The organism is Sphingomonas sp. M1-B02 (genome assembly GCF_026167525.1).
GTDB lineage: Bacteria > Pseudomonadota > Alphaproteobacteria > Sphingomonadales > Sphingomonadaceae > Sphingomonas.
In genome coordinates this window covers 3028566-3083990 of sequence record NZ_CP110679.1, presented here as the reverse complement: position 1 = coordinate 3083990, position 55425 = coordinate 3028566, and the positions used below count along the sequence as shown (strand labels likewise).

General features: G+C 66.8%; 55 protein-coding genes and 1 pseudogene (2 of these 56 running past the window's edge). 23 read left to right on the top strand and 33 right to left on the bottom strand.

The annotated features are described in order from the left end of the window. From OKW87_RS14825 to OKW87_RS14800, 6 genes are all read right to left on the bottom strand, one after another. On the bottom strand, window positions 1–371 hold the 5' portion of the coding sequence (locus tag OKW87_RS14825) for a hypothetical protein (protein WP_265540672.1). It extends 31 nt beyond the left edge of the window; the window shows 371 of its 402 coding nt (coding positions 1–371); the start codon lies at window positions 369–371; the stop codon falls past the left edge of the window. 55 nt (window positions 372–426) lie between these two features. After that, window positions 427–1020 carry a Holliday junction branch migration protein RuvA gene (gene ruvA, locus OKW87_RS14820; RefSeq protein WP_265540671.1) on the bottom strand — a complete coding sequence of 198 codons (594 nt, stop codon included), beginning with the start codon at window positions 1018–1020 and terminating at the stop codon, window positions 427–429. Between the two features lie 150 nt (window positions 1021–1170). Beyond that, window positions 1171–1656, bottom strand: a complete 486-nt coding sequence (gene ruvC, locus OKW87_RS14815; protein WP_265540670.1) for a crossover junction endodeoxyribonuclease RuvC — start codon at window positions 1654–1656, stop codon at window positions 1171–1173. Window positions 1657–1795: 139 nt separating this feature from the next. Then, window positions 1796–2539: a YebC/PmpR family DNA-binding transcriptional regulator gene (locus OKW87_RS14810; protein WP_265540669.1), complete on the bottom strand. Its 744-nt coding sequence runs from the start codon at window positions 2537–2539 to the stop codon at window positions 1796–1798. 24 nt (window positions 2540–2563) lie between these two features. Next, window positions 2564–2890 (bottom strand): heavy metal-binding domain-containing protein, encoded by a 327-nt coding sequence (locus OKW87_RS14805; protein ID WP_265540668.1) that lies wholly within the window; start codon window positions 2888–2890, stop codon window positions 2564–2566. A 19-nt stretch (window positions 2891–2909) separates the two neighbouring features. After that, window positions 2910–3149, bottom strand: a complete 240-nt coding sequence (locus tag OKW87_RS14800) for a DUF2312 domain-containing protein (protein WP_265540667.1) — start codon at window positions 3147–3149, stop codon at window positions 2910–2912. 103 nt (window positions 3150–3252) lie between these two features. Between OKW87_RS14800 and OKW87_RS14795 the strand changes: the two genes are divergently transcribed. Next, complete coding sequence (locus OKW87_RS14795) at window positions 3253–3930, top strand: SGNH/GDSL hydrolase family protein (protein ID WP_265540666.1); 678 nt, start codon at window positions 3253–3255, stop codon at window positions 3928–3930. A 137-nt stretch (window positions 3931–4067) separates the two neighbouring features. Here the strand turns inward: OKW87_RS14795 and OKW87_RS14790 are convergent, their stop codons facing one another. After that, window positions 4068–4436: a DUF1244 domain-containing protein gene (locus tag OKW87_RS14790; RefSeq protein WP_265540665.1), complete on the bottom strand. Its 369-nt coding sequence runs from the start codon at window positions 4434–4436 to the stop codon at window positions 4068–4070. A 70-nt stretch (window positions 4437–4506) separates the two neighbouring features. Between OKW87_RS14790 and pyk the strand changes: the two genes are divergently transcribed. Then, on the top strand, window positions 4507–5976 hold the full coding sequence (gene pyk / locus OKW87_RS14785) for a pyruvate kinase (RefSeq protein WP_265540664.1): 1470 nt from the start codon (window positions 4507–4509) through the stop codon (window positions 5974–5976). A gap of 69 nt (window positions 5977–6045) precedes the next feature. On the opposite strand, the gene OKW87_RS14780 is transcribed toward pyk, so the two are convergent. From OKW87_RS14780 to ykgO, 3 genes are all read right to left on the bottom strand, one after another. Continuing rightward, entirely contained in the window at window positions 6046–6282 is a 237-nt protein-coding gene (locus tag OKW87_RS14780; protein WP_265540663.1) for a hypothetical protein, read from the bottom strand. A gap of 130 nt (window positions 6283–6412) precedes the next feature. Then, window positions 6413–7030 carry an HAD family hydrolase gene (locus OKW87_RS14775; protein ID WP_443025055.1) on the bottom strand — a complete coding sequence of 206 codons (618 nt, stop codon included), beginning with the start codon at window positions 7028–7030 and terminating at the stop codon, window positions 6413–6415. A 2-nt stretch (window positions 7031–7032) separates the two neighbouring features. Then, window positions 7033–7158, bottom strand: a complete 126-nt coding sequence (ykgO, locus tag OKW87_RS14770) for a type B 50S ribosomal protein L36 (protein WP_066482602.1) — start codon at window positions 7156–7158, stop codon at window positions 7033–7035. Between the two features lie 157 nt (window positions 7159–7315). On the opposite strand from ykgO, the gene OKW87_RS14765 reads away from it, so the two are divergent. From OKW87_RS14765 to OKW87_RS14735, 7 genes are all read left to right on the top strand, one after another. Then, window positions 7316–7912, top strand: a complete 597-nt coding sequence (locus tag OKW87_RS14765) for a DUF4136 domain-containing protein (protein ID WP_265540662.1) — start codon at window positions 7316–7318, stop codon at window positions 7910–7912. Continuing rightward, window positions 7909–9024: a M14 family metallopeptidase gene (locus OKW87_RS14760; RefSeq protein ID WP_265540660.1), complete on the top strand. Its 1116-nt coding sequence runs from the start codon at window positions 7909–7911 to the stop codon at window positions 9022–9024. The genes OKW87_RS14765 and OKW87_RS14760 overlap by 4 nt, the downstream gene beginning before the upstream one ends. After that, entirely contained in the window at window positions 9021–9479 is a 459-nt protein-coding gene (locus tag OKW87_RS14755; RefSeq protein ID WP_265540659.1) for a GNAT family N-acetyltransferase, read from the top strand. The genes OKW87_RS14760 and OKW87_RS14755 overlap by 4 nt, the downstream gene beginning before the upstream one ends. 14 nt (window positions 9480–9493) lie before the next feature. Continuing rightward, window positions 9494–10057 (top strand): DUF3617 domain-containing protein, encoded by a 564-nt coding sequence (locus OKW87_RS14750; RefSeq protein ID WP_265540657.1) that lies wholly within the window; start codon window positions 9494–9496, stop codon window positions 10055–10057. Window positions 10058–10144: 87 nt separating this feature from the next. Then, window positions 10145–10831, top strand: coding sequence for a 2,3-diphosphoglycerate-dependent phosphoglycerate mutase (gene gpmA / locus OKW87_RS14745; RefSeq protein WP_265540656.1), 687 nt, complete (start codon window positions 10145–10147; stop codon window positions 10829–10831). Window positions 10832–11081: 250 nt separating this feature from the next. Beyond that, on the top strand, window positions 11082–11543 hold the full coding sequence (gene purE, locus OKW87_RS14740) for a 5-(carboxyamino)imidazole ribonucleotide mutase (protein ID WP_265544145.1): 462 nt from the start codon (window positions 11082–11084) through the stop codon (window positions 11541–11543). After that, window positions 11540–12610, top strand: coding sequence for a 5-(carboxyamino)imidazole ribonucleotide synthase (locus tag OKW87_RS14735; RefSeq protein WP_265540654.1), 1071 nt, complete (start codon window positions 11540–11542; stop codon window positions 12608–12610). The genes purE and OKW87_RS14735 overlap by 4 nt, the downstream gene beginning before the upstream one ends. Here OKW87_RS14735 and OKW87_RS14730 read toward each other — a convergent pair. The 4 genes and pseudogenes from OKW87_RS14730 to OKW87_RS14715 form a co-directional block, all read right to left on the bottom strand. After that, window positions 12607–13194 (bottom strand): DUF1206 domain-containing protein, encoded by a 588-nt coding sequence (locus tag OKW87_RS14730; RefSeq protein ID WP_265540652.1) that lies wholly within the window; start codon window positions 13192–13194, stop codon window positions 12607–12609. The two genes, OKW87_RS14735 and OKW87_RS14730, sit on opposite strands and share 4 nt — an antisense overlap. A gap of 33 nt (window positions 13195–13227) precedes the next feature. Beyond that, window positions 13228–13332 (bottom strand): annotated as a pseudogene (locus OKW87_RS17570) (DUF1206 domain-containing protein); the annotation flags it as partial. 240 nt (window positions 13333–13572) lie between these two features. Beyond that, window positions 13573–13872, bottom strand: a complete 300-nt coding sequence (locus OKW87_RS14720) for a hypothetical protein (protein WP_265540648.1) — start codon at window positions 13870–13872, stop codon at window positions 13573–13575. Between the two features lie 15 nt (window positions 13873–13887). Next, window positions 13888–16743, bottom strand: a complete 2856-nt coding sequence (locus OKW87_RS14715) for a M16 family metallopeptidase (protein ID WP_265540647.1) — start codon at window positions 16741–16743, stop codon at window positions 13888–13890. Between the two features lie 151 nt (window positions 16744–16894). On the opposite strand from OKW87_RS14715, the gene OKW87_RS14710 reads away from it, so the two are divergent. Next, entirely contained in the window at window positions 16895–18520 is a 1626-nt protein-coding gene (locus OKW87_RS14710) for a M20/M25/M40 family metallo-hydrolase (RefSeq protein ID WP_265540646.1), read from the top strand. Between the two features lie 81 nt (window positions 18521–18601). Further along, window positions 18602–21181, top strand: a complete 2580-nt coding sequence (clpB, locus tag OKW87_RS14705; protein WP_265540645.1) for an ATP-dependent chaperone ClpB — start codon at window positions 18602–18604, stop codon at window positions 21179–21181. A 29-nt stretch (window positions 21182–21210) separates the two neighbouring features. Here the strand turns inward: clpB and OKW87_RS14700 are convergent, their stop codons facing one another. From OKW87_RS14700 to xseA, 5 genes are all read right to left on the bottom strand, one after another. After that, the gene (locus tag OKW87_RS14700; protein ID WP_265540644.1) at window positions 21211–21954 is read right to left on the bottom strand and encodes a 2OG-Fe(II) oxygenase; all 744 of its coding nucleotides are present in this window, start codon (window positions 21952–21954) and stop codon (window positions 21211–21213) included. 126 nt (window positions 21955–22080) lie between these two features. Beyond that, window positions 22081–25212, bottom strand: a complete 3132-nt coding sequence (locus OKW87_RS14695; RefSeq protein ID WP_265540643.1) for a TonB-dependent receptor domain-containing protein — start codon at window positions 25210–25212, stop codon at window positions 22081–22083. A gap of 261 nt (window positions 25213–25473) precedes the next feature. Beyond that, window positions 25474–26337, bottom strand: a complete 864-nt coding sequence (locus OKW87_RS14690) for a M23 family metallopeptidase (protein ID WP_265540642.1) — start codon at window positions 26335–26337, stop codon at window positions 25474–25476. Next, the gene (locus OKW87_RS14685; RefSeq protein ID WP_265540641.1) at window positions 26334–26534 is read right to left on the bottom strand and encodes a DUF2093 domain-containing protein; all 201 of its coding nucleotides are present in this window, start codon (window positions 26532–26534) and stop codon (window positions 26334–26336) included. Before OKW87_RS14685 ends, OKW87_RS14690 begins: the two co-directional genes overlap by 4 nt. 29 nt (window positions 26535–26563) lie before the next feature. After that, window positions 26564–27943 carry an exodeoxyribonuclease VII large subunit gene (xseA, locus tag OKW87_RS14680; protein ID WP_265540640.1) on the bottom strand — a complete coding sequence of 460 codons (1380 nt, stop codon included), beginning with the start codon at window positions 27941–27943 and terminating at the stop codon, window positions 26564–26566. On the opposite strand from xseA, the gene purD reads away from it, so the two are divergent. Next, window positions 27942–29204 (top strand): phosphoribosylamine--glycine ligase, encoded by a 1263-nt coding sequence (gene purD / locus OKW87_RS14675; RefSeq protein WP_265540639.1) that lies wholly within the window; start codon window positions 27942–27944, stop codon window positions 29202–29204. The two genes, xseA and purD, sit on opposite strands and share 2 nt — an antisense overlap. Window positions 29205–29211: 7 nt before the next feature. Here purD and OKW87_RS14670 read toward each other — a convergent pair whose 3' ends face one another. Next, window positions 29212–30186 carry an alpha/beta hydrolase gene (locus tag OKW87_RS14670; protein ID WP_265540637.1) on the bottom strand — a complete coding sequence of 325 codons (975 nt, stop codon included), beginning with the start codon at window positions 30184–30186 and terminating at the stop codon, window positions 29212–29214. A gap of 34 nt (window positions 30187–30220) precedes the next feature. Beyond that, window positions 30221–31198 carry a glycoside hydrolase family 43 protein gene (locus OKW87_RS14665; protein WP_265540635.1) on the bottom strand — a complete coding sequence of 326 codons (978 nt, stop codon included), beginning with the start codon at window positions 31196–31198 and terminating at the stop codon, window positions 30221–30223. 217 nt (window positions 31199–31415) lie between these two features. On the opposite strand from OKW87_RS14665, the gene OKW87_RS14660 reads away from it, so the two are divergent. Together OKW87_RS14660 and OKW87_RS14655 are read left to right on the top strand one after the other, a co-directional pair. Beyond that, window positions 31416–33158 carry a vWA domain-containing protein gene (locus OKW87_RS14660; RefSeq protein ID WP_265540632.1) on the top strand — a complete coding sequence of 581 codons (1743 nt, stop codon included), beginning with the start codon at window positions 31416–31418 and terminating at the stop codon, window positions 33156–33158. Window positions 33159–33243: 85 nt separating this feature from the next. Further along, window positions 33244–33840: a helix-hairpin-helix domain-containing protein gene (locus OKW87_RS14655; RefSeq protein WP_265540629.1), complete on the top strand. Its 597-nt coding sequence runs from the start codon at window positions 33244–33246 to the stop codon at window positions 33838–33840. Here OKW87_RS14655 and OKW87_RS14650 read toward each other — a convergent pair. Beyond that, window positions 33837–35129 carry a hemolysin family protein gene (locus OKW87_RS14650; RefSeq protein ID WP_265540628.1) on the bottom strand — a complete coding sequence of 431 codons (1293 nt, stop codon included), beginning with the start codon at window positions 35127–35129 and terminating at the stop codon, window positions 33837–33839. The genes OKW87_RS14655 and OKW87_RS14650 overlap by 4 nt on opposite strands. 134 nt (window positions 35130–35263) lie before the next feature. On the opposite strand from OKW87_RS14650, the gene OKW87_RS14645 reads away from it, so the two are divergent. After that, a complete protein-coding gene (locus tag OKW87_RS14645; protein WP_265540627.1) occupies window positions 35264–35941 on the top strand; it encodes an OmpA family protein in 678 nt (225 codons plus the stop codon). Between the two features lie 78 nt (window positions 35942–36019). Here the strand turns inward: OKW87_RS14645 and OKW87_RS14640 are convergent, their stop codons facing one another. From OKW87_RS14640 to OKW87_RS14630, 3 genes are read right to left on the bottom strand one after another with little or no spacing between them, the layout of a single operon-like run. Beyond that, window positions 36020–36451: a nucleoside deaminase gene (locus OKW87_RS14640; RefSeq protein WP_265544143.1), complete on the bottom strand. Its 432-nt coding sequence runs from the start codon at window positions 36449–36451 to the stop codon at window positions 36020–36022. Between the two features lie 53 nt (window positions 36452–36504). Beyond that, entirely contained in the window at window positions 36505–36696 is a 192-nt protein-coding gene (locus OKW87_RS14635) for a YqaE/Pmp3 family membrane protein (RefSeq protein ID WP_265540626.1), read from the bottom strand. Beyond that, a complete protein-coding gene (locus OKW87_RS14630) occupies window positions 36693–36986 on the bottom strand; it encodes a hypothetical protein (protein WP_265540625.1) in 294 nt (97 codons plus the stop codon). Before OKW87_RS14630 ends, OKW87_RS14635 begins: the two co-directional genes overlap by 4 nt. Before the next feature lie 176 nt (window positions 36987–37162). On the opposite strand from OKW87_RS14630, the gene rpmB reads away from it, so the two are divergent. Next, window positions 37163–37465 carry a 50S ribosomal protein L28 gene (rpmB, locus tag OKW87_RS14625; RefSeq protein ID WP_265540623.1) on the top strand — a complete coding sequence of 101 codons (303 nt, stop codon included), beginning with the start codon at window positions 37163–37165 and terminating at the stop codon, window positions 37463–37465. On the opposite strand, the gene OKW87_RS14620 is transcribed toward rpmB, so the two are convergent. From OKW87_RS14620 to OKW87_RS14605, 4 genes are all read right to left on the bottom strand, one after another. After that, the gene (locus tag OKW87_RS14620; protein ID WP_265540621.1) at window positions 37462–38466 is read right to left on the bottom strand and encodes an esterase-like activity of phytase family protein; all 1005 of its coding nucleotides are present in this window, start codon (window positions 38464–38466) and stop codon (window positions 37462–37464) included. The two genes, rpmB and OKW87_RS14620, sit on opposite strands and share 4 nt — an antisense overlap. Before the next feature lie 238 nt (window positions 38467–38704). Further along, window positions 38705–39427: an acetoacetyl-CoA reductase gene (gene phbB, locus OKW87_RS14615; RefSeq protein ID WP_265540619.1), complete on the bottom strand. Its 723-nt coding sequence runs from the start codon at window positions 39425–39427 to the stop codon at window positions 38705–38707. 35 nt (window positions 39428–39462) lie between these two features. Then, window positions 39463–40470, bottom strand: coding sequence for a ferrochelatase (gene hemH, locus OKW87_RS14610; protein WP_265540618.1), 1008 nt, complete (start codon window positions 40468–40470; stop codon window positions 39463–39465). Then, window positions 40467–42707 carry a xanthine dehydrogenase family protein molybdopterin-binding subunit gene (locus OKW87_RS14605; protein ID WP_265540615.1) on the bottom strand — a complete coding sequence of 747 codons (2241 nt, stop codon included), beginning with the start codon at window positions 42705–42707 and terminating at the stop codon, window positions 40467–40469. Before OKW87_RS14605 ends, hemH begins: the two co-directional genes overlap by 4 nt. A 113-nt stretch (window positions 42708–42820) precedes the next feature. Here OKW87_RS14605 and lgt point away from each other — a divergent pair, with 113 nt between their 5' ends. The 5 genes from lgt (at window position 42821) to OKW87_RS14580 (ending at window position 47491) form a co-directional block, all read left to right on the top strand. Continuing rightward, complete coding sequence (lgt, locus tag OKW87_RS14600) at window positions 42821–43708, top strand: prolipoprotein diacylglyceryl transferase (protein WP_265540613.1); 888 nt, start codon at window positions 42821–42823, stop codon at window positions 43706–43708. 101 nt (window positions 43709–43809) lie between these two features. Next, a complete protein-coding gene (locus OKW87_RS14595) occupies window positions 43810–44862 on the top strand; it encodes a class I SAM-dependent methyltransferase (RefSeq protein WP_265540610.1) in 1053 nt (350 codons plus the stop codon). Beyond that, entirely contained in the window at window positions 44859–45365 is a 507-nt protein-coding gene (locus OKW87_RS14590; protein WP_265540609.1) for a GNAT family N-acetyltransferase, read from the top strand. The genes OKW87_RS14595 and OKW87_RS14590 overlap by 4 nt, the downstream gene beginning before the upstream one ends. Further along, entirely contained in the window at window positions 45362–46126 is a 765-nt protein-coding gene (gene pgeF, locus OKW87_RS14585) for a peptidoglycan editing factor PgeF (RefSeq protein WP_265540608.1), read from the top strand. The genes OKW87_RS14590 and pgeF overlap by 4 nt, the downstream gene beginning before the upstream one ends. A 42-nt stretch (window positions 46127–46168) precedes the next feature. Next, window positions 46169–47491 carry a cystathionine gamma-synthase family protein gene (locus OKW87_RS14580; RefSeq protein ID WP_265540606.1) on the top strand — a complete coding sequence of 441 codons (1323 nt, stop codon included), beginning with the start codon at window positions 46169–46171 and terminating at the stop codon, window positions 47489–47491. Between the two features lie 138 nt (window positions 47492–47629). Here the strand turns inward: OKW87_RS14580 and OKW87_RS14575 are convergent, their stop codons facing one another. Beyond that, on the bottom strand, window positions 47630–48526 hold the full coding sequence (locus tag OKW87_RS14575) for an iron-containing redox enzyme family protein (protein WP_265540604.1): 897 nt from the start codon (window positions 48524–48526) through the stop codon (window positions 47630–47632). A gap of 203 nt (window positions 48527–48729) precedes the next feature. Between OKW87_RS14575 and OKW87_RS14570 the strand changes: the two genes are divergently transcribed. Beyond that, window positions 48730–51252: a glycoside hydrolase family 9 protein gene (locus tag OKW87_RS14570; protein WP_265540602.1), complete on the top strand. Its 2523-nt coding sequence runs from the start codon at window positions 48730–48732 to the stop codon at window positions 51250–51252. A 7-nt stretch (window positions 51253–51259) separates the two neighbouring features. Here OKW87_RS14570 and OKW87_RS14565 read toward each other — a convergent pair whose 3' ends face one another. Then, the gene (locus OKW87_RS14565; RefSeq protein ID WP_265540600.1) at window positions 51260–52699 is read right to left on the bottom strand and encodes a S41 family peptidase; all 1440 of its coding nucleotides are present in this window, start codon (window positions 52697–52699) and stop codon (window positions 51260–51262) included. Between the two features lie 69 nt (window positions 52700–52768). Further along, the gene (gene murA / locus OKW87_RS14560) at window positions 52769–54052 is read right to left on the bottom strand and encodes a UDP-N-acetylglucosamine 1-carboxyvinyltransferase (RefSeq protein WP_265540599.1); all 1284 of its coding nucleotides are present in this window, start codon (window positions 54050–54052) and stop codon (window positions 52769–52771) included. A gap of 121 nt (window positions 54053–54173) precedes the next feature. Here murA and OKW87_RS14555 point away from each other — a divergent pair, with 121 nt between their 5' ends. Next, complete coding sequence (locus tag OKW87_RS14555; RefSeq protein ID WP_265540598.1) at window positions 54174–54911, top strand: Crp/Fnr family transcriptional regulator; 738 nt, start codon at window positions 54174–54176, stop codon at window positions 54909–54911. Window positions 54912–55102: 191 nt separating this feature from the next. Here the strand turns inward: OKW87_RS14555 and clpS are convergent, their stop codons facing one another. Next, window positions 55103–55425, bottom strand: the 3' portion of a protein-coding gene (gene clpS / locus OKW87_RS14550; RefSeq protein ID WP_265544141.1) for an ATP-dependent Clp protease adapter ClpS. The gene runs 28 nt beyond the window's last position; 323 of the gene's 351 nt are visible here — the last part of the coding sequence; its start codon lies off the right edge, out of view; the stop codon is at window positions 55103–55105.

Below are 55425 nucleotides of genomic sequence, written 5' to 3'. Positions count from 1 at the left end.
ATCAAAGCGCCGGCTAGCAGGACCGGGCAAAGCACGGCGACTTCCACGACTGGGTAAAAAACGAACGCAATCGGTGCCGTTGAACTCGTCGAAGTGAAAGCTTCCCATAGAAGCCATATCGCCAATACGGCCGTCGTGGCTGCGAAGCCGCCCGAAAGTACGGTGAGTGCGGGGCCGCGCGCCAGCACGCCAGCTGCGAGTGCTATCCCCACCGGGATCGAAAGCAGCCCGATAGCCAAAACTAGGGTCGGCAATTCCGACATCGCAACATCACCTAAGGCGACAAACCCAACCGAGACCATAAGGGCCCATATGGCGAGCATGAACTTCGCGCCGATGCGAGCCTTCCGATCGCGATTGGCACAGATCATTTTGATCGCCTCCCGTCTCCGACACCGCCGCATCCGCGGGAATGACGGCGGCCGGTCATTTCGACGCCTTTCGCAAGGCCAGGCGCACCAGGGCATCAAGCGTCGCCCCCGCGCCCAGTTCGTCATTGGCGGCCGCGACTGCGCTGCTCGCCTCGGCGGGCTTGAACCCGAGATTGAGCAGCGCCGATACCGCATCCGCCGCCGCGCCCGGCGCCACCGCCGCGAACCCCGCGCTGCCGAACGCCGCCCCGCCGGCCTTGTCCTTGAGCTCGTTGACGATGCGCTGCGCGAGCTTAGGCCCCACGCCATTGGCCCGCGAGATCATCGCCGCGTCGGCGCGGGCGACGGCGGTCTGTGCTTCCTCGGGCGAGAGGATCGACAGGATTGCCAGCGCGACCTTGGCGCCCACGCCCTGGACCGAGGTCAGCAGCCGGAACCAGTCGCGCTCGCTGGCCGAGGCGAAGCCCATCAGGCGGATCGAATCCTCGCTGACCAGCATCTCGGTATGGATCGTCACCAGATTGTCGATCGCGCCCAGCGCGTCGAGCGTCCGCGCCGAGGCGCCGACCAGATAGCCGACGCCGTTTACGTCGATCACCGCATGATCGGCGCCGGTGGCGGCGAGGCGGCCCTTGAGGTGCGCGATCATCGCCGCATCGCCGTGCGGAAAGTCACAAAAGTACCACCATCTCGCGTGCGCGGGCGCGTCCGGGCCGGGGATGCGGTTATCGAGAGGAGAAGGGCGCCCGCAGTCATGCGACGGGACATAAGCGGAACATGGCGCTGTAGGAAAGCGAAATCAGGGAATGCGACGCGCGCTGGCGAGATGGTGGGCGTGGCAGATCGCCACCGCCAGTGCGTCGGCGGCGTCGGGCCCGTCGATCTTCAGGCCCGGCAGCAGCCGCGCGACCATGGCATGGACCTGGGCCTTTTCGGCCCGGCCGGTGCCGACCACGGCTTTCTTGACCAAGGTCGGGCTGTATTCGCCGACCTCGAGCCCGGCGCGGGCCGCGGCGCAGAGCACCACGCCGCGGGCCTGGCCGAGCTTGAGGGTCGATTGCGGATTGGCGTTGACGAACACTTCCTCGCACGCCGCGGCCTGGGGGGCGTGATCGGCGATCAATGCGGTGAGCATGGCGTCGAGATGGGCGAGCCGCCGCGGAAGGGGGGCGGCGGAATCGGTCTTGAGGCGGCCGTTGGCGATGTGGCTGAGGCGGTTGCCCTCGGCGCGGATCAGCCCCCAGCCGGTAGTGCCGAGGCCGGGATCGAGGCCGAGCAGGATCAAATTCCCTCTCCCATTGGGAGAGGGAGGGAGGCGCGCAGCGCCGGAAGGGTGAGGGCAGAAGTAAGGGTGCTGCCCTCACCCTTCCCACTCGCTGCGCGAGCGGGCCCCTTCCCTCTCCCAACGGGAGAGGGAGCGTGGATCAACCCAATTTCTCCATCACTTCGTCGGGGATCTCGTAATTGCCCCACACGGTCTGCACGTCGTCATCGTCGTCCAGCACGTCGAGCAGCTTGAGGAGGGTCGCGGCGTCGCCTTCGTCGATCGTCACCATCGTCTGGGGCTTCCAGGCGAGCTTCGCGCCTTCGGCTTCGCCGAGCACCGGCTCGAGCGCCTTGGCGACTTCGTGAAGATCGCCGACCGCGGTCCAGATTTCGTGGCCGTCCTCGGACGAGGTCACGTCCTCCGCACCCGCCTCGAGCGCGGCTTCGAAGACCTTGTCGGCGTCGCCCGCTTTGGCCGGATAGCTGATCAGCCCGACGCGATCGAAGCCGTGGCTGACCGAGCCCGGCGCGCCGAGATTGCCGCCATTCTTGCCCATGCCGGTGCGGACATTGGTGACGGTGCGGTTGCGATTGTCGGTGAGCGTTTCGATGATCAGCGAGACGCCGCCGGGGCCGAAGCCCTCATAGCGGATTTCCTCGTAATTCTCGGCATCGCCGCGGCTCGCCTTGTCGATCGCGCGGGCGATATTGTCCTTGGGCATCGACTGCGCCTTGGCGGCGTTGACCGCCGCGCGCAGCCGCGGGTTCATGTCCGGATCGGGCATGCCCATCTTGGCCGCGACGGTGATTTCGCGGCTGAGCTTGGAGAAGGCACCCGAGCGCTTCTTATCCTGTGCGCCCTTGCGGTGCATGATATTCTTGAATTTGGAATGGCCTGCCATGGAATCCTGTCCGGTACGCGGTCTTTAGACGCCGCTGATGGTAACTGCCGTGCCCGACGCCGAAACCATCAGCATCGAGCCGCTCTTGCCGATCACTTCATAGTCGAAATCGATGCCGATCACGCCGTTCGCGCCCAGATCCTGCGCCTCGGCGGCGAGCTCGTCGAGCGCGGTCTTGCGCGCCTGCTTGAGCGGGCGCTCATAGCTGGCCGAACGCCCGCCGACGATGTCGCGAATGCCGGCGAAGAGGTCGCGAAACACGTTGGCGCCGATGATCACTTCGGAAGAGACCACGCCATGATAGCGGGTCACCTGGCGGCCATCGACCGCGCTCGTCGTCGTCAGGATCATCGGCGTTTCCCCTTATGCCTCAGTGCAGACCGAGGGCGTTGCGATAGGTTTCGAGCAAGGCGTCGGCCTCGTCGCGGTGATGCTTTTCCATCTTACGCAGCCGCACGATCGCGCGCATCGTCTTGGTGTCGAAGCCGGTCGACTTGGCTTCCGAATAGACGTCCTTGACGTCGTCGGCGATGCCCTTTTTCTCTTCCTCGAGCCGCTCGATGCGCTCGATGAACAGGCGCAATTGCTCGGCGGAAATCGAATCGGACATGAAAGGCTCCTGAAGGTGAAGTGCGGGCGATAGAGAAGCGGCACGCGCGGCTCAAGGGGCGGATCGGTTTGCATGGAGGCGCTGGGACCTTTACCGCATGCGCATGACCCTGTCCCACCGCGTCGCCCGCTGGCTCCTTCTGTTCGGGGCGCTGATCGCGCTCGGCAGCCCTGCCACCGCCCAGAATCCGCCGGGCTTCGCCGACGAGATTCGCGCCTTTGCCGAGGCCGATGCACTGCAGATGCCGGCGAAGGGCGGAATCCTGTTCGTCGGCAGTTCGAGCATCCGGATGTGGGAAGGTCTGGCGCAGGATTTCCCCGGGCTGCCGGTGCTCAACCGCGGCTTCGGCGGATCGACGATCGCCGAATCTATCCATTACGCCGATCGCATCATCCTGCCTTATGCGCCGCGCACGATCGTCTTCTATGCCGGCGACAACGACATCGCCGGCGGGCGCAGCGCCGAGCAGGTGCTGGGCGATTTCCAGACGCTGGTCGGCTTCGTTCATGCCTGGCTGCCGCGCACGCGCATCCTCTATATCGCGATCAAGCCGAGCATCGCGCGCTGGTCGATGGTCGGCGAGATTCGCAAGGCCAATGCGCTGATCGAGGCTTATACCAGGACGTCAGACCGGCTGGGGTTCATCGATATCTTCCCGGCGATGCTGGGCGCCGACGGGAAGCCGCGCGCCGATCTGTTGCGCGAGGACGGGCTGCACATGACTCGCGCGGGCTATGTGATCTGGCGCGATGCGGTGAGGCGCGCGTTGGGCGAGCGCTAGAGCCGGATCAGGCTCCCTGGAATCCCACCCCGGCGTAGGCCGGGGCCCAGCTTCGATGTGCTCGAAGCAGCATCGCCTTCTCGAACAGCTCGCAACTGCGCCCCGGCCTTCGCCGGGTGGAGGGGGATTCAGTCGGCTTACCGCCCCGGCTCGGTCATCGAGGGGGGATCGCTGGCGGGGAAGCTTTCGTCGAGCGCTTCGTCGAGCATGTCCTCGGTCGGATTAAGCTTCAGGCTTTCTTCCATGCGGGCGAGCTGTTCGGGAGTCGCGGCGCCCTGGTTCTGCGCCTTCCACTCGGCATAGGGCATGCCGTAGACGATCGCGCGCCCCTGATCCTTGGTCATGTCGCCGGCCTCGGCGACCCAGTCGCCCAGGCAATTGCGACAGAAGCCGGCCAGCCCCATAATATCGACATTCTGCGCGTCGCTGCGGTGGCGCAGGTGGCGGACCAGCCTGCGGAATGCCTTTGCGGCGACGGCGTCGTCGAGCGTTTCTAGCGTTGCCATGGGACCTCCGGAGTTGATCCTGCGGCATTTGGGGCTAGAGGCAAGTCGGCACAAGCCGAGGATGACAGCGATGATAATGGCAATAAGCCCCCGTTCGCGGAAAGTGCGCGTTCTCGCGACGCTGGGACCGGCGAGCGACACCCCGGAGATGATCGAGCGGCTGTACCAGGCCGGTGCCGACGCCTTCCGCATCAACATGAGCCACGGCGACCAGGCCTCGAAGGTGCCTTTGTTCGCGGCGATCCGGGCGATGGAGAAGACCAGTGGCCGGCCGACCACGATCCTGGCCGATTTGCAGGGACCCAAGCTGCGCGTCGGCAAGTTCGCCGAGGGCAAGGTGATGCTCGTCGCCGGGCATGAATTCATCCTCGATCGCGATCCGACCCCGGGCGACGCCACCCGTGTCGAGCTGCCGCACCGCGAGATTTTCGAGGCGGCGCATCCCGATGCCCGGCTGCTGCTCGACGACGGCAAGCTGGTGCTGCGTGTGATCAGCAATTCGGCGGACCGGATGACGACGATCGTCGAGGTGGGCGGCATGCTCTCCAACTCGAAGGGGCTCAACGTCCCCGACATGGTGCTGCCGATGGCGGCGCTGACCGAGAAGGATCGCAGCGACCTGGCCTTCGCGGTCGAGATGGGGGCCGACTGGATCGCGCTCAGCTTCGTCCAGCGGCCCGAGGATCTGATGGAGGCGCGCCGGCTGATCGGCGGCAAGGCGGCGTTGCTCGCCAAGATCGAGAAGCCGTCGGCGATCGCCCGGCTCGACGAGCTGATGGAGCAATGCGACGGCGTTATGGTCGCGCGCGGCGACCTGGGGGTCGAGCTGCCGCCGCAATCGGTGCCGCCGATGCAGAAGCGGATCGTCGAGACCGCGCGGCGGATGGGCAGGCCGGTGATCGTCGCGACGCAGATGCTCGAATCGATGATCGAGACGCCCTCGCCGACCCGCGCCGAAGTCTCCGACGTCGCCACCGCGGTCTATGACGGCGCCGACGCGATCATGCTTTCGGCGGAGAGCGCGGCGGGCAAATATCCGATCGAATCGGTGACGATGATGAATTCGATCGCCGATGCGGTCGAACGCGATCCCGGCCATGGCGACCGCGTCCACTTCACCGTCACGCGCCCCGATCCCACCACCGCCGACGCGCTGGCCGAGGCGGCGAAGAATATCGCGCGCACCGTCTCCGCCGCGGCGATCGTCTGCTTCACCAGCTCGGGGTCGACCGCGCGGCGCATCGCCCGCGAGCGGCCCACCGTGCCGATCATGGTGCTGACGCCGAAGCTCGAGACGGCGCGGCGGCTGGGGCTGCTGTGGGGGGTGCATGCGGTCCACACCCGCGACGTCGAATCGTTCGAGGAAATGGTCGCCAAGGCCAAGCGGATGGCGCTGCGCCACCATATCGCCGCTGCGGGCGATCGTATCGTGGTCTGCGCGGGCGTGCCGTTCGGGACGCCGGGCTCGACCAACGTGCTCCACGTCGTCACGCTGGTCGGCGACGAACTCAAGGGCCACAGCGGCGCCGAGGGCGGCTGAAGCCAAGGAAAAGGCGCCGGCGGATCGCTCCGCCGACGCCTCTTCGCTAGTTCGGATGCGCGTACGCGATCAGGGGCTGTCGGGTTCTTCGGTTGCGAGCACGACGGTGACCGCGAGCGCGGTCACGACCAGGCCTACCCCGATGATGTACGGAATCTTCGGACCGTCGAGTTCGGACTCGTCACCGCCGGAGGTGGCGGCGCGCGACAGCGACAACGCCGCGGCCGAATCGGCGGCAGCCAGGGTCGGGGTGGCGACGGTGGCGAGGGCAGCGGCGCCGATCAGCGCCTTACGGATGAGCTTCATATTCGTCTCCAGACTGGGCTGACGCGCGGCGAATGCCGCACCCCTGCTGTAGACGCCTAGAAGCGCACGATGTTTCGGATTCGTGACGACCGACGCATTTTCTTGCGCGGTGCAGCACAGAAGTCACAATTCAGGCGGGAAGCAGGCGCAGCCGAGCGAGTTCGGCGCGGAAGTCCGTGGCGTTCGTGAACAGGACCGCGTGGATTCCCGCGTCCGCCGCCCCTGCGATATTGGCCGGATTGTCGTCGACGAACACCGCATCGGGGCCCGCGAGGCCGAAGCGATCGAGCGCCAGCGCGTAGATGGCGGGATCGGGCTTCACCATCTTCTCGTCCCCCGAGACGACGATGTCGCGAAAGCGGCCGAACAGGCCCGCATGCCGCGGCATCCATTCGCGCCAGAACTCGCCCGAGAAATTGGTGATCGCGAACAGCGGCACGCCCGCCGCGTCGAGTTCCTCGACCAGCTCGATCATGCCCGCGACCGCGGGGCCGACCGATTCGTGAAAGCGCGGGCCCCAGGCGGCGATCAGTTCGGCATGCTGCGGATAGCGCGCGCTCAGCTCGGCCGAGGTCTCGGCGAACGGACGCCCGGCATCATGCTGGAAGTGCCACTCGTGGGTCACGACTTCCGCCAGAAACGCGTCGAGCGCTTGATCGTCGCCGATCAAGCGCTCGTAGAGATTCCGCGGATCCCAGTGAAACAGCACATTGCCGACATCGAAGATGACGGCATGCGGCTGCGGCACGATCAGCCCTGGCGGGCCTTGAACCGACGGTTGGTCTTGTTGATCACATAGATGCGCCCGCGACGACGGATCACGCGGTTGTCGCGGTGACGCCCCTTGAGCGACTTCAGTGAATTCACGATCTTCATGATCGATTCGCTTCTCGAATTACGGTGTGGAAAAAGAAGGCGCTCGCCTAGATGCGCGCAGAGCCCAAGTCAACCCGCCGCCGCATCCGGAACGACTCCTTGACACCAGGGTTGAAAGTAAGGCGGGACGTTCCGACCGCAAGCCAGGAGGTGTCCCGTGAACAAGATCATCAGCACAGCAATCGCCGGGACCGCCCTGCTCGCCGGCGGCTGCACCGCGTCCACCCGCAACGCACCCGTCGAGGCAACGCGCTATCATCTCGGCCAGCCGATGGAGCGGACCACCATCGCGATCGAGCCGATGACCGGCGCCGCGCAGCTCAGCCCCGAATATCAGCTCTATGCCGATGCCGTCGGCGCCGAGCTCGGCCGCCTCGGCTATGTCCAGTCGAGCAGCGAGATGGCGTCCGGCTATATCGTCGCGGTTTCGTTCGTGCGTGCGCCGCGCGGCGAGTTTCGCGAGCGTCCGCCGGTTTCGATCGGGCTGGGCGGCGGCAGCTTCGGCAGCGGCGGTGGGGTTGGCGGCGGCGTGTCGTTCGGGCTCGGCGGCAAGCGCCGCGACGTGACTGCCTCCGAATTGTGGGTCCAGCTGCGGCGCCGCAGCGACAATACGACCGTGTGGGAAGGCCGGGCGATGACCGATTCGATCAGCGGCGCGAGGGGCAGCGATCCACGCGATACCGCCGCGCGTCTGGCACGCGGGCTGTTCAAGGACTTCCCAGGAGAGTCGGGGATCACTACCACGACGCGATGAGCATCCAAATCAACGCCGCATTCGATGGCGGCAACATCCGGGTCGTCGCGATCGAAGGCGATCGCGTCGACCTGGAGATCGCAAAGGACCACGCGTCCGACTTCTACCAATGGTTCTACTTCCGCGTGAGCGGTGCGAAGGGTCGCGAACTGACCTATCGCATCGTCAACGCCGGCGGCGCCGCATACGCCTTTGGCTGGCCGGGCTATCGCGTGCGCTGGAGCAGCGACCGGGAGGATTGGCGCGCGGGCGACGGCGCCTATGCCGATGGCGTGCTCAGCTTCACGCACCGCGCTGAATCTGACCTGGTCTGGTTCGCTTATTTCGCGCCTTATTCGATGGAGCGGCATCACGATCTCGTGACTCGCATTGCCGCCTTGCCCGGCGTCAGCCACCGCGAACTGGGGGTGACGCTCGACGGCCAGCCGATCGACTGCCTGAGCGTCGGCGTCGGCCCCAAGCAGATCTGGTTCTATGCCCGCCAGCATCCCGGCGAGACGATGGCCGAATGGTTTATGGAAGGCGCGCTGGAGAAGCTGACTTCGGGCGACGCGACCGCGACTGCGCTGCGCGAGAAGGCAACGCTGCACCTGGTCCCCAACATGAACCCGGACGGATCGCGCCGCGGCCATCTGCGCACCAATGCCGCGGGGGTGAACCTAAACCGCGAATGGCATGCGCCCAGCCCTGAGAAGAGCCCAGAAGTGCTCGCGGTGCGCAATCGGATGGACGAGACCGGCGTCGCCTTCGCGATGGACGTGCATGGCGACGAGGCGATCCCCGCCAATTTCCTTGCCGGCTTCGAGGGCATTCCCGGCTGGACCGACGCGCAAGGCGAGAAATTCTACGAATTCTCCCGCCGCCTCGCCGCCGCCACGCCCGATTTCCAGACCGAACTGGGATATGAGAAGTCGGCGCCAGGCCGCGCAAATCTTTCGATGTCGACAAACCAGCTTGCGGAACGTTACGGTGCCGTATCGATGACGCTGGAAATGCCGTTCAAGGATCATGTCGCCAATGCCGACCCCGATTTCGCCTGGTCGCCCGCGCGCTGCAAGCTGCTCGCGCATGCCAGCCTGGACACCCTCGCCGGCATGATCGACGAAATTTGATCGACATTCGCGAAGGGGGACTCGACGACCCGAAGGTCGTCGCCTTGCTCCAGCACCATTTCGAAAGCATGCTGGCGAACACGCCGCAGGGCAGCTGCCATTTCCTCGATCTTTCGGGGCTGCGCGGCCCCGACGTGACCTTCTGGAGCGCATGGGACGGCGAGGATCTGCTCGGCTGCGGCGCACTCAAGCAGCTCGACCCGCAGCAGGGCGAGATCAAGTCGATGCGCACCGCCGCCGAGCATCTCCGCCGCGGCACCGGTGCGGCGCTGGTATCGCATATCCTGGCGGCCGCACGCGCGCGGGGCTATCGCCGGATCAGCCTGGAGACCGGCTCGCACCCGTCGTTCGAGCCGGCGATCGCACTCTACCGCCAGTTCGGCTTCACCGATTGCCCGCCTTTTGCGGGCTATAAGGAAGATCCGCACAGCCGCTTCCTCTCGCGGGTGCTTTGAAAAAGGGGAATGCCATGAATCGCCTGACGATCGCCCTGCCCGCCCTCGCGATGCTCGCCGGATGCAACGCCGAACCGACGATCAAGGCGGAAAATGCCTCGATCGCGGACGTCGCGGCAGCCGCCAAGGATGCGATCAAGCTCGAGCCCGGCAAATGGGAGACGAAGATTGCACTTCTGTCGCTCGACGGCCCTGGCCTTCCCCCCGAGATCGCGACCTCGATGAAGCAGCAGATGCAGGAACAGACGGTCGAGACCTGCCTGACCCCCGAGCAGGTCAAGACGCCGCCGCAGGATATGTTCGGGGCTGCAAAGAACTGCACCTATGAGAAGTTCGAGATGACGGCCGGCAAGATGGACGGCACCCTTTTGTGCAAGAACGCGCCGGGTACGCCCTCGGGCGAGATGCGCATCGCGGTGTCGGGCACCTTCGCGAGCACAAGCTATGAAGTGACAAGCGAAGCCGCGATGACGATGCCGCCGATGCCCGGTGGACCGGCCGCCGGCGGCAAGGTCGCGATGAAGACCAGGGTCGTCGGCAAGCGCCTCGGCGACTGCGACGCCCCGAAAGCCGGCTGAGGCGCCACCGCGATCAGGATCGGTGGACATGCTTGTGAGCGACGCCGCAGCCGCTAAGGACGGGCTGCACAGCTAAGAGGCCCCGCCATGACCAAGCTCGTCCTGATCCGCCACGGCCAGTCGGCCTGGAACCTCGAAAATCGATTCACCGGCTGGTGGGACGTCGACCTGACCGAACAGGGCACGCGCGAGGCGTGGGCTGCGGGAGAGTTGATGCGCGAGCGCGGGCTCGATTTCGATCTCACCTTCACCAGCTTCCAGAGCCGCGCGATCAAGACGCTCAACCTCGCGCTAGAGGCGATGGGCCGGCTGTGGTTGCCGACCGAGAAGGACTGGCGGCTCAACGAGCGCCATTATGGCGGGCTGACGGGTCTGAACAAGGCCGAGACCGCGGCGCTGCACGGCGACGACCAGGTCAAGATCTGGCGCCGCAGCTTCGACATTCCGCCGCCGCTTCCCGAGGAGGGTTCGCCCTGGGACCTGGCCCAGGACGCGCGCTATCACGGCGTCGCGATCCCGCAGACCGAGAGCCTGAAGGACACGATCGCGCGGGTGCTGCCTTATTGGGAGAGCCGGATCGTACCCGAGATTCGGGCAGGCAAGCGGGTGCTGATCTCCGCGCACGGCAATTCGCTGCGCGCGCTGGTGAAGCATCTGTCGGGGATTTCGGACGACGAGATCACCGGGCTGGAGATCCCGACCGGGCAGCCGATCGTCTATGAGCTGGACGATGCGTTGCAGGCGACCGACCGCTATTATCTGAGCGAGCGCTGACCTGACGGCGGTAACCATGTCCCAATCCAAGCGATAGCTGAAAGACCTCTTCGAACAGGAGGTCTTAATGCCTAAGTACGCATCCCGCCGGTCGCTAAACCGGATCGCCCGCTGCCATCGGCATGAAAATTGTGAGATCGTCAGTCGCCGGAGCTCTCTCCCCAACGGGTTGCCCTCGCCCCCCTCCCCCACTAACAACCGCGCTTCCACGCACCCGGGGCAGCTTGTGGCACCTATAGTCGGCATCATCATGGGCAGCACCTCCGATTGGGAGACGATGCGCCACGCCGCGCGGATCCTCGATGCGCTGGAGGTCCCCCACGAGACGCAGGTCGTCTCGGCGCATCGCACCCCGCAGCGGCTCTACGACTATGCCACCGATGCCGCAGGCCGCGGGCTGAAGGTGATCATCGCCGGCGCGGGCGGCGCGGCGCATCTGCCGGGCATGGCCGCGGCGATGACGCATCTGCCCGTGCTGGGCGTGCCCGTGGAGTCCAAGGCGCTGAAGGGGATGGATAGCCTGCTCTCGATCGTCCAGATGCCCGGCGGCATTCCGGTGGGCACGCTGGCGATCGGCAAGCCCGGCGCGATCAATGCGGGGCTGCTTGCCGCCGCGATCCTCGCGACCTCCGATGAGGCGCTGTCCGCGCGGCTCCAGGCCTGGCGCGCGCAGCAGACTGCCGACGTCGCCACCGATCCCGCCGCCGAATGAGCGCGCTGCCCCCCGGCTCGACCATCGGCATATTGGGCGGCGGCCAGCTCGGGCGGATGCTCGCGGTCGCGGCAGCGCAGCTGGGCTACCGCACCCACGTCCTCGCCCCCGATGCCGAAAGCGTCGCGGCGCAGACCGCCTCGACCTATACCCGCGCCGATTATCACAGCCGCATCGTCCTCGACGATCTGGCCGACCAGGCCGACGTCGTCACCTATGAGTTCGAGAATATCGCGCTCGGCCCCGTCGAATATCTCGCGACCAAGGTTCCGGTGCGCCCCGGCCCGGCCAGCCTGGCGATCGCGCAGGACCGGACGCGCGAGAAGGAATTCGTCGCAAAGCTGGGCGGCAGCACCGCGCCCTGGGCGCCGGTCTCGACGCTCGAGGAATTGCGGGCGGCGATCGAGCGCATCGGTGCGCCGGCGATCCTCAAGACGCTGCGGCTCGGTTATGACGGCAAGGGGCAGGTCCGCATCCACGACGCCGCGGAAGCCGAAGCCGCCTGGGCCGCGATCGGCGAGCGCCCGGCGATCCTCGAAGGTTTCGTCGACTTCAGCCACGAATTCTCGATCATCACCGTGCGCGGGCTCGACGGGACGCTGGCCAGCTATCCGCCGCCGTGGAACGAACATAAGGACGGCATCCTCGCCCGATCCTCGCTCCCCGCCCCGCCCGAGATCGCGCGGCACTGGGCGATCGCGGCGGCGCTCTCGGGCCGGGTCGCCGAGGCGCTCGGCCATGTAGGCGTGCTGACGCTCGAATTTTTCGCGACGCCCGAAGGCCCGATCTTCAACGAAATGGCGCCGCGCGTGCACAATAGCGGGCATTGGACGATCGAGGGCGCCGAAACCTCGCAGTTCGAAAACCATATCCGCGCGATCTGCGGGCTGCCGCTGGGGAGCACGGCGCTCACCGGTACGCGCATCGAGATGGACAATCTGATCGGCGACGAAGCCAATGCCTGGCCGACGCTCTTCGCCGAACCGGGCGCGCATCTGCATCTCTACGGCAAGGGCAACATCCGCCCCGGGCGCAAGATGGGGCATGTCACGCGGGTGACCCGCTAGGGGAGCGCCACGCGGATTCGCCGATAGCGCGCTTCGACGAAGCTGTACGCCCCGAACAGCGCCAGCCCGATTCCCACCGCGATCAGCAGCCACTTGCCGCCGGGCTGATCCTGCAGCGCCTCGAGCGCGTCGGACATCGCCCCGGCCTCGCTCGCCTTGGTCTGCCAGGCGGCGACCGCGAAGAAGCCCGCCAGGATCGCGAACACCACCCCGCGCGCGCCATAGCCGATCCGCCCCATCGTGCAGACGTGCGAGGGCAGATTGCCGGCCAGATCGTCGATGAAATCGCCCTTATACGCCTTGCGCGCCTGCTGGACGGTGCCGAACAGGAAGCAGGCGGCGACCAACCCCACCAGCAGCCAGCCGAGCGGCTGTTCGAGCAGCCAGCCGGTCCAGTCGCGCGCGGCGGCATCGTTGGGCGACGCGCCCCCGCCGCTGCGCGGATGCAGGGCGAGCTGCACCGCGCTCCAGGCGAGCAGGACGTGCGCGACGCCGCTGAACGCCATCCCGCCGCGCTTGGTCAGACCCTTTGCATCATTGTCGAGCCGCTCGGGATTGGTGACCGCCTCGGCCAGCCGCCACAACGCATAGCCGGCAAGCCCTGCCGCGATGACCAGGATCAGCGCCGGCCCGAACGGCTTGTCCGCCAGCGAGGCGATCGCGCCCTTATTGTCCGTGGTCTCCCCGCCGCGCAGCGCGGCATCGACCGCGAACCAGCCGATCAGCAGATAGACGAGCCCGCGGGCGGCAAAGCCCAGCCGCGCGAGCAGCGTCGCGGTGGATTCGGATAAAGTAATGGCATGGCCCCTTCTTGTTGCGAGCGGCCAACTCGCGATGCGGCGGGACGTTCCCGCGCGTGCCGGGCGACGCCAGCTTCAGCCGCGGACGCCTGGCCCTGGCCGAAAAAAAGGGCTCGCCTCCGATCGGAAGCGAGCCCCTTATTTCTCAGCCGAAGCCTGGTCTCAGGCGCGCGTGCCCGAGATCGGGAAGGCGCCGAAGGCACCCGCGGTGACGGTGCCGTTGATCGTGTCGCCATCCACGGTGACGTCGCCGGTCAGCGACATCGGCATCGGCACGGTGATGTCGATCGTGAAGGTCAGGCGATCGCCGTCGACCTTGCCGTCCTTGACTTCGGTATTGCCCATCGCGCCCGAAAAGGTGCCGGTGAAGGTATCGCCCGCGCTCTGCACGGTCAGCGTCGACTTCTGGTCACCCATCGGGGTCTTGGCTACCGTATCCCAGCTGCCATCCACATTCGCCATGTTCGTCTCTCCTGATTATTTCGCCGCGGAAGCAGCCGGAGTCGCAACCGCCGCTGCCGGGACCACCTCGACAGGCAGGCCGATGCTGTCAAGCTGCGGCTTGACCTTCGCGGCGTCGCCGACGACCACCCAGACGAACTTGTCCGGGTCCAAAGCGGCGCGTGCCGCAGCGTCAAGCTGGGCCGCGGTCATCGCCCGATATTTTTGCGCGACGCTATCGTAGAAATCGTCCGGCCGGTGGCGGATGTCGTTCTGCTGCATAGCCGAGAGCACTGCCCCCGAGGTTTCGTAGCGCCCCGCCAGCTCGCGAGTCGTGCCGTTGATCTCGCGCGTCAGCTCGGCCGCGGTCACGCCCTTGGTCCCCAGGAAATCGCGGACCTGCGCCTGGATCGCCCGAATCGAATCGCCGGTGCGATCAGACTGCACCGGCGCGCTGATCGTGTAGGGCACCGCCTGCTCCAGCCAGTTGAACCCGCCGCCCGCGCCGTAGGACCAATGCTTGTTCTCGCGCAGTTCCATGTTGATCCGCGACAGGAAGCCCGAGCCGAGTACCTGGTTGGCGGTCAAGTGGGTGAGCAGCTCGTCGGTCGGCTTGAGCGGTGTCATCTGCGCCGCCAGGATCAGCGATTGCGGCGAATCGGGCCGATCGATCAGCACGATCCTGGGCGCGACCTGTTGCGGGGCGACCGCAAACGCCTTGACCCCGGCGGGCCCCTGCCCACGCCAGCTGCCGAAGCGCGCCTCCAGCGCTGATTGCACTTCGGTCAGCGGACGATCGCTGACGACGAAGATCTTCGCCTTATCGGGGCGGATCCAGGCGCGGTAGAAGGCGACCAGATCGTCGCGGGTCAGCGCCTTCACCACGGCGGGATCGCCCGAGCCAGCGGCCAGCTTCGCATAAGGGTTGCGCGCGCCATAGACCAAAGGCGGCAGCGCGCGATTGGCGAGCCCCGCCGGGGTGGTCAGCTCGGCGGCGATGCTGGTGAGCAGGCTGGCGCGCAGGCGCTCGACTTCGCCGGGCGCGAAGGCCGGATTGCGGACGACGTCGGCGAACAGATCGAGCGAGCCGGCGAGATTGGGGCTCGGCATCGCTACCGACAGATAGGTGCGATCGGCCGAGCTGCCCGCGCCGATCGTCGCGCCCAGCCGCTCGCGCGCCTCGGCGATCGCGCTCGAATCCCTGGTCGTCGTGCCTTCGTCGATCAGCGACAGCGCCAGGCTCTGGGTGCCGAGCTTGCCGTCCGGGTCGGCGGTGACGCCCGCATCGAAGCTGATCACAACCTGCGTGGTCGGCACCGCATCGCGATGGGCGTAGATCAGCTCGATGCCGTTGGAGAGCTTGGCGCGGCGGACGTCGGGGAAATCGAGATCGCCGATCGCCGCCACGCCGGGCAGGGCGCCGCGCGTGCCCTGCACCGCCGGCTGGGCCGGCGCCGCGGGCTTCGGCGCGGCGGCAACAGGCGCCTGCGCTTCCTCATAGGCATCGCGCTGGCCGGGCTCGACCATCAGCGTGAGCGCGGGGCGAGTCAGCCATTTGCGGCCCGCGGCGCGGACCTGCTCCGGCGTCACCCGCGCCATCGCCTCGAGCTGCTTTTTGTAGAAAGCGGGATCGCCCGAATAGAGCTCGCCCGAAGCCAGAGCGACCGCCTTGCCGCCGAAGCCGCCGACCGATTCGAGGCCGAAGATGCGGCCAGAGACGTTGGTGGTCGCGACGCGCTGGACTTCGTCGGCGGTCGGGCCGTTCTGGATCAGATCGGCGATGATCGCGTCGAGCCGCTTGTTCACCGTCGCGGGATCGACGCCCGGCCTGACGATCGCCTGCACCTGAAACATGCTCAGCTGCGACATCGACTGGACCCCGGCGGACACTTGCACCGCCAGTTTCTCGCCGCGCACCAGCGCATTGTCGAGCCGCGAGCTGGCGAGCCCTCCCAGCACTTCGCCAAACACTTCGAGCGGCACCGCATCGGCGTCATTCATTCCCGGCACCGCCCAGCTGCGCAGGATCAGCGTCGCCGCGACGCGGTCCTTCATCACCACGGTCTTGGCCTGCGGCAGCGTCGGGATTTCGACTTTGGGAGCCACCGTCTTCGGACCCGGCTTGATCGCCGCGAAATATTTCTCGACTAGCGGACGCGCTTCCCTCGCGTCGATATCGCCGGCCAGCACCAGCACCGCATTGTTGGGCCCATAATGCGAGCGGAACCAGTTCTTCACATCCTCCAGGCTCGCCGCATCGAGATCGGCCATCGAGCCGATGACATTATGGCCATAAGGCGTGCCCGCGAGCAGCTCGTCGAGCAGCTTGTAATAAAGCAGGCCATAAGGCTGGGTATCGCCCTGGCGCTTCTCGTTCTGGACGACGCCGCGCTGCTCGTCGAGCACCTCCTGGCCGATCGCGCCGAGCAGATAGCCCATCCGATCGCTTTCTAGGAACAAGGCGCGATCGAGCGCGGGGCGCGGCACGGTCTCGAAATAATTGGTCCGGTCGAAGCTGGTCGTGCCGTTGAAATCGGTGGCGCCCGCCTGCTTGAGCGGCTCGAAGAAATCGCCCGGCGCATTTTCCGATCCGTTGAACATCAGATGCTCGAACAGGTGCGCGAAGCCGGTCTTGCCCTTGGGCTCATGCTTCGAGCCGACATCGTACCAGGTCGAGACCGCGACGATCGGCGCCTTGCGATCGGTATGGACGATCACGCGCAGGCCGTTGGCGAGCGTGAAGCTCTCATAGGGGATATCGACGCGCTTCACGAGCTCGGCGACCGGCGCCGGTTTGGCCGCGGGCGCGACGGTCTGTTGCGCGGCGGCGGGCAGAGAAGCGGTGGCGAGCGCCAGGGTAGCGGCGCTGCAAAGCATCTGGAAGGATTTCATGGGGTTCAAACCGTTTCGGAAAAGCGAGGATGGCGGATCATAACGTGCCCCCTATGCGCTGCAACCGAATCCGGCGCGCGTCCTGGCCCTTTGCGCCCCACCTCATTTGCACTAGCCTTGAACCTGGAGCGTCCCCCCGAAAGACCTGGCTATGCGCATCGCTTTGTTTTCCATCGCATTTTCGCTGGCCTTCGCCGCGGCGCCGACGCTCGCCCAGCCTGCCCCCGCCGAACCCATATTCCGAGCCGATGCGATCCACGCGGACATAACCTTCCTCGCCGACGACCAGCTCGAGGGCCGCGACGCCGGCGCGCGCGGGCATAACATTGCCGCGCTGTTCGTCGCCAATCGCTTCCAGGCTCTGGGACTCAAGCCCGGCGGCAACGACGGCGGCTGGTATCAGCAGGTGCCGCTCGCCGAACATGCGCTCGACGACGCCAAGCCCGCCACGCTGACCATCGGCACGACCAAATTCACCAACGGCGGCGACGTGCTGATCTCGGCCAGCCCGCGCTACGGCAACGACACCCAGACGCTGTCGGGCGAGGCGGTGTTCGTCGGCTACGGGCTCGAGTCCGATTATGCCGGGCTCGACGTGAAGGGCAAGTTCGTCGTCACCCTGATCGGCCTGCCCAAGGGCGTGACGCAGGAGGCGGCGCGCGCCGCCGGGGGCAGCGATCGGCCGGTGATCGCGGGGCGCCACGGCGCGCTGGGTGTGCTCTATCTGATCAGTCCGGACAATCTGCGCGGCGCCTTCCCCTGGCTCCAGGCGACCGGCTATTTCCGTGAGCCGCAGACCAACTGGCTGAGCCCGAGCGGCTTTCCGGGCGGCGAGGATCCGGGCGTGCAGATCGGCGCCTATATCAACCCGACCGCCGCCAAGGCGCTGTTCGCGGGCGCGCCGATGTCTGCCGAGCAGGTCTTCGCCGCGGCTCTGGCCGGGCCGGTCAAGGGCTTCGCGCTCGCGCCGCGCCTCACCACCGCACGGACGAGCAAGGTCCGCATCGTCCGGAGCCCGAACGTGATCGGTATCCTGCCCGGATCCGATCCCGCGCTTGCCGCCGAATATGTCATGCTCTCGGCGCATCTCGATCATGTCGGGGTCGATCGGGCGCGCGAAGGCGACCAGATCTTCAACGGCGCGATGGACAATGCCGCCGGGGTCGCGACGATGCTCGAGGCGGCGCGCGCCTTCACGGCGAGCGGGGTCCGGCCCAAACGCTCGGTCGTCTTCGTGGCGCTCATCGCGGAGGAAGACGGGCTGCTCGGCTCTTCCTATCTTGCCCGCTATCCGGTGACCGGCGCGGGCAAGCTCGTCGCCGACGTCAACCTCGACATGCCGATCCTGCTCTACGATTTCCAGGACGTGGTCGCCTATGGCGCCGAACATTCGACGATGGGCGAGATCGTCGAGCGCGCCGGCGCGCGGATGGGCGTCACCGTCTCGCCCGATCCGATGCCCGAGGAGAACTTCTTCCTGCGCTCGGACCATTACAGCTTCGTCAAGGCGGGGGTGCCCTCGGTCTTCCTGATGACCGGATTCAAGAATGGCGGCGAGAAAGCGTTTCGCGACTTCCTGGCGACGCATTATCACAAGGTATCGGACCAGCCCGGCCTGCCGTTCGATTGCGCGGCGGGGGCGAAGTTCGCGCGGCTGAACTATCTGATCGCGCGCGAGATCGCCGACGCGGCCGAGGCACCGCGCTGGTATGAGGGCAACAGCTTCGGCGACCGCTTCGCGAAGGGTGCGCCGCGGGCAGTCCGGCCGGCAAAGTGAAAATCTCTCCCTGCGTCCCGCCATCCTTGTGTTGCTATTTGGTCACACCATATCTGAGGCGATACGACATCAGGGGATGACATGAACCTCGAAAAATTCACCGATCGCGCCAAGGGATTCCTCCAGTCGGCGCAGACCGTGGCGATCCGCATGAGCCACCAGCGGATTTCGCCCGAGCATCTGCTCAAGGCGTTGCTCGAGGACGAGCAGGGCATGGCGAGCGGCCTGATCGGCGGTGCCGGTGGCGATCCCAAGCGCGCGCTGGCCGAAACCGATGCGGCGCTGGCGAAGGTGCCCGCGGTCTCCGGCGGCGGTGCGCAGCAGACCCCGGGGCTCGACAATGACGCCGTCCGCATCCTCGATTCGGCCGAGCAACTCGCCGCCAAGTCGGGCGATGCCTTCGTCACGGTCGAGCGGCTGTTGCTCGCGCTGTCGCTGGCCTCGACGACGGCAGCGGGCAAGGCGCTTGCCGCCGCCGGCCTGACCCCGCGGGCGCTGAGCGCGACGATCGAGAAGATCCGCGCCGGCCGCACCGCCGACAGCGCCGGCGCCGAGGATCGCTTCGACGCGCTCAAGAAGTTCGCGCGCGACCTCACCGAAGCGGCGCGGGACGGCAAGCTCGATCCGGTCATCGGCCGCGACGAGGAAATCCGCCGGACGATCCAGATCCTCGCGCGCCGCACCAAGAACAACCCCGTCCTGATCGGCGAACCCGGCGTGGGCAAGACCGCGATCGCCGAGGGCCTCGCGCTGCGCATCGTCAACGGCGACGTCCCCGACGGGATCAAGGACCGCAAGCTGATGGCGCTCGATATGGGCAGCCTGATCGCAGGCTCGAAATATCGCGGCGAATTCGAGGAACGGCTGAAGGGCGTGCTCGACGAAGTGAAGGCCGCCGCGGGCGACATCATCCTCTTCATCGACGAGATGCACACGCTGATCGGGGCGGGCAAGACCGATGGCGCGATGGACGCATCGAACCTGCTCAAGCCGGCATTGGCGCGCGGCGAGCTGCACTGCATCGGCGCGACGACGCTCGACGAGTATCGCAAATATGTCGAGAAGGACCCCGCGCTGCAGCGGCGCTTCCAGCCGGTGTTCGTCGGCGAGCCGACGGTCGAGGATACGATCTCGATCCTGCGCGGGCTCAAGGAAAAGTACGAGCTGCACCACGGCGTGCGGATCACCGACAGCGCGCTCGTCGCGGCCTCTACCCTCTCCAATCGCTACATCACCGATCGCTTCCTGCCCGACAAGGCGATCGATCTGATGGACGAGGCCGCGAGCCGGATCCGCATGGAAGTCGAGTCCAAGCCCGAGGAGATCGAGAATCTCGATCGCCGCATCATCCAGCTCAAGATCGAGCGCGAGGCCCTCAAGAAGGAGAGCGATGCGGCGTCGAAGGACCGGCTGGCGAAGATCGAAAGCGAACTCGCCAATCTCGAGCAGCAATCGAGCGAGCTGACGTCGCGCTGGCTTGCCGAAAAGGACAAGATCAACGCCGAATCCCGGATCAAGGAGCAGATCGAGGCGGCACGGATCGAGCTCGAGCAGGCGCAGCGTTCGGGCGATCTCGCCAAGATGGCCGAGCTCAACTACGGCACCCTTCCTGCGCTGAACAAGCAATTGGAAGAGGCGCAGGCGACCACCAAGGGCGCGATGCTGCGCGAGGAGGTGACCGCCGACGACATCGCCGCGGTGGTCGCGCGCTGGACCGGAATCCCGATGGAGCGGATGCTGGAGGGCGAGCGCTCGAAGCTGCTCAACATGGAAGGCGAGCTCGGCAAACGGGTGATCGGCCAGGCCGATGCGGTGAAGGCGATCGCTACCGCGGTGCGCCGCAGCCGCGCGGGACTGCAGGATCCCAATCGGCCGCTCGGCTCCTTCCTGTTTCTTGGGCCCACCGGCGTGGGCAAGACCGAACTGACCAAGGCGCTCGCCGAATTCCTGTTCGACGACAGCTCGGCGATGGTCCGCATCGACATGAGCGAGTTTATGGAAAAGCATGCCGTCGCCCGGCTGATCGGCGCCCCCCCGGGCTATGTCGGTTATGAGGAGGGCGGCGTGCTAACCGAAGCGGTTCGCCGTCGGCCCTATCAGGTGGTGCTGTTCGACGAGGTGGAGAAGGCGCATTCGGACGTGTTCAACGTCCTGCTCCAGGTGCTCGACGACGGGCGGCTGACCGACGGCCAGGGCCGCACGGTCGATTTCTCGAACACGATCATCATCCTGACGTCGAACCTGGGCAGCCAATATCTGTCCAGCCTTGGCGACGGGCAGAAGGTCGAGGATGTCGAGCCGCAGGTGATGGACGTGGTGCGCGCGCATTTCCGCCCCGAATTCCTCAACCGGCTCGACGAGATCATCCTGTTCCACCGGCTCGCGCCCGAACATATGGCGCCGATCGTCGACATCCAGCTGGGCCGGGTGGCGAAGCTGCTGGCCGATCGCAAGATCCGCATCGAGCTGAGCGATGCGGCGCGGGCGTGGCTGGGCCGGGTCGGCTACGACCCCGTCTATGGCGCCCGCCCGCTCAAGCGCGCGGTCCAGCGCTATGTGCAGGACCCGCTCGCGGACCTGATCCTGAGCGGCGACGTAAAGGATGGTTCGGTGGTGCGGATCGACGAGGGAGATGGGGCGCTGCTGCTCAGCGTCGGCTAGTTCGCGCAGGGCGGCCGTCGCCGCCCGGCTCAGCCGGCAACGCGCCCAAAGCTGCCGGGCGGCGCGTCGCTGCGCAGCCAGCCGGTGATCGAATAGCGCAAGCCGTAACAGAAGGACGACACCATCCCGACGCTATGATCCTGGGGGACACCGAAAATGTTGAGCGCATTGAAAATGGGGCGATAGGCCTGCTCGATATCGTGCTGTTCGTCGAAGAACTGCAGATAGCCGCCCCAGTCGCGCTCCCACAATTTGGTGAAGTTGAGCACATAGGCCGCCACGCGGTGCCCCCCCTCGTCCAGATCGCTATGCGATTTCAGGAAGTTGCCGGAACGATACAGCGTGGCCTGGGCATCCGCCCATTTGATATCGGGCCGCCCGGTCAGCGTCCGGAAGAAATCCAGCGAAGCCGGTGAATTGAGAAACTCGTAGGCCGCCAGGATGGGCGCCGGCTTTGCCGTCGGCGTGAAGTAGGTCGAGACCATCGGATAGAATTGATACAGGAACTGATATTGCGTCCGGGCGCGCTCCTGAATGCCATGCAGCATCTGGTTCAACTGCGCCTGGCTCAGCGTCGCGAGATATTCCGGCGGTAGCTGCTCCACCTTGCTGCCGACATTGTAGACGAGCCACCAGGGGGTGGCCGTGCTCAGCACGTCGTGGATGCGCTCCGCGTCCGCGGGAACGAAGAAGTCCCGGACCTGCATCCGGCGGCTCGCCTTGAAGGCGTCGGCGAGTACCGCCGGATCATGGGCGGGATTGATCCTGATCACGCGCAACCTTGCTCCACATTACCCGACGATTCTTCCGAATCGAGAACGTCTCTATTCACGCCTTGGGCGGACAAAAAAAGGGCGGCTTCTTGCGAAGCCGCCCCAATTTTTCACACGAGGCTCAGCTCAGAAGCTGACCCGCGCGCCGACGCGGAAGTAGCGGCCCATGATGTTCGGACCACCCCACGAAGGGTTGAACTGGAAGATGTGATATGCGGCGCTCGGATCGTAGACGGGATCGATCCCGAGAACGTTCAGCACGTTCGCATAGATGGTGAAGTTGTCGCTCACGCGCTGGCTCAGCGACAGATCGACGTTCCACTGGGCCTTCGCTTCGCAGAGCACCGGGGTGGTGCCGTCCTGATAGGTCGAGATCGAGTTACCCAGGCTGCCCAGGCAGTCGCCCTTGACGCCGCCGTAATCGACCGAGGCCAGATCATAGCCGTCCGTGTAGTAAGCCGTGACCGAGCCGGTGAAGCCGCCGACTTCGACGGTGTTCTGCCAGCTGCCACGCCACTTCGGCGCACCCGAGCACGACGTAACGTCGCAGGGGCTGAGCGTGCCGTCATACCGCTGCACGTTACCACCGATCGTCTTTTCGAACTTCATCAGATAGGATGCTTCGAACGAGCTGTTGAACGTCGCGCCCAGGAAGGGGAACCGAACGTTCGCGCCCAGATCGATGCCCGACACGCGCTGCGAGTCGTTGTTCTGGAACGAATATTCGATGAAGCCGAGATGCGGCAGAGCGTTCGGGAAGTTGATGTCGGGCACGCCCGGCAACACGTTGAGGCCCGGGATGTTCACTACGCCGTTGTTGGCATAGTAAGCGGCCTGCACACCCGAATAGTCCGCGCCGCCGATGATGTCCCGGACTTCGATGTTCCAGTAATCGACGGTGAAGCTGACGTTACGGATCGGCTCGAAGATGCCGCCAACAGTCCAGCTGGTCGACTTCTCCGGATCCAGCGAAGGATTGCCGGTCGAGGTCAGACCGACCGGGAAGCCGGCCGTGGCATAAGCGTTGCCGCCATGCGCAGCGATGAACGCTGCCTGTGCCGGATCGTTACGATTAAGCGTGAACGTAACATATCCGGTTGTCGGCAGGCCGAACGCTTCGTTGAACGAAGGAATACGGAAGCCCTTCGACCAGGTACCACGAACCGCGAGCTGCGGGATCGGGGTGAACTTGGCACCGAACTTCGGCGAGAAGTTCGACTGGCCCGACGAATAATCGTCGTAACGGCCGCTTGCGCTCACCTCGAGCTGATCGAAGATCGGCGCCGAGATTTCGTAGAAGGCCGACTTCACTTCGCGGCTGCCGACTGCACCGACCGCGTTGATCACGAAATAGCGATCGTACGGGGTCTGAAGGTTCTCCGGGTTTGCCGACGGGTTGTCGATCGACTCGTGACGATAGGCAACGCCGGCTGCAACGCCGAGAGCACCACCAGGAAGCTGGAACAGTTCCTTCTGGAGCGTGGCCGAAACCTGCCACAGATCGGACACCGAACGATTCTTACTGAGCGGCGCGACGTAGTCACGAACCGCCTGCGTGTTCGCGGCCGGATTGGAGAAATTGTACTGGCCACGTGCCGCTGCATTCCACAGACGCTGCGGAATGACGACATTCTCGTTGATCACGTCGAGCTGGACCTGCGACGCGCTGGCTTCGACTTCGAAGCCCCATCCGTCGCCGAACGTGCCGCTGACACCCATGGCCGCACGAAGGCTGCGTCCCTCGGTGTTGAGCCTGCGCTCACGGTCATAGGTCTGAAGAACCTGCGCGCGCTGGCCGGCAGCGGCGAAGGGGTTCTGCGGGTTGAGCGTACCGTTGGCGGCCGTGCAACCCGTGTTCAGGTTCGTCAGGCTGCCCTGGCCAGCGGCGCAGACATAGACCGGCAGAAACAGGTTCGACGGCTGGGCGAAACCTTGCGGATTCGGCGTCGGAAGGCTGCCGGTGAAGCCGCTGGGGGCGGCGGTGGTGGCAGTCTTCACCTGGTAGTAGTTGCCCGCGGCGTAGAACTCGATGTCGTCGCCGAGCTTCGCCGTGAACCGACCCGCGAAGCCAAGACGCTCCTGCTCGGGCTGGAGCTGGGAGTAGGTAGCGCGCGCGTCGAGGCTGCACTGAAGCGTGCCGCCTGCGGTTGCGGTGCCACCCTGGCCGTTCAACGGAACCTGGATCGGAGTCAGATCCCGGCAGCCGGCCGCGGTGTTGAGCAGGCGGAACAGCTGGCCAGGGACCGCGGCGCCGGCGGCGTCGACCGGACGGACGCTTGCAACCGGGGTTGCAGACGTACCGTTATAGGTGAACGGATACAGCGTCGGGCTGATCGCAGCACCGGTGTTCGGCGTGAGCGCGTTACGAACGCCGTTCGCCTGGCAGACCTTCGAGCCCGACGGGAACAGTGGGTTCTGGCCGTTTGCCGTGCCGCAAACCCGGCTGAGGTCAGAGGTGTTGAACGGATAGCCGCGATCGCGCGCGTACAGGGCTTCCTGGCGCTGATATTCGCCGTTGACGTAGAAGTTGAAGCCCTGTTCGTCGAGATTGCCGTAGCCGTAGGTGGCGTCGAAACGCTGCTCGGCCGCGTCACCCTGCTGCGAGATGCCAGCAGACGCGTTCAGGTGGAGACCCTGGATTTCCTTCTTCGTGATCACGTTGACCACGCCGGCCACGGCGTCTGCGCCGTAGGTCGACGATGCACCGTCACGAAGGATTTCGATCCGGTCGATGATCGCGTTCGGGATCGTGTTCAGATCGACGAAGTTACGCGAGCCGTCATCCGCGAGCGGATACGGCGCCATGCGCAGGCCGTCGAAGATGGTCAGGGTCGACTGCACGGTCAGGCCGCGCAGCGAAACCGCGTTCGCGCCGGTCGCGAAGTTCGAACCGGTGTTCCAGCCCTGCGTGATGTTGCCGGCGCCGTTGGCCGATACGCGCTGCACTGCTTCGGCAACGGTATTGATGCCGCGCTGCTGCAGCGACTCTGCGCTCATCACCGTGACCGGCGAAGGCGTTTCGGCATTGGTGCGACGGAACAGCGAGCCGGTAACGACGATGTCGCCGCCGGTGTTGTCCTGGTTCGACTGGGTGGTCTGCTCGTCCTGCGCCGTGGTCTCGGCGGGCGAGTTCTGCGTGCCCGGCTGGCCGGCGGCGTCCTGCGCCACCGCGGGCGCAGCGAACAGCGTGCCGGCGAGAACGAGCGCCGAAAGCGCCGTGCCACCGCGCAGACCGCGTGTGATTTGCGTCTTGGTCATGAAATTCCCTCGCTTTTCCGAATCATGTCGCCTTGCGACAGACCCGGGGTGTCTCCCCGCTCTCCCCTCGCATGCGCAGCACGCAGGTCGGGCAAAGCTTGCGATGCTGGATGAAGGCGGGCCTGCTCGCTGTAAAGCGGGCATTCAGGTTGGGCGTCCGCCTTTTGGAGGGACTGTAGCTAAAAAGACACAAGGTGGGTTGTATTGTTGCGCAGCAGGGCGGCGCATTGTTAAATTATGTTGCAGCGCGAAATTGCTGCATCATTCTGCGACTGGCATCGGCCCTGCGACAAGCAACGGATCGATCCGCGCATCGCGCCACTTCATGCTCCAGTGCAGATGCGGACCCGTCGCGCGACCGCTATTCCCCACCGCGCCGATCGGCTGGCCGCGACGGACGTGCGCGCCCAGCTTCACGTCGATCCGCGACAGATGCACGAACGCGCTGTTCAGCCCCATGCCATGATCGATGAGGATCAGATTGCCTTCCAGCGTGAAGGGCGCGGCGGTGGCTAGCACGACCACGCCGTCCGCGGGGGCCAGCACCGTCGTGCCGGTGGGGCGGGCGATGTCGACCCCCGAATGGAAGGCGCCGGGTTCGCCCGCATAGATACGCTGCGAGCCGAACATCGTCGAGATGCGGCCCGTGACCGGCCAGAGGAAGTCCTGGCGCCACCCCGCCGATTCGCCTTGCATCGCTCGGGCGGCGCTGATCTGCGCCAGCTCGGCGGGCCGGCGGCGCTGGAATTCGGGCTGGGGCACCGGATATTTGGGAAGCCGGTCGAGCCGCGAGATCGCCCAGGCGCGGGGCGCGATGGTGAGCTGCTGGCGGATTTCGCGGCCGTCGCTCAAGCGGGCAACCAGAGTGGCGCTCGGCCCGGCATCGCGATCGAAGGCAATCAGGAAGCGACGATCGGGCGCGATCCGGACCGGGACTCCGTCCAGCGTGAGCAGGGTGGCACCTTGCGGCGCGGTGCCGAGGACGGCGCCGCCCTGCATCAGCGCGCCGTCGATCGCGAAGCGATTGGCGCTGGCGGTCTGGGCCGTGGAAGCGGCGGGCGCACCCGAGGCGGCGCCGACAAGCCCCAAGGCGACCGCCAGGAAAGAAGCGCGGACCAGGCTCACACGCCGTGCAGCGCTTCGGCGGCCAGCCGGGCGCTGGCATAGGCTTCCTGGCGGGATACGCTCCAATAGCGCAGCTCCTCGAGCGGGATGCGCTCGCCGCTGACCGCGCAGGCGACATGATCGCCGGGGGCGAGCACGCGGAAGCTGTTGGCCATATAATGGAGCCGCGCGGCGCGGGCGGAGTTGGACATCAGCATCGTCAGGCCTTTCTGGTTCAGGTTGGAGTCTAGAGCAAGCTTGGCTGCTGGGGCTTGACTGGAGGGGCGGGCTTGCCGGGCGCGCGCTCCACCTTGGCATCGACCGAGCCATCGATGAAGTGGAGCGTGACCGCCTGCGCGGCGCGGGCTCCCTCGGCGGTGGCGACGACCTTGTGCGTGCCGCGGGCCTCGACCCAGGCATAGCCCTTTTCAAGGGGGCGATTGGGGTGGACCAGATCGAGGTGGCGGCCGACGCCTTCGAGCCGCTGGCGCGCGGCGGCGAGGCGCTGGTCGAGGATGGCGGGGCGCAGCGCGCCGGCGCCGCGATCGAGCTGCGAGCGGGCGACGCCGACCCGGCGCTCGAGCGCGCGACCGAGCCGCCCGGCCAGATCGTCCATCTTCTGCCGTTGCGGGCCGAGCAAAGCGTCCCGGCGCGGGAGGATGCGGACGAGCGCGCCCAGACGCTCGCTTGCCCGCTCCTGATAGCGGCGAGCACAGCGCTCGGTACGCAGCGCCAGCGTGGCGACGGTGTGGCGGACGTCGGCGAGCACCGGCACGGCGATCTCGGCGGCGGCGGTGGGGGTCGGCGCGCGCAGATCGGCGGCGAAGTCGGCGAGGCTGGTGTCGGTCTCATGCCCCACGGCCGAGATCACCGGGATCGTGCAGGCGGCGATGGCGCGGACCACCACTTCCTCGTTGAACGCCCACAGATCCTCGATCGAGCCGCCGCCGCGCGCGACGATGAGCAGGTCCGGCCGCGCGATCTTGCCGCCGGGCTGGATCGAATCGAAGCCGCGGATCGCCGCGGCGATCTCCGCCGCCGATCCCTCGCCCTGGACCTTCACCGGCCAGACGAGGACATGGCTGGGGAAACGATCCGCCAGCCGGTGGAGGATGTCGCGGATCACCGCGCCGGTGGGGGAGGTCACCACCCCGATCGTGCGCGGCATATAGGGCAGCGACTTCTTGGCAGAAGCTTCGAACAACCCCTCCCCGGCCAGCTTGGCCTTCAATTTCTCGAACAGCGCCATCAGTGCGCCTTCGCCGGCGAGCTCCATCCGCTCGATCACGATCTGGTAGCGCGAGCGGCTGGGATAAGTGGTGAGCTTGCCGGTGACGATCACTTCGACGCCGTCCTGGGGCGCGAAGGCCAACGCCGCCGCCGCGCCGCGCCAGATCACCCCGTCGATGATCGCATCGGCATCCTTGAGGCACAGATAGGCATGGCCCGAGGCGGCGCGCTTCCAGCCCGAAATCTCGCCGCGCAGCCGGACATGGCCGAACTCGCCCTCGACCATCCGCTTGAGCTTCGACGAAAGTTCGCTGACGCTCATCGCGGCCGCGTTGTCCCCCGGCATCTGCTCGGCTACGAGCCGCCCCGTCGGGGAATCGAAGAAGGGATCGGGCATGAACGTCCTGCTACTGGGATCGGGGGGCCGCGAACATGCGCTCGCCTGGAAGCTCGCGCAATCGCCGCTGCTGGGCACGCTCTACGCCGCGCCGGGCAATCCGGGAATAGCCGAGCATGCCCAACTCGCCGAAATCGCGATCGACGACCATCGCGCGGTGATCGATTTCTGTCGGCGCAATTCGATCGGCTTCGTGGTGATCGGGCCCGAGGCTCCCCTGGTGTCCGGCCTCGGCGACAATCTGCGGATGATGGGGATCGGCGTGTTCGGGCCCGACAAGGGCGCGGCGCGGCTGGAGGGTTCGAAGGGCTTTACCAAGGATCTGTGCCTGCGCGAGGGGATACCCACCGCGGGCTATGTCCATGTCCGCTCCTGCGCGGGCGGAGTCGCGGCGCTGGTCGATTTCAGCCTGCCGGTGGTGATCAAGGCCGACGGGCTCGCCGCGGGCAAGGGCGTGACGATCGCTTTCTCGCACGCGGAAGCGGTGGCGGCGCTGGAGGCGATTTTCGCCGATGCAGGCGGCAGCGCGGTGATCGAGGAGTTCCTGGAGGGCGAGGAGGCCAGCCTGTTCGTACTGACCGACGGGACGACGATCGTGCCGTTCGGATCGGCGCAGGATCACAAGCGCGTCGGCGAAGGGGATAGCGGGCCGAACACCGGCGGGATGGGCGCCTATAGCCCCGCCCCCGTGCTGACACCCGCGCTGGAGCGGATCGCGATCGACACGATCGTGCGCCCCACGGTGGAGGCGATGGCGCGGATGGGATCGCCTTATTCGGGGGTGCTCTATGCCGGGCTGATGCTCACGCGCGTCGGCCCGAAGCTGATCGAATATAATGCGCGGTTCGGCGACCCCGAATGCCAGGTGCTGATGCTGCGCTATCAGGGCGACCTGCTCGAGCTGATGCTGGCGACCGCGAAAGGCGAGCTGGCCGGACGCCCCGATCCGGTCTTTTCGGACGAGACCGCGCTCACGGTGGTGATGGCGGCGAAAGGCTATCCGGGCACGCCCGAGACCGGCGGCGCGATCCGCGGGATCGACGCGGCGCAGGCGACCGGCGCGCTTGTGTTCCAGGCCGGCACGCGGCTGGACGGCGAGACGCTGGTGGCCAGCGGCGGGCGCGTGCTGAACGTCACCGCCACCGGCCGAAGCGTAAGCGCGGCGCAGGCGGCGGCCTATCGCGCGGTGGACGCGCTGGATTTCCCGAGCGGCTTCTGCCGGCGGGATATCGGCTGGCGCGAGGTTGCGCGCGAGGGATAGCCTCGCGCTAGGGCGTCGCCGTCGTCCCCAGCCACCCGTGCATCCGCATCCAGCTGGCGAAGGCGCCGAACCAGCCCGTGCTGGTGGTCGTCTTCGGATACATGCCGAATCCGTGTCCGCCTTGTTCGTAGAGGTGGAACTCGACCGGACGCTTCGCGGTCCGCCAGGCGTCGATCAGGCCATATTCGGGAGCGCCGAACAGCGGATCGTCGGCCGCGAGCGCCACGAACATCGGCGGCGCGTCCGTGGGCGCGGTCATCGCCGACAGCGGACCATAGATGTTGCCGATGAAGGCGGGCTTCGCATCCTGCCCGGCGAGCGTCGTCGCCATCGTCAGCATCGCCCCGGCCGAGAAGCCGACCATGCCGATGCGATCGGGCTGGACGCGCCATTCCTTCGCGCGACGGCGGATCAGCGCGAAGGCGGCGCGCGCATCGGCGATCTGCGGCGCAAGTCCCGCAATCGCCGCCTCGGGCGCCGGCCGCGGCGGGCGCGGGCCGCCTGAGAACATCGCGCGCATCGAGGCTTCGAAGCCCGGCATGTCCGCCGGCGTCTGGTTGAGCCGATATTTGAGCACGAAGGCCGCCACGCCCTGCGCGGCGAGTGCACGCGCGACGTCCCAGCCCTCATTCTCCATCGAGAGCGTCCGGAACCCGCCCCCCGGCGCCACGACGACGGCGGTGCCGGTCGCCTTGGCGGGATCGGGCAGGAACGGGGTCAGCGTCGCGACGGTGACGTTGCGGGTGAAGGTGCTGCCATATTGGCGATGCCAGGATTCGGAAGCAGTCGCGCCGGGCAGCGCGCCGGTGCCGAGCTCGATCGCGGTCGGCTGCGCGGGAGTGGCGATCGGCGTCATCCGATCGTCCTGCGCCTGCGCGGCCGGCGCGAGGGTCCAGGCGGTTGCGACCGCGGCGGCCGTCAGCGCGGCGCGCACGCGCTTCGCCCATGGCAGTTCCTGCCGCCTGCTGCTTTCGTTGCGCATCGCGATTCTCCTTTCGGGGTGGGAAATTATTGGATTAGCGAGACGGCGGAACCGACACGCCGGCATCGGTCTGGACCACCGGCTTCATCAGGCCCTCGGGCGTGTATATGAGATGCTCGACGGTGACGGCGCGGCGGCCGATGGCACCGTTGAGATCGCCGATCGTCAGCGCGGCATTGTGCAGGAACAGATAGGATTTGCCTTTGAACGCGGCGATGCCGGGATGGATCGTGAAGCTGTATCTGCCCGATCCGGTCAGCTCGCCGCGCGGGGTCCAGGGCCCGCGGATCGAGGGCGCGGTGGCATAGGAAATCTTCTCGTCGCGATGCGTGGATCGATCGAGCGAGGCATAAGTCAGATAGTAAAGCGCGCCGCGCTTGTGGAGCCAGGGGCCTTCCTCGAAATGCGGCGGGGTGATCTCGGTGATCGGGCCATCAATCTCGATCATGTTGGGCTTGAGCCGGGCGATATAGCATTGGCGATTGCCCCATGCGATCCAGCTCGTCCCGTCATCGTCGGTGAAGATGGTGGGATCGATATCCTCCCAGCTGTGCGTGCCCTTGGGGGTCATCTGGTTGGTGATGAGCGCCGAGCCTTTTGCATCGATGGACGGGCCGGTGGGCGAATCCGACACCGCGACGGCGATCGCCTTGCCGGGATGGGTATCGTCATGCTCGACCGCGGCGTAGAACCAATATTTGCCATTCTTGAACGTCGCCTGCGCGGCCCAGGCGTCCTTTTTGGCCCACTTGAAGTCGGCGACCTTCAGGATCGGGCCGTGGTCGGTCCAATGCTGCATGTCCGTCGTCGAATAGACCAGCCATTCGCGCATGTTGAACATCTCGTCGCGCTGCGCTTCGTCATGGCCGACATAGAGATAGAGCCGATCGCCGACGACGAGCGGTGCCGGATCGGCCGTGAACTTGTCCCGGATGATTGGGTTCGAACCTGCCGGCGCACCCGGCGCCGTCTGTCCTGCGGCGGGCCACGAACATGTTAGCGCTAACATCATCAGGCAAATAGCCAAGCGGCCCGTCATCATCCCCCCGTGCATTCTCTATGATTATGCGACGGATGATAGCCCCGGCGGCGACGTCGTCAACAGGCCTGCGGCAGACCCCAGTCGTGATTGATACATGATAACATCACCATTCATCCGGGAGTCATATCCGTCGCGCAACAACTGGACCATGCCGCCGGCAAGGCGGGGTGCCATAGGGGAGAGACTCATGTCGCGTTCCGCCTTGTTGATCGGTTGCTCCGCGCTCCTGCTGACCTCCGCCGCGCCGCCGCCTGCGCCGCAATCCCGACCGACCGCACGCCAGCAGGATCGCCATTCGCCGGTGCGCTGCGTGGCGGGCGCGGGCGCTTATGGGCGGACTGGGGCCTATCCCGCGCAGCCGGGATATGCGCCGCCCCCGCCCCCTGCGCCTCCGCAATCGGCGCGGCGCGACAGCGTGACGGCGCACGACATGGCGGCGCTGCCGAGCGCAGAGGTGCGGGTCACCGGTGCGAAGATCGGTGGCGCGTACGCACCGCCCGTCTATGGCGCGCCCGGCAATCGCGAGCGCTATGACGGCAAGGAAGTCGCATCGATCCGGTCCGTGCTCGCAGCCCCCGTCTCCACTTTCTCGGTCGATGTCGACACCGGCGCCTATGCCAATGTCCGCCGCATGCTGACCCAAGGCGCCGAGGTGCCGCCCGAAGCGGTGCGGACCGAGGAGATGATCAACTATTTCCGCTACGATTATCCCCGCCCGACCAGCCGCGACGTGCCGTTCAGCATCACCACCGATGTTTCGCGCACCCCCTGGAACCCGGACACGCGGCTGATGCGGATCGGCCTTCGCGGCTACGATGTCGATGCGCGCGGACGGCCGCCGGCGAACCTGGTGTTCCTGGTCGACGTATCGGGATCGATGTCGAGCGCCGACAAATTGCCGCTGGTCAAGCGCGCGCTGACGATGGTGGCGGATCGGCTGACCCCGCGCGATCGCGTATCGATCGTCGTCTATGCCGGCGCGGCCGGAGTGGTGCTCGAGCCGACGTCGAGCAAGGACTATGTGAAGGCGGCGCTTTCCTGCCTGGAAGCGGGTGGATCGACCGCGGGCGGCCAGGGCATCCAGCTGGCTTATTCGGTGGCGCGCGCCAATTATGTGCGCGGCGGGATCAATCGGATCCTGCTGGCCACGGACGGCGATTTCAATGTCGGCATCAGCGACAACAAGGTGCTGGAGGAGCTGGTCAAGAAGAACCGCGACGACGGCATCACGCTGACCACGCTCGGCTTCGGCACGGGCAATTACAACGAGGCGATGATGGAGCGCATCGCCGACGTCGGCAACGGCAACTATGCCTATATCGACAGCGCGATGGAGGCGCAGAAGGTGCTCGACGACGAGCTCTCGGCCACGCTCTTCACCATCGCCAAGGACGTGAAGGTCCAGGTCGAGTTCAATCCGGCGCAGGTGAAGGAATATCGGCTGATCGGCTATGAGAATCGCGCGCTGGCCGAGGAGGATTTCGCCAATGACGCGGTGGATGCGGGCGATATCGGCGCGGGGCATCAGGTGACGGCCCTATATGAGCTGGTGCCCGTGGGCGCGCCGGGCTGGACCGCCGAGCGGCGCTACGAGGGCAATCGCGCCGGGGCGCCCGCCGGGCGCGGCGGCGAGCTCGCCTTCGTCAAACTCCGCTACAAGGCGCCGGGCCAGACGGCGTCCAAGCTGATCGAGCGCGCGGTGCCGGCCGGGCTGATGCGGACCGCGACCATGCCGCACGGCGATATGGCCTTCGTCACTTCGGTCGCCGCCTTCGGGCAGCGGCTGCGCGGCGACAAATATCTGAACGGCTATGGTTATGCCCAGATCGGGGCATTGGCGGGCAGCTCGGGCGATTATTGGCGCAGCGAGTTCGGGCGGCTGGTGCGGCTGGCGGAAAGCGGGCGGCCGGCCCCGCGATCGACCGACTGAGGGAATCGAGTCGCTGGACGCGCCTTCATCCGGCGCTATGGCAGTTGTGGAAGTTCCCCAATAGCTTAGCGCCGGGAGGGCGTGCATGAATCAACAACTGCCTGCGCCGACCCCCGCGGCGATCCTGAACGGCGCGCCCGTCTGGTTGACCGTGCCCTTCGTGCTGATCGGCATTGCAGTGATTTGCGGGCTGCTGATCCTGTGGTGGGGCACGCACCTCGCCAATCGCCGCCGGCGGATGCGCGCGGAGCTCGAGGATCGCGGCGAAGCCCATTATGACGGCGATCCGCCCGACCCCGCGACGATGGCCCCGCCGTCCCCGGCCGAAGCTGCGCCGGCTGTCGCGGAGCAAATCCCTCTCGCAGACGAGCCGATTGCGGCCGCGGCGGCATTCGACGCCTCGCCCGCGGCGCTTGCGGCGTCGGAGCCCGCGCCCGCCCTTGCCGCGGACGACCTCACGCGGCTGAAGGGCGTCGGCCCGCGGCTGGCCGAGAAGCTCCAGAGTGTCGGCATCACCAGCTTTGCGCAACTCGCCGCGCTGAGCCCGGCCGAAGCCGACGCGCTCGACGCGCAGCTCGGCAGCTTTCAGGGGCGCATCCACCGCGATCGCTGGATCGAGCAAGCGGGCTATCTCGCGAGCGGCGACACTGCCGGCTACGAAGCGGTGTTCGGGAAGCTTTAGGCTTCGCGGACCAGCAATTTGTCGATCTTGCGGCCGTCCATGTCGACGACCTCGAACAGCCAGCCCTGCTCGGTGAAGGTCTCGCCCTCGTTGGGAAGGCGCTTGAGCACCGCGAGCGCGAGCCCGGCGACCGTCGCATAGTCGCGGTCTTCGGGCAGATCGATGCCGATCCGCTCGGCGAGCGCGTCGGCGGGCATCTGGCCCGAGACGAGCAGCGAACCGTCTTCGCGGACGATCAGCGCGCGATCGTCGTCGGGATCAGCGTCCGATGCGAAATCGCCCGCGATCGCCGCGAGAAGGTTCGCGGGCGTGACGATGCCTTCGAAATGGCCATATTCGTCGTGGACTAGCCCCATCGGCACTTCGGCGCGGCGCAGCGCCCCCAGCGCGTCCATCGCATCCACCTGATCGGGCAGGATCGGCGCACTGCGCATCAGCCGCCGCAGATCGAGCGTCTCCCCGCGGAACAAGGCCGAGACGATGTCGCGGGCCTGGACGACGCCGATCACCGAGTCGACCGACCCCTCGGTCACGGGCAGGCGGGTGTGCGGGGTGGCGAGCAAGGCGTCGCGAATGCCGGCGGCGTCGAGATTGACGTCGAGCCAGTCGACTTCGGTGCGCGGCGTCATCACTTCGCGCACCGGGCGATCGGCCAGGCGGACCACGCCGGAGATGATCGAGCGCTCATGCTCCTCGATCACGCCCGACTTGCTCGCCTCGGCGACAATCAGGTGCAGCTCCTCGACCGTGACGCGATTTTCCGATTCGCGCTTGAGGCCGATCAGCCTGAAGATGCCCGCGCTGGTCGAATCGAGCAGCCAGACGATCGGCGCGGTGACCCGGCTGAGCCACAGCATCGGCAGCGCGACGATCGCGGCGATCGGCTCGGGCGAGCGCAAGGCGAACTGCTTGGGCACCAGCTCGCCGATGATCAGCGAGGCATAGGTGGTCAGCCCGATCACCACGGCCAGTGCGACCGTATAGGCATGTTCGGGGCTCACGCCGAGCATCTCGATCCGCTGCGCCACCGGCTCGCCCAGGCTCGATCCCGAATAGGCGCCGGCGACGATGCCGATCAGCGTGATGCCGATCTGGACGGTGGAGAGAAATTTGCCCGGATCCGAAGCGAGCAGGATCGCAGTCGCGGCGCCCTTATGCGTGCGCGCCAACCCCTCCATCCGCGCCGGTCGTGCCGAGACGATAGCGAGCTCCGACATCGCGAAGACGCCGTTGATCGCAACCAGCACGAGGATGATCGCGACGTCGATCCAGGGAAAGGGGTCGGCCATGTGAGGCGCACTCCATATCCGCAGCGGGGCCCGCTCTACAACCGTTCAACGCACAAACATGTCGGTTCGCAGGCGGAACAAGCGCGCCGAAAACCGGTTCCTCCCACATGGTTCGAACAAGGAGGAGAGATTCCATGGGCATTTCCATGAAGGCGCTGGTCGCCGCGGCGCTTGCCGCCACCACGCTGACCACGGCCTGCGTCACCGATCCGGTCACCGGCGAGCGGCGCATTTCCAAGGCGGCGATCGGCGGGGTCGGCGGTGCGCTGGGCGGCTATCTGCTCGGCGATATCGTCGGCGGCCGCAACGATCGCACCGAGAAATTGGTGGGCGCGGGCATTGGCGGCCTCGCCGGCGCCGGCGTCGGCCTGTACATGGACCGCCAGGAGCAGGAGCTCCGCCGCCGCACCGCGGGCACCGACGTACGGGTGATCCGCCAGGGCGACGATCTGGTGCTCAGCATGCCCGCCGGCATCACCTTCGCCACCGACCAGTCGAACGTCCAGCCGCAGTTCCGCCCAACGCTCGACCAGGTCGCGGACGTGCTGAAGCAATATAACCAGACCTATGTCGACGTATATGGCCACACCGATTCGACCGGGGCCGATTCGTACAACCAGGATCTGTCCGAGCGGCGCGCGGCGTCGGTTGCGGACTATCTGTCGATGCGCGGCGTGCAGAGCGCCCGCATTGCCACGCGCGGCTTCGGCGAATCGCAGCCGGTCGAGACCAACGAGACCGAATCGGGCAAGGCGGCGAACCGCCGGGTCGAGATCAAGCTGGTGCCGGTGACGCAGAACGACATGGGCTGAGGCAGCAACCAGCAGGATCGAACCTACCCCCACCCCGGCCTTCGCCGGGGTGGGCAATATCCGTCGGACCCAACGCTGTCACAGCCGACGCGCCTTGAAAAAGCCGCGCAGCAACTCGCCCGCTTCGGCTTCGCCGATGCCGGGGTAGATTTCGGGGCGGTGGTGGCAGGTAGACTGGGCGAAGAAGCGCGGGCCATGCTCCACCGCCCCGCCCTTGGGATCGCTCGCGCCATAATAGAGCCGGGCGATTCGGGCATGGGCGATCGCGCCGGCGCACATCGCGCAGGGCTCGAGCGTCACCCACAGATCGCAATCCTCGAGCCGATCGCGGCCAAGCAGGCGGGCGGCCTCGCGGATCGCGAGCATCTCGGCATGCGCGGTCGGATCGTGGAGGGTGCGCGGCGCATTGGCTGCCGTGGCGACGATCCGCCCTTCGTGCACCACTACCGCGCCGACCGGAACCTCTTCCGCAGCGGCGGCACGCGTCGCAGCGTCGAGCGCGACGCGCATCGGTTCGGGGAGCGGAAACATGGCGGAGGGCTTAGCCGCCCCGCCACGGTTCGTCACGCCGGCGCAGCGGCAGACTGTTCGGGCCGCAGCACGGTCCAAAGCGCGAAGGCGGCGCCCGGCAGATAGCCCAGCACGGTCAATCCACACGCGATGAGGAATTCCCGACCGGGACCGCGGGCAAGATAGGTGCCCAGCGGCGGCAGCAGGACTGCCGCCGCAAGGCGTCCCGGGCTAGCCTCGCTCATCGTGCCGCGGGCGTCGGGCTGGCGCCCGGAGCCTGGCGCACTTCGATCGTCGGCAGAGTGACGGTCGCGTTCTTCATTTCCACGGTGGGCACTTCGACCGAGGTGTTGGTCGATCCGATCCCGACCGAGCCGGTCTCCGCGCTGAACTTGGGCAATTGGCCGCCCTTCGCGTCGAAGGTGACATCGGGCAGGCTTGCGCCCTGTTGCTGCTGGATGTTGAGCATGCCGAGGCTCATGAGTATGACGACTGCAATGGCGATGAGGCCAATCAGCACTAGAATTCCACGCATGTCTTCATCTCCCCGAATTGAATCGCTTGCGTAATATACGCGCGACCAACCACGCGGGTTGCGTGGGCACAAGGGGATTTCGTGGGCGAATCGGTTGACGCACCGGCTCATAGGCGGTATCGGCGCGACCTTTCCGGCACCAGGGATGTCTTGGGCCAAACTCAGGATTAACAGCGATGTCGCGCATTTGCGAGCTGACCGGCAAGGGCCGGCAGGTTGGGAACAACGTCTCCCACGCCAACAACAAGACCAAGCGGACCTTTCTGCCCAACCTGCAGAATGTGACGCTGATCTCCGACGCGCTGAACCGCAGCGTCAAGTTGCGCGTCTCGACGCACGGCCTGCGTTCGGTCGAGCATGTCGGCGGCCTGGACAATTGGCTGCTCAAGACGAGCGACGACGATCTCTCGCTGCGCGCCCGCCGCCTGAAGCGCGACGTGCGCAAGGCCGGCACCGCGACTGCTGCCGAAGCCGCTTAAGGCGTCTTCGCCGGCTCGGGCAGATCGAGCCGGAACTTCAGCAGGAGCGATTGCTCCCATACCTCGCCATTGTCGTCCGAGGCGATCCACAGGATCGTCTCGGCGCCTTCGCGTGTGAGCGCCAGCGCCTCGAAATTATCGTGCAACAGCGGTCGTTCCAGCGTCGCCAGCTCGACCCCCGTCACCACCGCACCGGGTGCTGCCTCGCGTAGATCGACCAGCGTCAGCTTCGCGGTGAATAGTCCCGGCACGCTGAAGCGGCGATTGAGCACCAGCAGGCGCCCGTCGGGCAGCTCGGCGACGTCGGTCGGATCGTAATCCGCCGGCGGCACATAGCCGAAGCGCTTCGGCGGCAGGCGGGTTTCGGTGGGATCGCCCGCGAAGACCAGGAGGAAGCGCGCATCGGGCCGTCCCCGCGGATCGCTGCTCTCGGAAATCACCACGAAGCGTCCGCTGCGCAGGCGGACCATCGATTCGGGCCCCCCGCCCCGATCCCACCGCGCCATCGCCGCGGGGCGCGCCTGCCGCTCCGCCGCCACGAAATCGCGATCGTAGCGCCAGATCGCGTTGCGGTTCTCGAAGCCGACCCAGACCTTGCCCGTGGCAGGATCCCAGGCGAGCGATTCGGAATCGCGGTGCCGCTTCTTCCAGCCGGTGCCGGGTCCTGCGGGCAGATCGCCGAAGACGATGTCGAACGGCTTGAAGTCGGTGCCCATGCGGAAGCGAACGATGTTGCCGCCGTCGCTGAGCAGGGTGAAGGCGTCGCCCTCGACTCGCATCGCGGAGAAACCGCCAAAGGCCGGGTCGGGGCTCGTCAGCCGCACGCCGCCCAGATAGGTCAGCGCGCCGACATGTCGCCGCTGGGGGTCGCCCGGCTGGATCGCCACCGGCACGGCACGCATGCGCGGTTCGCTACCAAGTACGGGCCGCGATTGTTGGTCCGAGGCGGCGACGGTGAGCGACGCGATCACGGACAAGGCAAGCGATATGGGGAGCCGCATCGCCGCCGTCATAGCGGCTCGCCGCGGATCGACCAGCCCGCGAAGATGAACCTCAGATAACAAGCTGTTCAGCAAAGCCTCAATGGAACCCGGCTAGCTCGCGGATGTTCTTCGCGCATCGATTCCCTCGCGTAGCGTATCGAGGGTTGGGGGCTGGTCCTAGCGGATCGGCCCCCTTCGTATTCGTGGCTTGGCTGGGTTTGGCGCATCGGCGCGGGCGTGGCCGCCCGTTCGCCGGTCAGTACATATGCTGCCCGCCATTGATGCTAAGCGTCGATCCGGTGACGAACCCGCCCTCTTCCGAGCACAGGAACGCCACGCCGCGTGCAATCTCGCTCGCCTGGCCCAATCGGCCGACGGGGATCTTGGCAACGATCTTCTCGAGAACCTCGGGCGGCACCGCAGCGACCATGTCGGTATCGATATAGCCAGGCGCGATCGCATTGACCGTAACGCCGGCGCGCGCGCCTTCCTGCGCCAATGCCTTGGTGAAGCCGTGGATGCCCGATTTGGCCGCGGCATAATTGACCTGGCCGTATTGGCCCGCCTGGCCGTTGATCGAGCCGATATTGACGATCCGGCCCCATTTGCGATTGCGCATGCCGGGGAACACCGCGTGCGCCATGTGGAAGCAGCCGCCGAGATTCACCCGGATCACATCCTCCCACATGTCCTTGGTCATCTTCAGGATCGTGCCGTCGCGGGTGATGCCGGCGTTGTTGACCAGCACGTCGACCGGGCCGAGCTCGGCCTCGACCTTCGCGACGCCCGCGGCGCATTCGTCGAAATCGCCCACATCCCATTTGAAGCTGGCGATGCCGGTGCGCTCGGTGAAGGCGTTCGCTTTCTCCGCATTGCCGGCATAGTTGGCGGCCACGGTCATCCCGGCTTCCTGCAGCGCCAGGCTGATCGCCTCGCCGATCCCGCGCGTGCCTCCAGTGACGATCGCTACGCGTGCCATACTCATCCTCTCATTCGTTGTTCTAGGCGTTGACGCTACGCAGCGTCCGCCCAGCCCGCAAGTTCCCGGCGCAATATTGTTTGCAGCATCGCGATGCCGACGTCGCTGGCGTTGAGGCAGGGCAGATAGGCGAAATGGGTGCCGCCCGCCTCGACGAAGGATTCGCGACCGCGGATCGAAAGCTCTTCGAGCGTCTCCAGGCAGTCCGCGGAGAAACCGGGCGCGAAGATCGCGACGCGTTTGATCCCCTTTGCCGCCAGTTCTTCGAGCGTCAGGTCGGTCGCCGGCTCGAGCCATTTGGCGGGGCCGAAGCGCGACTGGAAGGTGACCAGCAATTCCCGGCCCATCGCTTCGCTGAGCAGCCGCGCGGTCTTCTGGCAATGGCAGTGATAGGGGTCGCCGAGCTCCAGCGTCCGCTTGGGCATGCCGTGAAAGCTGGCGATGACCGCCTCCGGCTCGAAATCGAGCGCGGCCAGCGACGCCTCGACCGAGGCCTTGAGCGCGCCGATATAGGCCGGATCGTCATGATAAGGCGGCAGCGTGCGCAGCGCCGGCTGCCAGCGCATAGCGGTCAGCGTGGCGAAGGCGACGTCGTTCGCGGTCGCCGTCGTCGCCGCGCAATATTGCGGATAGAGCGGGGCGATCAGGATTCGCTCGCAGCCCTGCGCCTTGAGCGCCTTCAGCCGATCGCCCAGCGCCGGATTGCCATAGCGCATCGCATAATCGACAACGACATCGGGCCCGAACGCGCCCTGCAGCGCCTGCGACTGTTCGCGGGTGATCGCGGCGAGCGGCGAACCGTCGTCGCGCCACACCAGGCCATATGCGTGGGCGGACTTGGCGGGGCGGGTGTTGAGGATGATGCCGCGAAGGATCGGCTGCCACAGCAAGGCCGGAATCTCCACCACGCGCCGATCGGACAGGAACTCGCCCAGATAGCGTCGCACCGAGCGCGTATCGGGCGCATCGGGCGTGCCGAGGTTGACCAGCAGCACGCCGATCCGCGGGCGCAGGATGAGAGGATGATCGGGGGGCGGGGTCATTCGATGTCCGACAAGAGAGGAAGACGGCGGAACCGTACACCGGTTGCGGCCTGAAGGGCATTGGCGATCGCCGGCGCGACCGGCGGCACCGCCAGCTCGCTCACCCCGCCCGGTTCGGCAACGCTGGGAATGATCTCGACGGTGATGTCGGGGGTGGTGCCCAGCGTGGGAAGCAGCAGCTGCGACAATTCGCGGATGTCGGACACATTCTCGCTGAACCCGGTCGAACAGCCGAGCGCGGCGGCCATCCCGAAGATCAGCCCGCCCTCGATCTGCTGCGTTACCAGATCGGGGTTCACCACCCGGCCGCAATCGACCGCGGCGACCAGCCGCTCGACCTTCACCCGGCGGTCGCTCGTGATCTGCGCCTCGGCCATCACCGCGATGTGCGATCCGCGGACGCTGTGGCAGGCGATGCCCTGACCGCTGCCCGATTGCCCGCCCTGCCAGCCGCCAAGCTGGGCCGCGACTTGGAGGCAGCGCGCGAGGCGCGGCTTGCCGCCCAGCATCGCCATCCGGAACGAGACCGCCTCCTGCCCCGCGACATGCGCGAGCTCGTCAACGAAGCTCTCGTTGAAGAAGCAGGTGTAGCTATGCGCGCCCGAGCGCCAATAGCCGGTCGGCACGCCGATCGCGGCGGGGTGGTGGTCGATCGCATAATCGGCGATGCCATAGGCCGGTTCGGCGCCCGCGACCGCGGACGGATCGCCGCTACCCCCGAGCCGCAGCCCCGTCGCAGCAATCGCATCGCCGGCCAGCAGCCGCTCGGCCAGCTCGCGCCCGGTCTCGGGCGCGGCTATCTTGGCGAGCCAGCCGCTCACCCGGCCGCGTGGATCAAGCCGCGCGGTCATTCGCCCGGCGGCGGCGGGGCGGAAGCGATCGTGGCGGAAATCCTCGCCGCGCGGCCAGGTGAGCTGCACCGGCCGGCCGATCTGCTTGGCAAGGATCGCGGCCTGCGCGGCCACTTCATGTTCGAGCTTCGCGCCGAACCCACCGCCGGCCATCGTCGGGTGGATGGTGACGCTCGCCTCGCTCACTCCCGCCGCCCGCGCCGCCGCGGCGCGCGCGAGCCCGGGCGCCTGCGTCGGCAGCCAGAGCGACAGGCGGCCGTCGGCAAAGGCGGCGGTGCAGCTCATCGGCTCGAGCGTGGCGTGCAGCGCGAGGCCGACGCGATACTCGGCTGCGACGACGCGCGCGCCGCGGAACTGCGCGGAAAGGTCTCCCTCGCGGGCGATCCTGGCGCCGGGACCCTCGAACGCCGCGCTGAGCGCCGCCTCGATCGTATCGTCGTTGACCACCTCGACGGGCGTCCGGAAGCGCGGGCGCATCGCGTCGAGCGCGCGATCCGCCGCCCACCAATTGTCCGCGACCGACGCGACCCAGTCCTTCGCGGTCACCACGGCGAGCATGCCGGGGATGCGATCGGCGGCGGGGCGATCGATGCGGACGAGTTCGGTGTCCCCGGTGGGCCCCATCCGGATCGAGGCGTGGACCATGTTGGGCAGGCGGATATCGGCCGCGAAATTGGCGCTGCCATCGACCTTCGACGGCGCATCGAGCCGAGGCAGCGACTGGCCGTAGAGGCGATTCTGGTCGCCGCTGCGCAAGGGGGGATCGTCGGGCGCCTGCTCGTCTGCGGCCTCCGCCGCGAGCGCGCCGAAGCCGAGCCGTTGCCTCCCCTGGGTGACGAAGCCGTTGACGGTCTCGCAACTTTCCCACGCCACCCCCCATCGCCGCGCCGCCGCCTTGCACAATAAGACGCGCGCGGCCGCGCCGGCATGTCGCAACTGACCCTCGAAATTGCGGATCGACGTGGAGGCGGCAGTCAGCGTCAGGCCGTTGCGCGTCGCCCAGTTGCGACGGATGCGCTCGGGGATCGGGCCCAGCGCCATTTCGAACAAGGCATCGGCAGCAAGCGGATTGGCGTAAAGCGGGTTGAGCGGCGCGGGCTCGACCCCGACGCTGGTCCAGACCGCGCCGAGCTCGTCGGCGACGATCTGGGGCAGCGCGGTATAGACCCCCTGCCCCTCCTCGCATTGCGGCACCGCGACCGAGACGTGGCCGTCTGTGCCGATCTTGATCCAGGCACCGAACAGAGTCTCGCCCGGCGCGGCGGTGAGGTTGGGCAGATAGGTGCGCGGCCACACGCCCCACGCCACCACCAGCCCCACGCCGACGCCGCCGCCGATCAGCAGCGTGCGGCGGTTCAGCTTCGGGGTCGGGCGGGGATTTACCATCGCCGCCGCTCTATCGCGCGCGGGAGCCCTGCGCCAGACGCCGGTTCGCCCTTGGGTTTGCAGCTAAGCTGTTCTATCGCGGCATCACGCTCACCGACGGGGAACGACGACACGTGCTGACCACCTTCCTCGCCGCTGCCGCCGGCGGACATATCCAGTTTCAGGATCTGGGGCTCAGCCCGGTCGCGCTCGATCTCGGCTTCTTCCAGATCAAATGGTATTCGCTGGCCTATATCGCCGGCATCCTGATCGGCTGGTGGTACATGCTCAAGATGCTCGACCAGCCGGGCGCACCGATGGCGCGGCGCCATGCCGACGATCTGGTCTTCTATGCGACGCTGGGCATCATCCTGGGCGGGCGGCTGGGCTATGTGATCTTCTACATGCCCGAGATGATCGTCGAGAGCCCGTGGCAGATCGTGCGGCTTTGGGATGGCGGCATGTCGTTCCATGGCGGGGTGATCGGCACGACGATCGCGATCATCCTGCTGGCGCGGAAGAACGGGCTCAACTGGCTGCGTATCCACGATTATGTCGCCTGCGTCGCGCCGATCGGCCTGTTCTTCGGGCGCCTCGCCAATTTCGTGAACGGCGAATTGTGGGGCAAGCCCAGCGACCTGCCCTGGGCAATCGTGTTCCGCAACACCGTCCAGAGCGGCGTCGCCGAGCCGTCGCGCCACCCGAGCCAGCTCTACGAAGCGGGGCTCGAGGGGCTGCTCCTGGGGGCGATCCTGTGGTTCTGCTTCTGGCGCACCGATGCCCGCTACCAGCCGGGCAAGCTCGTCGGCATCTTCATTCTCGGCTACGGCCTGTGCCGCTTCTTCGTCGAATTCTTCCGCGAGCCCGACGCGCAACTGGTCTGGCTGGTCGATGCGACCGGGCTCCACATGGGGCAGTGGCTGTGCATCCCGATGATCGTCGGCGGCGTCTATCTGATCGCCACCGCCAAGGGCCGCCGCCAGCGCGTCGAGCCGATCGCGGGTTCGGAAAGCGTCGCTTAACAACATATCGTCATCCCGGCGAAAGCCGGGATCCAGAGCCAAGAGCGACGCGGCCTGTGACCCTGGATCCCGGCCTTCGCCGGGATGACGAAGAGAAAGAAATGACGAGCAGCGACCCCCTCCTCCCCGAACGCCTCGCCCGCGCGATCACGCTCGGCGGGCCGATTCCGCTCTCGCAATATATGGGCGCGGCCAACGCGCATTATTATGCCACGCGCGATCCGCTCGGCGCGCGCGGCGACTTCACCACCGCGCCCGAAGTCAGCCAGATGTTCGGCGAGCTGATCGGCTTGTGGCTGGCCGATCTGTGGGACCGCGCCGGGCGCCCGCCCGCCCGCTATGTCGAGCTGGGGCCGGGCCGTGGCACGCTTGCCGCCGATGCTTTGCGGGCGATGGCGAAGGCCGGGTTCGAGCCGCCGGTCGATTTCGTCGAGAACAGCCCGACGCTGCGCGCCGCGCAGGCCGAGCGCGTGCCGCATGCCGAATGGTCGGTCGATCTGGTCGGGCTTCCCGACGATGCGCCGCTGCTGGTCGTCGCCAACGAATTTTTCGACGCGCTGCCGATCCGCCAGCTGATCGCCACCCAGGAAGGCTGGCGCGAGCGGCTCGTCGCCTGCCAGGACACGCTGTTCCTGCCGATCGCGGGCGATCGCAGCTTCGACATGATCATCCCCCCGGACCTGAAGCACGCCCCGCCGGGATCGATCCTCGAGACCTCCCCCGCCACCGTCGCGATCGTCCGCGGGCTGGCAGCGCGGCTGCTGGCGCAGGGCGGCGCGGCGCTGATCGTCGACTATGGTTATGAAGGCCCGGCGGTGGGCGACACGCTTCAGGCGGTGCGGGGCCATGCTTATGCCAATCCGTTCGAGGCGCCAGGCGAGGCGGACCTTACCGCGCATGTCGATTTCGGAACGCTGCGGGAAGCCGCCGAGGTCGAAGGGCTGGTCGTCCACGGCCCGGTGACGCAGGGGGCGTTCCTGACGGCGCTCGGCATCGCGGCGCGAACCGAAGCGCTCGCCGCCGCCGCGCCCGAACGCGCGGACGACCTCGCCGCCGACCGCGACCGGCTGATCGGCGAGGAGGCGATGGGCGAGCTGTTCAAGGTCATCGCGCTGACCGCGCCAGGCTGGCCGGTGCCGGCGGGGTTTGCATGATCTATCGCGACGCCCTCCCCGCCGACGGCCCGCCGCTCTCCGCAATGGCGCAGCGCTGCTTCAGCGACACGTTCGGCAGCCTCTATCGCGCCGAGGACCTCGCCGCCTTCCTCGATCGCAGCTTCGGCGCGGACGGGCTCCCCTCGCAGCTCGACGATCCGGCCTACGCCGTTCGTCTGGCGCTGGAAGGCGATGCCATCGCCGGCTTCGCCAAGATCGGCCCGGTCGTCTTCCCAGGCGATTGGGGCAGCGACGCGATCGAGCTGCACCAGCTCTATGTGCTCGGTCCCTGGCAGGGCGCGGGCGTCGCGCCGATACTGGTGGAGTGGGCCATCGCAACGGCCCGCGCCCGCAATGCCACGAGGATGCTGCTCAGCGTGTTCGTCGACAATGTCCGCGCGCAGCGTTTCTATGCCCGCTACGGCTTCGTCGAAGTCGGCAAATATGAATTCCGCGTCGGCGATCATGTCGACGACGATCGCATCTGGGCGCTCGACCTGTGAGCGACGTCGAAGTCGTCCGCGCCCGCGCGCTCGACGGCGTGGCGCATGGCTTTCTCGGCCGCAGTGGCGGGGTTTCGACCGGCATCCTCGCTGGCCTCAACGTCGGCACCGGCTCCGCCGACGATCCCGAGGCGATCGCCGAGAATCGCCGCCGCGCGACCGAGGCAGTGCTGCCGGGCGCCCGTCTGGTCACCGTCTTCCAGGTCCATTCGCCCGACGCAGTGACGGTGATCGAGCCCTATTCAGATCGCCTGCGCCCGCGCGCCGATGCGCTGGTGACCGACTGCCCCGGCTTGGCGCTCGGTATCCTCACCGCCGATTGCGCGCCGGTCCTCTTCGCCGACAGCGAGGCGGGGGTGGTCGGCGCAGCGCATGCCGGCTGGAAGGGCGCGATCGGCGGGGTGACCGATTCGACCATTTCCGCGATGGAAACGCTTGGTGCGCGGCGCGAGCGGATCGTCGCCGCGATCGGCCCGTGCATCGCCCGCGCCAGCTATGAAGTGGACGAAGGCTTCTTCCGCCGCTTCGCCGAAGCGGATCCCGCCAACGAGCGATTTTTCGCCGATGGCACGCCGGGCCACCACCAGTTCGACCTGGAGGCCTATGTCGCACACCGGCTCGCCGCAGCGGGGATCCGCACCGGCGAGATGCTCGGCGAGGATACTTATGCCCAGCCCGCGCGCTTCTACAGCTTCCGCCGCGCGACGCATGCGCAGGAGCCCGATTATGGCCGGCAGATCGCGATAATTGGTATCAGTTGAGACGTTCGGTTAGGGCGTCTCCAACGATAGATGGAGAGCCGCATGACCGACGAGACCGAAGCCGACCTGACCGGCGCCACCGCGCGCCGCCGCCCCAAGGCATCGGCCGAGCGGATCGGCGACCGCAAGCTCAAGCCCAGCACGATGATGATGGGCTATGGCTATGATCCCACGCTCTCCGAAGGATCGCTCAAGCCGCCGATCTTCCTGACCTCGACCTTCGTCTTCCCCAACGCGGCGGCAGGCAAGCGCCATTTCGAGGGCGTCACCGGCAAGCGCCCGGGCGGGGCCGAGGGGCTGGTCTATTCGCGCTTCAACGGGCCGAACCAGGAAATCCTCGAAGACCGCCTCGCGATCTGGGAAGAGGCCGAAGACGCGCTTGCGTTCTCCAGCGGCATGTCAGCGATCGCCACCCTGTTCCTGGCGATGACCAAGCCCGGCGACACGATCGTCCATTCGGGCCCGCTCTACGCCGCGACCGAGACGCTGATCGCACGCATCCTGGGGCGCTTCGGCGTCAAGTGGCTCGACTTCCCCGCCGGCGCGAGCCGCGAGGAAATCGACGCGGTGATGATCGAGGCGCGCAAGACCGGCGACGTCGCGCTCATCTATCTCGAAAGCCCGGCCAACCCGACCAATGCCTTGGTCGACGTCGAAGCGGTTGCCGCCGCGCGTGACGCGATCTTCGCCGATCTCACCGACAAGCCGCCGATCGCGATCGACAATACCTTCCTCGGCCCCGTCTGGGCCCAGCCGCTGCGTCAGGGCGCCGACATCGTCGTCTACAGCCTCACCAAATATGCCGGCGGCCATTCGGACCTCGTCGCGGGCGGCGTGCTGGGCAACAAGGCGCACATCAACACGATCCGGGCGATGCGCAACACGATCGGCACGATCTGCGATCCGCACACCGCCTGGATGCTGCTCCGCTCGCTCGAGACGCTGGAGCTGCGCATGACCCGCGCGGGCGAGAATGCGGCGAAGGTCTGCGCCTTCCTAAACGGCCATCCCAAGGTCGAGAAGGTCGGCTATCTCGGCTTCCTCGAGCAGCAGGACGACGCGCGCCAGGCCGACATCTATCGCCGCCATTGCATCGGCGCGGGCTCGACCTTCTCGCTCTACCTGAAGGGCGGCGAGACCGAGGCCTTTGCCTTCCTCGACGCGCTCAAGATCGCCAAGCTGGCGGTCAGCCTGGGCGGCACCGAGACGCTTGCCTCGGCCCCCGCGGCGATGACGCATCTGTCGGTGCCGGAAGCCCGCAAGCAGGCGCTTGGCATCACCGACAATCTGGTGCGTATCTCGATCGGAGTGGAGGATGCCGACGATCTGATCGCAGACTTCGAGGAAGCACTGAAGGCGGTTTGACGGGCAGCTAATGCAAAACCCACCCCGGCGAAGGCCGGGGCCCCGTTACCAGTCGATCTCGACGGCAGGTCGCCGTTTCGAATCCGCCGATACTGGGCCCCGGCCTTCCCCGGGGCGGCATTGTTATCAGGCCCTCAATCAGCCCCAGAGGTGGTTTCGGTAGGCAGCGAAGCAGCGCTCGCCGCAGCGCAGGCGGATCAGCGCGCCTTCGGCCATCGCGGTCGCCCTTGCCGGGTCTTCCTCGACCGCGGGGCGGATCGCTTCGCGGTTCCATTCGATGCTGTGCTTGACGTCGAGCACGGCGTGGACCGAGAAATAGCGCCGCTCCTTGCCCGAGAATCCGAGTCGCTTGAGACCGTCGGCCGTCGCCTGCGAGCGGGCCGGCGCGGTCAGTTCGATCGCGCCGAGCGCGCCGACCGAATGCCAGGCATAGCGGCGGTTTGCGGCCATCGCGGTCATCGCGTTGGCGAGCGACAGGCTTTCCCAGACCGTATTCTCGATGACCGGGTTGACCTGGAGCGTCTCGACCAGCGCGTCGAGCATCGGGCCGTGCATGCCCTTGAAGGTGCCATGGCCCATCTCGTCCCAATAGTTGCGGGCGAGCTCGAGCTTGGGACGGACCGGCAGCTTGACCTGGGTCATCGCGACGAGATCGTCGAAGCCTGCCTCGCCGGCCGCCTCCTGCTCGAAAAACCAGCGGAACTGATCGATATCGGCCTCTTCGGCGAGCCACGGAAAGAGCGGATCGTTCTGGCCCGGGCCGCTCGCCTTGAGCGCCTCGAACCAGGCGATGAAACCTTCGACATCGGTCGGCGCCGCGGCCGCCTCTTCGATCACCTCGGCGCGCAATTCCTCGAGGAAGCCGCCTTCGAGGCGCTGCATCTTGAGGTCGCGATCGAGCGTACGGCTCCAGTCGCTGGTGGGAAAGCCAGGCTCGAGTCGTTCGCGGTTCCAATGCGCGAGTCCGCGCTGGAAGCTGTCGGACAGAAATTGCGAGCCCGCATCATTTGCGAAGCCGCTTGGACGGGTAGCCATGTTGTTATTGTCTCCTGCAGGTCATTCAAACCGGCAGGAAGCCCCGATAGTTCCGCTTTTACGCATGCCACCAATGCTTCAAAAGCCATATTTAACCTATATCAATCCGTATCTTAGCCTGGGTTTATCTTGGGCCGAAGATGGGCTTCACACCCGCCCTGCGAGTATGTTAGCGCTAACGCGAGTGCAGGATAACCTGCCGGATGGAGAGCGATGTGACGGGCAAGAAGATCGATATCCTGTTGGCTGCCGGCTTGCTGGCGAGCGTGGCGGCATCGCCCGCCGCTTTGGCGCAAAGCCGGATCGAGTTGAACGACGCGGGCTATTTCGAGACGCGCGGCGTCAACGTCCTCGTCTTTTCAAACTGGTATGATGGGCTGTTCGCCGATTCGAAGATCAGCGGTGTGGAGATCATCCAGCAAGGCGAGCGCACCGCGACCAACGGCGACGTCCGTCTCTCCGCGACGCCGGGCCAATGGGACCCGATCGGGCGGATGGTGAAGCGCACCGTCGATGCGAAGACCGGGACGATCGAGGCGCTGCTCGAATATCCCGAGCACAAGTTCCAGTATCGCATCCGCGCCGAGCGCAAGCCGGACGGGGTGCATATCGCGGTGATCCTCGACCAGCCGCTCCCCGCCGCGCTGGTCGGCAAGGCGGGCTTCAACCTCGAATTCCTGCCCTCGGCCTATTTCCGCGAGAGCTACCTGGCCGATGGCAAAGGCGGCAGCTTCCCGCTCTATCCGGCGGGCGACATGGTGGCGGGCGGCGAACGCAACGCGGCGAGCGGGCGCGACATCGGCCCGGGCGCCGAGCCTTTGCCGATGGCATCGGGCCAGACGATCGTGTTCGCGCCCGAAGATCCCGCGCGGCGCGTCACGGTGCGCTCGGCGGCGGGCAAGCTCGAACTGTTCGACGGGCGCAACCAGGCGCAGAATGGCTGGTTCGTGCTGCGCAGCCTGATTCCCGAGGGCAAGACCGGCCGCGTGGTCGAATGGACGGTCAGCCCGAACAGCGTGCCCGGCTGGCTGCGCGATCCGGTGATCGGCCATTCGCAGCTCGGCTATGCGCCGCAGCAGGCGAAGGTCGCGGTGATCGAGCTCGACGCCAATGCCAAGCCCGCAGGCGTCGCCCGGCTCCTGCGGCTCGATGCGACCGGCAAGACCGTGGTCGCGCACTCGGCTACCCCCAAGCCGGCCGGCAAATATCTGCGCTACAATTACCTGAACTATGATTTCAGCCAGGTCCGCGAGCCCGGACTCTATCAGCTCGATTATGCCGGCAAGCGCACCGCCACCTTCCGCATCGCCCCCGACATTTACGACACTGCCTGGCATCCCAGCCTCGACGTCTACATGCCCGTCCAGATGGACCATATGCTGGTCAACGAGGCCTATCGCGTCTGGCACGGCGACAGCCACCGCGACGACGCCCGCCAGGCGCCGGTGAACCATGAGCATGTCGACCTCTATCGCCAGGGCCCGACCACCGACACCAAATATAAGCCCGGCGAGCATGTCCCCGGCCTCGATGTCGGCGGCTGGCTCGATGCAGGCGACTTCGACATCCGCACCCAGACCCAATATGCCGTCGTCCGCACGCTCGCTCGGATCTGGGACGATCATCAGCCGATGCGCGACCAGACGCTGGTCGATCACAATCTGCGCCATGTCGAAATGCACGTCCCCGACGGCAAGCCCGACCTGCTCCAGCAGATCGAGCATGGCGCGCTCTATCTCGCCTCGATGTACGATGCGGTCGGCTATGCGGTGCACGGCGTCGTCGAGCCCAACGTCGCCCAATATACCCATCTCGGCGACGCCGCGACGAAGACCGACGGGCTGATCTATGATCCGAAGCTGGCTTATGGCGAGCGCAAGGGCGAGCGCAGCGGCACGCCCGACGATCGCTGGGTCTTCACCAGCAAGTCGAGCGCGCTCAATTATGGATCGGCGGCGGGCCTGGCCGCGGCCGCGCGCGCCCTGCGCAGCTCGAACCCGGCGCTGTCGGAGAAAGCGCTCGGGATCGCCAAGCGCGTCTGGGACGAGGAGCATAGTCACGCTCCCCATACGTTCAGTCACGGCAACACCACCGGCGGCAAGCTCGAGCATGAGGAATTCGGCGCTGCGATCGAGCTGCTGCTGACAACGCGCGACGCCAAATATGCGGAGCGGATCGAGGCTTTATGGCCCGCGGTCTCGGGCGCGTTCGGCTATCTTGCGCCGTCGCTGCTGCCAGCGCTGCCACTGACCAGCCCGGCCTTCACCGCCAGGGTCCGCGAAGCCGCCCGCGCCTGGAAGGCCGCGCCCGCTCCCGCCAACCCGTACGGCGTGCCGATCACCGAAGGCGGCTGGGCGGGCAACGGCGCGGTGATGCAATATGGCCTGACCGACCATGCGATCGCAAAGGCCTTCCCCGAGCTCAGCGACGGCAGCCGCGTGTTCCGCGCGCTCGATTATCTCCACGGCACGCATCCGGGATCGAACCTGTCGTTCGTCTCCGGAGTCGGCACGCAATCGAAGGAAGTGGCCTATGGCAGCAACCGCGCCGACTTCTCGTTCATTGCCGGCGGGGTGGTGCCCGGCGTGCTGATCCTGAAGCCCGATTTCCCCGAGAATAGCGAGAATTGGCCCTTCTTCTGGGGCGAGAACGAATATGTCGTGAACATGAGCCCGACCTATATCGAGCTGGTCCACGCGGCGCGGGAGTTGCTTGCGAAGCAATAGGAACGGGTCAGCGCATGCCCGACGTCGCAGCATGGAGCGCCCGGGCTCGCACCACCGCCTCGTCGAGCTTCGCCGCGGTCAACGCCGCACGCAGCTTCGATCCGTCGGTGGGGCGGGCACCGGACAAGATGTCGGGAATGACTCCGCGAACCTCGTTCGAGCCGTCGGCGCGGAAGCGGACGCAATCCGGGAGTTGCAGCACCGCGCCCGAATGGCGCAGCGTCGTCGGGCTGCCGCCCCAGCTATAGCCGCAGCCGGCGCCACCGGTCCGGCCACCCAGCACCACCGCTGCCTTATTGTCCTGGAGCAACGCGGCGAACTGTTCGGCGGCCGACCAGGTCTCGCCGTCGGTCAGCACCACCAGCGGCCCGTCCCACGCGCCCTGAACATAGGGGATTTGCGCTGGATTGAAGACGTGGACGCCCCAGGGCTTACCGGCAAAGGCGCCCTGCCGCGCGTCCCCGACCAGCCCGGTGGCATAGGCCGCCTTGACGATCCGAGAGCAGCCGGTTGACCGTTCGCACGGCGTTTGCGCCTCGCGCTGCGCCGATTCGGCCTGCGCCGCCCAAGCGAGCAGCCGGGCCTTGTCCGCGCCGCGCTCGTTCGCCGCGAAGCCGAGCAGGCGGGCGCCGAGGTCGCCCCAGATCCTAGCCCAGTGCGGCCCCCGCACGAACGCCGTCGAGGCCGAGGTCAGCGTGCGGGCGCTGAGCATCCGCGCCGCAGTCTCGGTCCATTCCGATCCGCCGCCATTGTCGGCAATATCGACGAGCAGCGTCTCGGCGCCTTCGGCTTTCAACCGCGCCAGCGTCGTCGCGAGACCGCGCGTCATGGCCGCATAGGCATGCGTGACGATCCGATCGGCGCAGACCTCGTCGCACGGCGCGTCGGGCGCGAGCGCTTCCGCCGCCGCAGCCGCCTCGCACAGCACGGGATAGCCGTGCGGGTCGAACACGCCAATGCGCACCACGCCGATCCGGGTGCCGCCGCTCGCGACCAGACCCGCCGCAAACGGGCCGCTGTCGATGGCGCGATATCCCGGCAGGGTCGCCGCCGTGCCCGCCCGAACCTGGCGGCCATTATAGCCAAGCCGGGCGCACAGGCCTCCGCTTGCCGCCGGCGCCGTCGAAGCCGGGGCTTTCCACCGCAACCGGACGTGGCCGTCGCCGATACGCTCGACGAGCCGGTCGAACGCCGCCCGCGCCGCGGCGTCGCTCCCCGCGCGCTTCACTGCCGCCTCAATCTGCGCGAAGCCCTTGTCGAGCGGGACCTCGCGTTCCTGCGTCAGCCATTCAAGATTGGCGTATTTCTGATCGATTGCTTCGCGGACCTGCGCCAGGTCCTCGATCCAGGGAGTCGGGTCCCAGGCGGCCGGCGTCTCTTGCGCCCCCGCGATAGGTATATTCGCCAGCGACAAAGCCAGCCCCAATCCGGTCAGCCGATGTCCCATTCCCCACCTCGATGTGTATTAGGCATATAATGCACATGAGGGGGAAACCTGCAAGCGTACCGCCGGGCGTCAGCCGTCGCCGGCGCGCTCGATGTCGGCGCCGACGCCCTGGAGCTTCTCCTCGAGCCGCTCATAGCCGCGATCGAGGTGATAGACCCGGTTCACCTGGGTCTCGCCCTCGGCGGCGAGGCCGGCGAGGATCAGGCTCATCGATGCGCGCAGATCGGTCGCCATCACCTGCGCGCCGGTCATGCGATCGACGCCGTGGACCACCGCGGTACGTCCATGCACTTCGATGTTGGCGCCCATCCGGGTGAGCTCGGGGACGTGCATGTAGCGGTTTTCGAAGATCGTCTCGGTAAGCACGCTCGCGCCGCTGCTCATGCAGAGCATCGCCATGAACTGCGCCTGCATGTCGGTGGCGAAGCCCGGATAGGGCGCGGTCGACAGCGTCAGCGGCTTGATCCGATCGGGGGCGGCGATGCGGATCGCGCCCTTCTTCTCTTCCACGGTGACGCCGGCCTCGACCAGCGCGTCGAGCGTCGCGCGCATGTCGTTCGCGTTCGCGCCGACCAGGTCCACATCTCCGCCGGTGATCGCCGCGGCGCAGGCATAGCTGCCCGCCTCGATCCGATCGGGCATCACCTTGTAGGTCGCGCCATGCAGCCGGTCGCGCCCCTCGATCTCCAGCGTCTCGGTGCCGATGCCGTGGATCGACGCGCCCATCGCCACCAGGAGATTGCACAAATCGACGATCTCGGGCTCGCGCGCGGCATTTTCGAGCACGCTGCCGCCCTTGGCTGTCACCGCCGCCATCAGCACATTCTCGGTCGCGCCGACCGATACGACGGGGAAGCGGAAACGCCCGCCCGAAAGCCGCCCGCCCGGGGCCGTCGCCTTCACATAGCCCGCGGCCAGTTCGATCTCGGCGCCGATCGCCTCGAGCGCCTTCAGATGCAGGTCGATCGGGCGATTGCCGATCGCGCAGCCGCCGGGCAACGACACGGTCGCCACGCCGGCGCGGCCGACGAGCGGGCCGAGCACCAGAATCGACGCTCGCATCTTGCGCACGATATCATAAGGCGCGACCGTCGAACTGAGCTGGCCGGTGCGCATCGTCATCACCCGGCCGAAATCGGTGGGCCTGGTCCCCTCGATCGCGGTCGATGCGCCGAGCTCGTTAAGTAAATGACCGAAGCTGTCGACATCTGCGAGTCGGGGCAGATTGCGCAGGGTCAGCGGTTCATCGGTCAGCAACGCGCAGGGCATCAAGGTGAGCGCTGCGTTCTTCGCGCCGGAGATGGCAATCTTGCCGGAAAGGCGGTTTCCGCCGCGGATAAGGATACGGTCCATGGCCAGCTTCTAGCCCGTCGCGGCGCGCACGCAAGCGCAGCGCAATTGCGGCGAGTTGATCGACTTTAATGCATTGATTCCACTGCACTGCTTTGCATGGGACCGGGGGGAAGCGAATAGCGTGTCGGGTAGTTGTTTCGCGGATGTTCTGGGCGAGCTCGTCGATCTGACCAAGGTCGAACGGGGCGCCCTCGAAAGATTGGAGGAACGCCAGCGGCATGTGCGTCGCGGGGCGGTGCTCCAGCGCGAGAATGAGGAATGCAGCGAGCTGTTCATCCTCCGCAAGGGGCTGATGATGAGCTATGTGCTGCTCGACGACGGCAGCCGACAGATCCTGCGCTTCCTGTTTCCCGGCGATATATTGGGGGTCTCCAGCGCGATCTATGTCGAGGCGCCCGAGACGCTGGCGGCGCTATCCGACTGCGTCGTCTCACCCTTCGATCGCAACACGCTGTCCGACATGATGGTCGAGCATCCGCGGCTTGCGGCGATGATCCTGGTCTACAGCCAGATCGAGCGGGTCTCGCTCACCGATCGGCTCGCGGCGCTGGGGCGGACGAGCGCGAAGGCGCGCGTGGCGGCGTTGCTGCTCGAGCTGCGCAACCGGCTTCGCCACACCGACAAGTCGATCGTCGATGCCTTCACGTTGGGGCTGACGCAGGAAGAGATTGGCGACGCCACCGGGCTCACCGCGGTCCACGTCAACCGGATGCTCCGCCAGCTGGAAGAAGAAGGGCTGATCGGGCGCGAGGCCGGGCGGGTCACGCTGATCGACGAGCGCGGCCTGATCCGCGCGGCCAACTATGTGAATCGCTATGTGGGACTCAATCTCGCCTGGCTGCCCAAGCCGACGCGTTAGACTTGAATCCGGCTCAATGGGATTACCCCACCCCAGCGAAGGCCGGGGCCCGGTTGCAAGCGCTTTGAGAAAGCGGGATGCCGCCGTGATTCCCCCGATACTGGGCCCCGGCCCTCGCCGGGGTTGAAGATTCACTTGAGGCAAATTTTACGATAACCCCTTCGTCATAGCGAAAGCGCCACCGCGTGCTGCTACGCCTTCTCCAGCGTGCATTGCAGCGGATGGCTGTTCTGCCGGGCGAAGTCGATCACCTGGCTGACCTTGGTCTCGGCCACTTCATAGCTGAACACGCCGCACACGCCGACACCGCGCTGATGGACGTGGAGCATCACCTGCGTCGCCTCCTCCATGTTCATCCGGAAGAAACGCTGCAGCACGAGCACGACGAATTCCATCGGCGTATAATCGTCGTTGAGCATCAGCACGCGATAGGGAGTCGGCTTCTTGGTGCGGGTACGGGTCCGGGTGGCGATGCCGACCGACGGATCGTTGCCGCCGCGGCCACCATCCTGGT

What these genes read in the sequence shown, in the direction of transcription:
- OKW87_RS14715 (WP_265540647.1), bottom strand. Translation starts at nt 16,743, where the DNA reads ATGAAATCCTTCCAGATGCTTTGCAGCGCCGCTACCCTGGCGCTCGCC.
- hemH (WP_265540618.1), bottom strand. Translation starts at nt 40,470, where the DNA reads ATGACCCCGCCCCCCGATCATCCTCTCATCCTGCGCCCGCGGATCGGC.
- OKW87_RS14575 (WP_265540604.1), bottom strand. Translation starts at nt 48,526, where the DNA reads ATGGCTACCCGTCCAAGCGGCTTCGCAAATGATGCGGGCTCGCAATTT.
- OKW87_RS14670 (WP_265540637.1), bottom strand. Translation starts at nt 30,186, where the DNA reads ATGCGCAACGAAAGCAGCAGGCGGCAGGAACTGCCATGGGCGAAGCGC.
- OKW87_RS14685 (WP_265540641.1), bottom strand. Translation starts at nt 26,534, where the DNA reads ATGCTGATGTCCAACTCCGCCCGCGCCGCGCGGCTCCATTATATGGCC.
- OKW87_RS14640 (WP_265544143.1), bottom strand. Translation starts at nt 36,451, where the DNA reads ATGCGCGTCGCGCTCGACGCTGCGACGCGTGCCGCCGCTGCGGAAGAG.
- OKW87_RS14650 (WP_265540628.1), bottom strand. Translation starts at nt 35,129, where the DNA reads ATGGCCGACCCCTTTCCCTGGATCGACGTCGCGATCATCCTCGTGCTG.
- OKW87_RS14590 (WP_265540609.1), top strand. Translation starts at nt 44,859, where the DNA reads ATGATCTATCGCGACGCCCTCCCCGCCGACGGCCCGCCGCTCTCCGCA.
- OKW87_RS14570 (WP_265540602.1), top strand. Translation starts at nt 48,730, where the DNA reads ATGGAGAGCGATGTGACGGGCAAGAAGATCGATATCCTGTTGGCTGCC.
- OKW87_RS14630 (WP_265540625.1), bottom strand. Translation starts at nt 36,986, where the DNA reads ATGCGTGGAATTCTAGTGCTGATTGGCCTCATCGCCATTGCAGTCGTC.
- OKW87_RS14750 (WP_265540657.1), top strand. Translation starts at nt 9,494, where the DNA reads ATGAATCGCCTGACGATCGCCCTGCCCGCCCTCGCGATGCTCGCCGGA.
- gpmA (WP_265540656.1), top strand. Translation starts at nt 10,145, where the DNA reads ATGACCAAGCTCGTCCTGATCCGCCACGGCCAGTCGGCCTGGAACCTC.
- rpmB (WP_265540623.1), top strand. Translation starts at nt 37,163, where the DNA reads ATGTCGCGCATTTGCGAGCTGACCGGCAAGGGCCGGCAGGTTGGGAAC.
- OKW87_RS14805 (WP_265540668.1), bottom strand. Translation starts at nt 2,890, where the DNA reads ATGATCCTGACGACGACGAGCGCGGTCGATGGCCGCCAGGTGACCCGC.
- ruvA (WP_265540671.1), bottom strand. Translation starts at nt 1,020, where the DNA reads ATGATCGCGCACCTCAAGGGCCGCCTCGCCGCCACCGGCGCCGATCAT.
- OKW87_RS14580 (WP_265540606.1), top strand. Translation starts at nt 46,169, where the DNA reads ATGACCGACGAGACCGAAGCCGACCTGACCGGCGCCACCGCGCGCCGC.
- phbB (WP_265540619.1), bottom strand. Translation starts at nt 39,427, where the DNA reads ATGGCACGCGTAGCGATCGTCACTGGAGGCACGCGCGGGATCGGCGAG.
- OKW87_RS14620 (WP_265540621.1), bottom strand. Translation starts at nt 38,466, where the DNA reads ATGCGGCTCCCCATATCGCTTGCCTTGTCCGTGATCGCGTCGCTCACC.
- OKW87_RS14780 (WP_265540663.1), bottom strand. Translation starts at nt 6,282, where the DNA reads ATGAAGCTCATCCGTAAGGCGCTGATCGGCGCCGCTGCCCTCGCCACC.
- OKW87_RS14760 (WP_265540660.1), top strand. Translation starts at nt 7,909, where the DNA reads ATGAGCATCCAAATCAACGCCGCATTCGATGGCGGCAACATCCGGGTC.
- pyk (WP_265540664.1), top strand. Translation starts at nt 4,507, where the DNA reads ATGATAATGGCAATAAGCCCCCGTTCGCGGAAAGTGCGCGTTCTCGCG.
- OKW87_RS14710 (WP_265540646.1), top strand. Translation starts at nt 16,895, where the DNA reads ATGCGCATCGCTTTGTTTTCCATCGCATTTTCGCTGGCCTTCGCCGCG.
- OKW87_RS14795 (WP_265540666.1), top strand. Translation starts at nt 3,253, where the DNA reads ATGACCCTGTCCCACCGCGTCGCCCGCTGGCTCCTTCTGTTCGGGGCG.
- clpB (WP_265540645.1), top strand. Translation starts at nt 18,602, where the DNA reads ATGAACCTCGAAAAATTCACCGATCGCGCCAAGGGATTCCTCCAGTCG.
- OKW87_RS14665 (WP_265540635.1), bottom strand. Translation starts at nt 31,198, where the DNA reads ATGATGTTAGCGCTAACATGTTCGTGGCCCGCCGCAGGACAGACGGCG.
- OKW87_RS14635 (WP_265540626.1), bottom strand. Translation starts at nt 36,696, where the DNA reads ATGAGCGAGGCTAGCCCGGGACGCCTTGCGGCGGCAGTCCTGCTGCCG.
- OKW87_RS14810 (WP_265540669.1), bottom strand. Translation starts at nt 2,539, where the DNA reads ATGGCAGGCCATTCCAAATTCAAGAATATCATGCACCGCAAGGGCGCA.
- OKW87_RS14660 (WP_265540632.1), top strand. Translation starts at nt 31,416, where the DNA reads ATGTCGCGTTCCGCCTTGTTGATCGGTTGCTCCGCGCTCCTGCTGACC.
- OKW87_RS14695 (WP_265540643.1), bottom strand. Translation starts at nt 25,212, where the DNA reads ATGACCAAGACGCAAATCACACGCGGTCTGCGCGGTGGCACGGCGCTT.
- OKW87_RS14800 (WP_265540667.1), bottom strand. Translation starts at nt 3,149, where the DNA reads ATGTCCGATTCGATTTCCGCCGAGCAATTGCGCCTGTTCATCGAGCGC.
- ykgO (WP_066482602.1), bottom strand. Translation starts at nt 7,158, where the DNA reads ATGAAGATCGTGAATTCACTGAAGTCGCTCAAGGGGCGTCACCGCGAC.
- OKW87_RS14595 (WP_265540610.1), top strand. Translation starts at nt 43,810, where the DNA reads ATGACGAGCAGCGACCCCCTCCTCCCCGAACGCCTCGCCCGCGCGATC.
- xseA (WP_265540640.1), bottom strand. Translation starts at nt 27,943, where the DNA reads ATGCCCGATCCCTTCTTCGATTCCCCGACGGGGCGGCTCGTAGCCGAG.
- OKW87_RS14655 (WP_265540629.1), top strand. Translation starts at nt 33,244, where the DNA reads ATGAATCAACAACTGCCTGCGCCGACCCCCGCGGCGATCCTGAACGGC.
- OKW87_RS14645 (WP_265540627.1), top strand. Translation starts at nt 35,264, where the DNA reads ATGGGCATTTCCATGAAGGCGCTGGTCGCCGCGGCGCTTGCCGCCACC.
- purE (WP_265544145.1), top strand. Translation starts at nt 11,082, where the DNA reads ATGGGCAGCACCTCCGATTGGGAGACGATGCGCCACGCCGCGCGGATC.
- OKW87_RS14565 (WP_265540600.1), bottom strand. Translation starts at nt 52,699, where the DNA reads ATGGGACATCGGCTGACCGGATTGGGGCTGGCTTTGTCGCTGGCGAAT.
- murA (WP_265540599.1), bottom strand. Translation starts at nt 54,052, where the DNA reads ATGGACCGTATCCTTATCCGCGGCGGAAACCGCCTTTCCGGCAAGATT.
- OKW87_RS14790 (WP_265540665.1), bottom strand. Translation starts at nt 4,436, where the DNA reads ATGGCAACGCTAGAAACGCTCGACGACGCCGTCGCCGCAAAGGCATTC.
- OKW87_RS14735 (WP_265540654.1), top strand. Translation starts at nt 11,540, where the DNA reads ATGAGCGCGCTGCCCCCCGGCTCGACCATCGGCATATTGGGCGGCGGC.
- OKW87_RS14605 (WP_265540615.1), bottom strand. Translation starts at nt 42,707, where the DNA reads ATGGTAAATCCCCGCCCGACCCCGAAGCTGAACCGCCGCACGCTGCTG.
- purD (WP_265540639.1), top strand. Translation starts at nt 27,942, where the DNA reads ATGAACGTCCTGCTACTGGGATCGGGGGGCCGCGAACATGCGCTCGCC.
- OKW87_RS14720 (WP_265540648.1), bottom strand. Translation starts at nt 13,872, where the DNA reads ATGGCGAATGTGGATGGCAGCTGGGATACGGTAGCCAAGACCCCGATG.